At 64.2% G+C, this 57,671-nt stretch carries 49 protein-coding genes and 1 tRNA gene (1 of these 50 only partly in view); 26 read left to right on the forward strand and 24 right to left on the reverse strand.

Translation table 11 applies throughout. The features are described 5' to 3' along the window. On the forward strand, positions 1-407 hold the 3' portion of the coding sequence (locus PTE30175_RS05345) for a peroxiredoxin (protein ID WP_150696008.1). The gene continues 247 nt to the left of window position 1, outside the view; only the last 407 of its 654 coding nucleotides appear in the window; its start codon lies beyond the left edge, outside the window; it ends in the stop codon at positions 405-407. Positions 408-442: 35 nt separating this feature from the next. Continuing rightward, the gene (locus PTE30175_RS05350) at positions 443-1,513 is read left to right on the forward strand and encodes an MBL fold metallo-hydrolase (protein ID WP_150696082.1); all 1,071 of its coding nucleotides are present in this window, start codon (positions 443-445) and stop codon (positions 1,511-1,513) included. A 93-nt stretch (positions 1,514-1,606) separates the two neighbouring features. Here the strand turns inward: PTE30175_RS05350 and PTE30175_RS05355 are convergent, their stop codons facing one another. From PTE30175_RS05355 to PTE30175_RS05385, 7 genes are all read right to left on the reverse strand, one after another. Beyond that, complete coding sequence (locus tag PTE30175_RS05355) at positions 1,607-3,118, reverse strand: efflux transporter outer membrane subunit (protein ID WP_150696009.1); 1,512 nt, start codon at positions 3,116-3,118, stop codon at positions 1,607-1,609. A gap of 50 nt (positions 3,119-3,168) precedes the next feature. Further along, positions 3,169-5,130, reverse strand: coding sequence for a glycosyltransferase family 2 protein (locus PTE30175_RS05360; protein ID WP_150696010.1), 1,962 nt, complete (start codon positions 5,128-5,130; stop codon positions 3,169-3,171). Between the two features lie 3 nt (positions 5,131-5,133). Then, positions 5,134-6,372 carry a hypothetical protein gene (locus PTE30175_RS05365; RefSeq protein ID WP_150696011.1) on the reverse strand — a complete coding sequence of 413 codons (1,239 nt, stop codon included), beginning with the start codon at positions 6,370-6,372 and terminating at the stop codon, positions 5,134-5,136. 89 nt (positions 6,373-6,461) lie between these two features. Then, on the reverse strand, positions 6,462-7,847 hold the full coding sequence (locus PTE30175_RS05370; RefSeq protein WP_150696012.1) for an HlyD family secretion protein: 1,386 nt from the start codon (positions 7,845-7,847) through the stop codon (positions 6,462-6,464). A 633-nt stretch (positions 7,848-8,480) separates the two neighbouring features. Next, positions 8,481-9,131: a Dabb family protein gene (locus PTE30175_RS05375; RefSeq protein ID WP_150696013.1), complete on the reverse strand. Its 651-nt coding sequence runs from the start codon at positions 9,129-9,131 to the stop codon at positions 8,481-8,483. Then, positions 9,121-9,465 (reverse strand): hypothetical protein, encoded by a 345-nt coding sequence (locus PTE30175_RS05380; protein WP_150696014.1) that lies wholly within the window; start codon positions 9,463-9,465, stop codon positions 9,121-9,123. Before PTE30175_RS05380 ends, PTE30175_RS05375 begins: the two co-directional genes overlap by 11 nt. 177 nt (positions 9,466-9,642) lie before the next feature. Continuing rightward, positions 9,643-10,677, reverse strand: coding sequence for an AraC family transcriptional regulator (locus tag PTE30175_RS05385; protein WP_224788613.1), 1,035 nt, complete (start codon positions 10,675-10,677; stop codon positions 9,643-9,645). 229 nt (positions 10,678-10,906) lie between these two features. On the opposite strand from PTE30175_RS05385, the gene PTE30175_RS05390 reads away from it, so the two are divergent. The 7 genes from PTE30175_RS05390 to PTE30175_RS05420 all read left to right on the forward strand — a co-directional run bounded on the left by PTE30175_RS05390 (position 10,907) and on the right by PTE30175_RS05420 (position 18,090). After that, on the forward strand, positions 10,907-11,890 hold the full coding sequence (locus PTE30175_RS05390) for an NADP-dependent oxidoreductase (protein WP_150696084.1): 984 nt from the start codon (positions 10,907-10,909) through the stop codon (positions 11,888-11,890). A 213-nt stretch (positions 11,891-12,103) separates the two neighbouring features. Continuing rightward, a complete protein-coding gene (locus PTE30175_RS05395) occupies positions 12,104-13,093 on the forward strand; it encodes a BMP family protein (RefSeq protein ID WP_191628840.1) in 990 nt (329 codons plus the stop codon). A 4-nt stretch (positions 13,094-13,097) separates the two neighbouring features. Continuing rightward, the gene (locus PTE30175_RS05400) at positions 13,098-14,690 is read left to right on the forward strand and encodes an ABC transporter ATP-binding protein (protein WP_150696015.1); all 1,593 of its coding nucleotides are present in this window, start codon (positions 13,098-13,100) and stop codon (positions 14,688-14,690) included. Then, positions 14,683-15,807, forward strand: a complete 1,125-nt coding sequence (locus PTE30175_RS05405) for an ABC transporter permease (RefSeq protein WP_150696016.1) — start codon at positions 14,683-14,685, stop codon at positions 15,805-15,807. The genes PTE30175_RS05400 and PTE30175_RS05405 overlap by 8 nt, the downstream gene beginning before the upstream one ends. Beyond that, on the forward strand, positions 15,800-16,723 hold the full coding sequence (locus tag PTE30175_RS05410) for an ABC transporter permease (protein WP_150696017.1): 924 nt from the start codon (positions 15,800-15,802) through the stop codon (positions 16,721-16,723). Before PTE30175_RS05405 ends, PTE30175_RS05410 begins: the two co-directional genes overlap by 8 nt. Positions 16,724-16,803: 80 nt before the next feature. Next, the gene (locus tag PTE30175_RS05415; protein ID WP_150696018.1) at positions 16,804-17,628 is read left to right on the forward strand and encodes a cysteine hydrolase family protein; all 825 of its coding nucleotides are present in this window, start codon (positions 16,804-16,806) and stop codon (positions 17,626-17,628) included. A 33-nt stretch (positions 17,629-17,661) separates the two neighbouring features. Beyond that, positions 17,662-18,090 carry a CBS domain-containing protein gene (locus PTE30175_RS05420; RefSeq protein WP_150696019.1) on the forward strand — a complete coding sequence of 143 codons (429 nt, stop codon included), beginning with the start codon at positions 17,662-17,664 and terminating at the stop codon, positions 18,088-18,090. A 39-nt stretch (positions 18,091-18,129) separates the two neighbouring features. On the opposite strand, the gene PTE30175_RS05425 is transcribed toward PTE30175_RS05420, so the two are convergent. Beyond that, positions 18,130-19,038 carry a LysR family transcriptional regulator gene (locus tag PTE30175_RS05425; protein WP_150696020.1) on the reverse strand — a complete coding sequence of 303 codons (909 nt, stop codon included), beginning with the start codon at positions 19,036-19,038 and terminating at the stop codon, positions 18,130-18,132. Next, positions 19,035-19,265 (reverse strand): hypothetical protein, encoded by a 231-nt coding sequence (locus tag PTE30175_RS05430; RefSeq protein ID WP_150696021.1) that lies wholly within the window; start codon positions 19,263-19,265, stop codon positions 19,035-19,037. The genes PTE30175_RS05425 and PTE30175_RS05430 overlap by 4 nt, the downstream gene beginning before the upstream one ends. Positions 19,266-19,405: 140 nt before the next feature. Between PTE30175_RS05430 and PTE30175_RS05435 the strand changes: the two genes are divergently transcribed. The 7 genes from PTE30175_RS05435 (at position 19,406) to PTE30175_RS05465 (ending at position 28,208) form a co-directional block, all read left to right on the forward strand. Continuing rightward, the gene (locus PTE30175_RS05435; RefSeq protein ID WP_150696022.1) at positions 19,406-20,230 is read left to right on the forward strand and encodes an outer envelope protein; all 825 of its coding nucleotides are present in this window, start codon (positions 19,406-19,408) and stop codon (positions 20,228-20,230) included. Between the two features lie 75 nt (positions 20,231-20,305). After that, positions 20,306-21,892: an acyl-CoA synthetase FdrA gene (gene fdrA / locus PTE30175_RS05440; RefSeq protein WP_150696023.1), complete on the forward strand. Its 1,587-nt coding sequence runs from the start codon at positions 20,306-20,308 to the stop codon at positions 21,890-21,892. A gap of 1 nt (position 21,893) precedes the next feature. Further along, on the forward strand, positions 21,894-23,372 hold the full coding sequence (locus PTE30175_RS05445; protein ID WP_150696024.1) for a YlbE family protein: 1,479 nt from the start codon (positions 21,894-21,896) through the stop codon (positions 23,370-23,372). A gap of 16 nt (positions 23,373-23,388) precedes the next feature. Beyond that, positions 23,389-24,333, forward strand: coding sequence for a carbamate kinase (arcC, locus tag PTE30175_RS05450; RefSeq protein WP_224788614.1), 945 nt, complete (start codon positions 23,389-23,391; stop codon positions 24,331-24,333). Positions 24,334-24,347: 14 nt separating this feature from the next. Next, positions 24,348-25,235 carry an oxamate carbamoyltransferase subunit AllH family protein gene (locus PTE30175_RS05455; RefSeq protein WP_150696025.1) on the forward strand — a complete coding sequence of 296 codons (888 nt, stop codon included), beginning with the start codon at positions 24,348-24,350 and terminating at the stop codon, positions 25,233-25,235. A 93-nt stretch (positions 25,236-25,328) separates the two neighbouring features. Then, positions 25,329-26,768 carry a YlbE family protein gene (locus PTE30175_RS05460; RefSeq protein ID WP_150696026.1) on the forward strand — a complete coding sequence of 480 codons (1,440 nt, stop codon included), beginning with the start codon at positions 25,329-25,331 and terminating at the stop codon, positions 26,766-26,768. 186 nt (positions 26,769-26,954) lie between these two features. After that, positions 26,955-28,208: an NYN domain-containing protein gene (locus PTE30175_RS05465; protein ID WP_150696027.1), complete on the forward strand. Its 1,254-nt coding sequence runs from the start codon at positions 26,955-26,957 to the stop codon at positions 28,206-28,208. Between the two features lie 43 nt (positions 28,209-28,251). Here the strand turns inward: PTE30175_RS05465 and PTE30175_RS05470 are convergent, their stop codons facing one another. The 5 genes from PTE30175_RS05470 to PTE30175_RS05490 form a co-directional block, all read right to left on the reverse strand. Next, positions 28,252-28,659, reverse strand: coding sequence for a hypothetical protein (locus PTE30175_RS05470; RefSeq protein ID WP_150696028.1), 408 nt, complete (start codon positions 28,657-28,659; stop codon positions 28,252-28,254). Continuing rightward, positions 28,656-29,027: a hypothetical protein gene (locus PTE30175_RS05475; protein ID WP_150696029.1), complete on the reverse strand. Its 372-nt coding sequence runs from the start codon at positions 29,025-29,027 to the stop codon at positions 28,656-28,658. Before PTE30175_RS05475 ends, PTE30175_RS05470 begins: the two co-directional genes overlap by 4 nt. A 9-nt stretch (positions 29,028-29,036) precedes the next feature. Then, positions 29,037-29,459 (reverse strand): hypothetical protein, encoded by a 423-nt coding sequence (locus tag PTE30175_RS05480; RefSeq protein ID WP_150696030.1) that lies wholly within the window; start codon positions 29,457-29,459, stop codon positions 29,037-29,039. Positions 29,460-29,511: 52 nt separating this feature from the next. Continuing rightward, entirely contained in the window at positions 29,512-30,237 is a 726-nt protein-coding gene (locus PTE30175_RS05485; RefSeq protein ID WP_150696031.1) for a hypothetical protein, read from the reverse strand. Positions 30,238-30,373: 136 nt separating this feature from the next. After that, complete coding sequence (locus PTE30175_RS05490; protein WP_150696032.1) at positions 30,374-30,991, reverse strand: DJ-1/PfpI family protein; 618 nt, start codon at positions 30,989-30,991, stop codon at positions 30,374-30,376. Positions 30,992-31,083: 92 nt separating this feature from the next. Between PTE30175_RS05490 and PTE30175_RS05495 the strand changes: the two genes are divergently transcribed. Further along, complete coding sequence (locus tag PTE30175_RS05495; RefSeq protein WP_150696033.1) at positions 31,084-32,418, forward strand: aminotransferase-like domain-containing protein; 1,335 nt, start codon at positions 31,084-31,086, stop codon at positions 32,416-32,418. Between the two features lie 5 nt (positions 32,419-32,423). Here PTE30175_RS05495 and PTE30175_RS05500 read toward each other — a convergent pair whose 3' ends face one another. Continuing rightward, positions 32,424-38,300: an NHL domain-containing protein gene (locus PTE30175_RS05500; protein WP_150696034.1), complete on the reverse strand. Its 5,877-nt coding sequence runs from the start codon at positions 38,298-38,300 to the stop codon at positions 32,424-32,426. Further along, the gene (locus tag PTE30175_RS05505; RefSeq protein WP_150696035.1) at positions 38,297-38,752 is read right to left on the reverse strand and encodes a hypothetical protein; all 456 of its coding nucleotides are present in this window, start codon (positions 38,750-38,752) and stop codon (positions 38,297-38,299) included. Before PTE30175_RS05505 ends, PTE30175_RS05500 begins: the two co-directional genes overlap by 4 nt. A gap of 553 nt (positions 38,753-39,305) precedes the next feature. On the opposite strand from PTE30175_RS05505, the gene PTE30175_RS05510 reads away from it, so the two are divergent. Then, positions 39,306-39,620: a DUF3303 domain-containing protein gene (locus PTE30175_RS05510; protein WP_150696036.1), complete on the forward strand. Its 315-nt coding sequence runs from the start codon at positions 39,306-39,308 to the stop codon at positions 39,618-39,620. Between the two features lie 84 nt (positions 39,621-39,704). On the opposite strand, the gene PTE30175_RS05515 is transcribed toward PTE30175_RS05510, so the two are convergent. From PTE30175_RS05515 to PTE30175_RS05535, 5 genes are read right to left on the reverse strand one after another with little or no spacing between them, the layout of a single operon-like run. Then, on the reverse strand, positions 39,705-41,189 hold the full coding sequence (locus PTE30175_RS05515; RefSeq protein WP_150696037.1) for an efflux transporter outer membrane subunit: 1,485 nt from the start codon (positions 41,187-41,189) through the stop codon (positions 39,705-39,707). Next, positions 41,186-42,133 (reverse strand): efflux RND transporter periplasmic adaptor subunit, encoded by a 948-nt coding sequence (locus PTE30175_RS05520; protein ID WP_150696038.1) that lies wholly within the window; start codon positions 42,131-42,133, stop codon positions 41,186-41,188. The genes PTE30175_RS05515 and PTE30175_RS05520 overlap by 4 nt, the downstream gene beginning before the upstream one ends. A gap of 5 nt (positions 42,134-42,138) precedes the next feature. Then, complete coding sequence (locus PTE30175_RS05525; protein ID WP_150696039.1) at positions 42,139-42,339, reverse strand: DUF1656 domain-containing protein; 201 nt, start codon at positions 42,337-42,339, stop codon at positions 42,139-42,141. Beyond that, positions 42,336-44,345, reverse strand: coding sequence for an FUSC family protein (locus PTE30175_RS05530; protein ID WP_150696040.1), 2,010 nt, complete (start codon positions 44,343-44,345; stop codon positions 42,336-42,338). The genes PTE30175_RS05525 and PTE30175_RS05530 overlap by 4 nt, the downstream gene beginning before the upstream one ends. A 32-nt stretch (positions 44,346-44,377) precedes the next feature. Then, positions 44,378-44,857, reverse strand: coding sequence for a MarR family winged helix-turn-helix transcriptional regulator (locus PTE30175_RS05535; protein ID WP_150696041.1), 480 nt, complete (start codon positions 44,855-44,857; stop codon positions 44,378-44,380). A gap of 382 nt (positions 44,858-45,239) precedes the next feature. Here PTE30175_RS05535 and nirB point away from each other — a divergent pair, with 382 nt between their 5' ends. The 6 genes from nirB (at position 45,240) to PTE30175_RS05565 (ending at position 53,572) form a co-directional block, all read left to right on the forward strand. Continuing rightward, entirely contained in the window at positions 45,240-47,672 is a 2,433-nt protein-coding gene (nirB, locus tag PTE30175_RS05540; RefSeq protein WP_150696042.1) for a nitrite reductase large subunit NirB, read from the forward strand. Between the two features lie 10 nt (positions 47,673-47,682). After that, positions 47,683-48,018, forward strand: coding sequence for a nitrite reductase small subunit NirD (gene nirD / locus PTE30175_RS05545; protein ID WP_150696043.1), 336 nt, complete (start codon positions 47,683-47,685; stop codon positions 48,016-48,018). A 41-nt stretch (positions 48,019-48,059) separates the two neighbouring features. Beyond that, positions 48,060-50,780 carry a nitrate reductase gene (locus PTE30175_RS05550; protein WP_150696044.1) on the forward strand — a complete coding sequence of 907 codons (2,721 nt, stop codon included), beginning with the start codon at positions 48,060-48,062 and terminating at the stop codon, positions 50,778-50,780. Positions 50,781-50,824: 44 nt separating this feature from the next. Beyond that, complete coding sequence (gene cobA / locus PTE30175_RS05555; protein WP_150696045.1) at positions 50,825-51,616, forward strand: uroporphyrinogen-III C-methyltransferase; 792 nt, start codon at positions 50,825-50,827, stop codon at positions 51,614-51,616. A 187-nt stretch (positions 51,617-51,803) separates the two neighbouring features. After that, positions 51,804-52,379, forward strand: coding sequence for an ANTAR domain-containing response regulator (locus tag PTE30175_RS05560; protein WP_150696046.1), 576 nt, complete (start codon positions 51,804-51,806; stop codon positions 52,377-52,379). A gap of 35 nt (positions 52,380-52,414) precedes the next feature. Then, positions 52,415-53,572 (forward strand): CmpA/NrtA family ABC transporter substrate-binding protein, encoded by a 1,158-nt coding sequence (locus PTE30175_RS05565; protein WP_150696087.1) that lies wholly within the window; start codon positions 52,415-52,417, stop codon positions 53,570-53,572. Positions 53,573-53,622: 50 nt separating this feature from the next. Here the strand turns inward: PTE30175_RS05565 and PTE30175_RS05570 are convergent. Continuing rightward, positions 53,623-53,699: transfer RNA gene (locus tag PTE30175_RS05570), tRNA-Met, on the reverse strand. Positions 53,700-53,926: 227 nt separating this feature from the next. Here PTE30175_RS05570 and PTE30175_RS05575 point away from each other — a divergent pair. After that, entirely contained in the window at positions 53,927-54,673 is a 747-nt protein-coding gene (locus tag PTE30175_RS05575) for a class I SAM-dependent methyltransferase (protein WP_150696047.1), read from the forward strand. A gap of 29 nt (positions 54,674-54,702) precedes the next feature. On the opposite strand, the gene PTE30175_RS05580 is transcribed toward PTE30175_RS05575, so the two are convergent. Continuing rightward, a complete protein-coding gene (locus PTE30175_RS05580; protein WP_150696048.1) occupies positions 54,703-55,431 on the reverse strand; it encodes a transporter in 729 nt (242 codons plus the stop codon). A gap of 531 nt (positions 55,432-55,962) precedes the next feature. On the opposite strand from PTE30175_RS05580, the gene PTE30175_RS05585 reads away from it, so the two are divergent. Then, positions 55,963-56,421 (forward strand): metal-dependent hydrolase, encoded by a 459-nt coding sequence (locus tag PTE30175_RS05585; RefSeq protein ID WP_150696049.1) that lies wholly within the window; start codon positions 55,963-55,965, stop codon positions 56,419-56,421. A 34-nt stretch (positions 56,422-56,455) separates the two neighbouring features. On the opposite strand, the gene PTE30175_RS05590 is transcribed toward PTE30175_RS05585, so the two are convergent. Continuing rightward, on the reverse strand, positions 56,456-57,466 hold the full coding sequence (locus tag PTE30175_RS05590) for a serine/threonine protein kinase (protein ID WP_150696050.1): 1,011 nt from the start codon (positions 57,464-57,466) through the stop codon (positions 56,456-56,458). Positions 57,467-57,671: the final 205 nt, after the last annotated feature.

Here is a 57,671-nt window from a genome sequence, read left to right on the forward strand (position 1 = left end):
ATATTGAAGAAACGCAGGGAAAGGCCGTCAACTACCCGCTGATTGGCGATGACGACCTGAAGGTCGCGAAGCTTTATGACATGATCCACCCGAACGCAAGCGGCGGGCCGCGCACTGCAGTGGACAACGCGACGGTGCGCTCGGTATTCCTTGTCGGGCCCGACAAGAAGGTCAAGGCGATGCTCGTGTATCCGATGAGCGCGGGCCGCAATTTCGACGAGGTGCTGCGCCTGCTCGATGCGCTGCAACTGAACGCGAAACACACGGTGGCTACGCCGGTGAACTGGAAGCCCGGCGAAGATGTCATCATTCCGACATCGGTTTCTGACGATGCCGCGAAAGAGAAATATCCGCAAGGGTTCAAGACGTTGAAGCCGTACCTGCGGTACGTGCAACAGCCAAAGTAACGCAGCCCGCAGATGCGCGACGGAGCACGCGTGTGTTGATCTTCCGGCAATTATTCGACCAGCAGTCGTCCACCTACACGTATCTTCTCGCCGATAGTGCAACGGGGGATGCGGTGCTGGTCGATCCGGTTTTCGAACAGGTGCGCCGGGATATGGCACTGATCGAAGAACTTCGATTGCGCTTGCTATATACCATCGATACCCACGTCCACGCCGATCACGTGACCGGCGCGTGGCTGCTCAAGCGGCGCATGGGCAGCCAGATCGCGATATCGGCGGCAAGCGGTGCGCAAGGCGCGGACCGCTACCTGCAGCACGGCGACCGGTGTGTGTTTGGCTCGCGGCATCTTGAGGTTCGTGCGACACCGGGTCATACGAATGGGTGTATCACCCTCGTGCTCGACGATGAGCGCATGGCGTTGACCGGTGATTGCCTGTTGATCCGTGGTACGGGCAGGACGGACTTCCAGCGGGGCGACGCGCACGCCATGTTCCAGGCGATTCACCTCCAGATTTTCACGCTGCCCGAAACGTGCCTGCTTTACCCGGCGCACGATTATCGTGGCCTGACCGTCACGAGTGTGGGCGAGGAGCGGCGTTTCAACCCGCGCCTCGGCGGTCAACTCAGCGAGGGCGATTTCACCGGATACATGACGAACCTGCGCTTGCCGCATCCGCGGCAGATTGACGTGGCGGTGCCGGCGAACCTGAAATGCGGCGCCGCCACAGAAGATCCCGCGCAGCTTGCCGATCCCGGCTGGGCGCCCCTGACGTATACGTTCGCGGGCATCTGGGAAATCCATCCGCAGTGGCTCGAGGAAAATTACCATTCGGTGCAGATCGTCGACGTGCGTGAGCCCGACGAATTCGAGGGGCCGTTGGGACGCATCCCCGAAGCCAGGCTGATCTCCCTGGGCGACCTGGCTGGCCGCGTTTCCGAGCTCGCGCAAGATCGCCCCATCGTGACAGTCTGCCGGGCCGGCGGACGTTCAGCCCAAGCCACGGTCATTTTGCGGCAGGCAGGCTTTGAGGCTGTCGCCAACCTCGCCGGTGGCATGCTCCGATGGCGTGCGGAAGGCCGTGTCGTGGAAAACGGTAGCTCCTAGTCCTCGGCTTGCCTTGATCGAGTGCGCGGCACAACCGCTATTCCTTCGTTGTGCCGCGCTTTCTTTTGGCGTAGGCCGCTACGCTCACGCGCATCACTTGCGCGCAATCGGCGGCGTTTGTCCCTGCGGTCCCTGCTGTCCTTGCGGCGCCTGCGTCGTCTTCGTCCACCCGCCGCCTAGCGCCTTGTACAGCGAGACCTGGTTCGTCTCTCTGGCCAGCCGCAGGGTGACGAGCGCCTGCTGCGCAGTGAACAGCGACCGCTGCGCATCCTGCTCGGCGAAGTAGTCGTCGATCCCTGCGCGAAAGCGCATCTGCGACAGGTGGTAGGTTTCCTGCGTGTGCTCGACCAGCTTTTCCTGCGCCTTGACCTGCCGGTCGAGCGTGCCGCGCGAGGCCAGTCCGTCCGCCACCTCGCGGAACGCGGTCTGGATCGTCTTTTCATAGTTGGCGATATTGATGTCCTTGCGCACGTTCGCCAGATCGAGATTGGCCCGGTTGCTGCCCGCGTTGAAGATCGGCAGCGAGATTTGCGGCGAAAATAGCCACGCGGCCGTGCCGGCGCTGAACAATCCCGCCAGCGTCGCGCTGGCCAGTCCGAGTTGCCCGGTGAGGCTGATGGTCGGGAAAAATGCCGCCCGCGCAGCCCCGATGTTCGCGTTGGCCGCCTTGAGCTGATGCTCGGCCGCGATGATGTCCGGGCGATGCAACAGCAAGTCCGACGGCAAGCCGCCGGGCAAATCCGCCAGCATGCGCTGGCCGTCCGGCGCATTGGCCGCAATGGCCGAGGGCGGCACCGGCCCGCCGATCAGCAGCGCCAGCGCATTCTCGTCCTTCGCCACCTGCCGCGTATATTGCTCGACGGCCACTTGCGCAGTATCCACCTGCGTACTGGCGCGATTCAGGTCGAGCTGCGCGAGCGCCCCGGCGCGCATGCTGCGCTGGACCACCTCGACGCTCTGTTGCTGCCCGTTCAGCGTGTCCTGCGACAACTTCAGCAGCGCCTGGTCCGCCTGAAATGTCAGGTACGCATTGGCCACCTCGGCGACCAGGCTGATCTGCGCGCTGCGGTGTGCCTCCTCCGTCGCCAGATACTGCTCCAGCGCGTCGTGCTTGAGGCTGCGCACGCGGCCGAAGAAGTCGAGCTCGAACGCATTGAAGCCGATACCGGCGTCGAACTGGCTGACGACGGACGCCTGGCCGGGCAGCCGCACGTCGGACGGCAGATGCTGAGTTGTCTCGCCGGCTGTCGCATTGATCGCCGGGAACTGGGCCGCGCGCCGGATACGATAGGCGGCGCGAGCCGCATCGATTGACAGCGCCGTCATGCGCAAGTCGCGGTTGTTGGCCAGCGCCAGTTCGATCAACTGCTTGAGCCGGGCGTCGACGAAGAAATCCTGCCAGCCGATATCGGCTGCCGACTGACCTGGCGCACCGCTGACGTTGGCGCCATTGCCCTTGCCGTTCGCGCCCGCTGGCGTCGTCTGGTAGGCCGGGCCGGTCGGAAATGCCGGTGGCACGGGCGCGGCGGGCCGCTGATAGGCCGGCTCGAGTGAACAGGCGGCCAGCAGGCCGGCGAGGAGAAGCGGAAGACGGGTACGATCCATGGCAAAGTCCGTGGCAGTCATTGAGCAAGTTGGGCGGGGCGCCGGACGCGTTACCCGGAGAAAGCCCGCGTGAGCAGGCGCGACAGGGCCATGCGCGGGCGGGCCCGGCTTGCGACGTTGGCCGGCGGCGCGCAGAACAGCGCGCGGATGATCCGATGGCGCATGGCCATGTCGAGCTGCAATTCAAGGCCGATCAACTCGCCGTCACGGCGCGCGATGCGGCATGGCATCCAGCCGAGCGAGGCAATCCATACCTCGCCGTCATGGTGTGCGTCGACGACGTGCGCATGCCGGCTGAGTACGGCGACGCCGTTGCAGGAAAGATCGTGTGTCATGCCGCCGACCTCGCGCCCGCCGATGCGCACCTTCGCTTCCTCGCGAAACGGGAAGCGCTCTTCCCGGCGCGGGCGGGGCAGTTCCACGCAGATCAGCAGCGACGCCAGATACAGCACCAGCGAGAGCGCGGTCCACACGGTATTGAAGGCCAGTCCCGGCGCCGACATGTCGCTGGCGAACGTCCGTATCAGCCCGAGGGCGGACAGCACGATCAGGCTCATGTAGAACATTGCGAGCTTGCCGTGCACGACGAGCCTGGAGCGGTCGAGCCCCTTGTTGGTGACCTTGAACGGCCGGCCGAACGGTTTGAAGATCGCGCTGACAAGCGTCGCGGACACCGTCAGCGCCGAGGCAATCTGCGTCACCTCGGAGAACACCGGCATGACACGCGCGCCAGTCACCCAGATGCTGTAGCCCCAGAACGCGACCAGCGCCGGCAACCCGTACGCGACGAAATGCAGCGGCTCGCTGTAGAGCGTCGGGATATCGAAATACCAGTACAGCAGCGGCGCGACCAGAAGCATCACCGTGAACGGCCGGCTGAGCCAAAGCAGCAGGCCGTGGATGTAATGCAGCCTTTGGGTGAAGGAGTAGCCGCGCCCGCGCAATGGACCGTCGGCCGTCAAAGCCACCTGGATCGTGCCAAGGCCCCAGCGGCTGCGCTGGCTGATGAACTCCGGCAAGCCCTCGGCGGACAGGCCCACGCTCAGGCGTTCGTTGAGCCAGCGCGTGATGTAGCCGCGCGGCATCAGGCGGTAGCTCAGGTGAATATCTTCGGTGACCGTGCCGGTCGGGAAGCCGCCGATCTCATTGACGGCGTCGCGCCGCACCACGAACGACGTGCCGATGCAGAACGCCGTGCCCCAGGCGTCCTTGGCCGGCTGCACCACATCGAAGAACGCGCGCTGGTCGTCGACCCAGCACTCGGTCGAGCGCAGGTTGTACTGAATCGGGTCGGCATTGTAGTAGAACTGCGGGGTCTGCACGACGCCGACTTTCGGATCGTCGAAGAACCCCATGATGCGCATCAGAATATTGCGCCGCGGTGCGAAGTCGGCATCGAGGACCATGATGAACGGGGCGTTGCTCAGGCGCGCCGTATGCTGCAGACCGTTGTTGAGGTTGCCCGCCTTGGCGTGCGTGTTGTTTTCCCGGGTCACGTAGCCGGCGCCGACCTGCTCGCAAAATTCCTTGAGCCAGACACGGCGGGTGTCGTCGAGGACCCAGACGTGGAAGTTCGGATAGTCGATGGCCAGTGCCGAGACGATCGTCTTTTCGAGAATGTCGAGGCCTTCGTTATAGGTCGCAATGAAGATGTCGACGGCCGGCAAGTCGTCGCGGCGCCGCAGCCTGGCTTCGGCGCGGTCGGCCGTCGCCGTGTAGTCGGTCGAGCGCGTCAGCACGACGATCGACAGCAGCGTGTACGTGATCGCCACGGTCTCGAAGGCGAAGAAGACATAGGCCCAGAGGCTCGCGGCGCCGAACTCGAATGCCGGCAGCGTCCAGTTGACACGCCAGCCGAGGTAGATCACCAGGATCGCCGCGGTGACGCCGCCAAACAGCATGCGGTCGAGCGCGCGCTTCCGGTCACCGAGCATGCCGAGCAACAGGACGATGGACAAGGTGGCGAGATTGATCGCAATGAGCGTCTGGTCATCGAAATACAGTGTGTACATGGGTCATTCCCTCGATGGCGCGGCCTCGCGAGGCGCCGCTGTGCGGTTGGGCTGAAACGGATTCCAGTTGGCCGCGGCGAGCACTGCCCAGGCCGTCGCACCGAGGTGCGGCAAGTGGAAGTAGAAGAAGTCGGGTGTCTTTGACTTCGGGCCGATGGAAAGCCCGGTGCGGATGCGCGGCTCCGGCGTTGCGTACAGCAGCCCCGACGGCGCCCGTTGGCTTTGCAGCAGTGGCCATAGCGGGTTCGCGTCGTCGGCATGGCCGGTCGCCTGCAACACGAAGGCCGCCTGCGCGGTGCCCTCGGTCCACACGCCGTCGGGATTCGCATTGAAGCCGTAACCGCCGCCCGTGCGGTGCCGCGTGTTCGCCCAGTCGATCGCCGCGCGCCATTGCTGCGGTGGATGGTCCACGGCAATGAGCGGCCATAGCACGGCATCGATGGCCGACGGCCCGCTGTTCGGCGTGTGTCCGTCTTCGCCGGTGCCGATGATGAAACGGCCTTCGCCCGGCTGCCACATGGCCGTCACGAATGTCCGCGCGCGCGCCGCGGGCTCGCGCCAGCGGGCGTCGCCGGTTGCCCGCGCGAGCCATTGAAACGCGGCATAGGTGTCGACGTTGTGCTCGGTCGACTTCCATGTCTGGCGAATCGGATTGGGCTCCTCACCGAAGAAGCCGCCGATGTATCCCGCCGGCGGCGTGGCATCGTAGACGTTGCCCGCCACCCAGCCCATCGCCTTGGCGGCGGTGTCCAGATAGCGGCGCTCGCCCGTGGCGTCGTAGACCGTCAACAGCATGAGTGCGGCCCACGCGACGTTGCCGGTCGCGGTGCCGGTCTGGTATTCGTCCTCGAACCAGCGTTGGCTCGGCGCGTCCCACCAACCCGGCAACGCAAGCGGGCCGGGGCCCACGACGCCGCCGCGATAAGCGTTGCGCAGGCGGCCGTCATGATAGTGCCGATCGCGGTCAACCGCGGCGACGGCGGCATCAGCAATGCGGCGCGCGTCATCCACGCGATGGCAGGCGACCAGCGCAATGCCGGCGAGCGCGTTGTCATAGAGGAACGCCGCGTTGCGCAATGCCGGCGGCAACTCGCCCTGAGACGACGCATAGCTTGTCAGCCACAGCGGTCCCTTGCCGGGGACGGCGGCGACCTGTCCCGCGAGCGCAGCACAGCCGCCGTTCAGGACATCCTGCTGTTGGGGCGACGTCGCGGCGCCCACGGCACTGCTCACGCAAACCATGAGGCAGGCGAATGTCCGGCGGGCGAGCCTGCGGCAGGTGCCGGACGCCGGGGCGCGGCGCAACGCGTCATCGCGAGGTCGGCAAAGCATCACAACACCGTGCGCAGTCGGTTCCACCACGGCTTGTCGATCGTGACCGTGGGCAGACGGTTCCACCAGGTCTTGTCGATCGAGATCTTGGCCCAGTGTCCCATCGCGCAGCTGCTCTGCGGCGCCGTATTCGCGCGGCTGGCGGCGTTCGGCACATCGACGAGCGGCTTGTCGAGGCGCGCAATCAGGTAGATCTCATTTTTTTCGATTGGCGGGAACGGCACGAGATAGCGGGCCTGGTCGCCGTCAGTCGCGCGCGGCAGGACTTCGGCGACCGACGCGCCGAGCGTCTGGCTCACGCCATCGACCTGCACCTTGAGCTTCGATCCGGGCAGCAGGACATCGCTGAGACTGCGCGGGAACACCGCGACGACGTCGGCCTTGGCGCAGTCGGTGGCGCGTATCAGCGTCGAACCGGCGGTCACGCGAGTGCCGGGCGGTGCAACGACATCCTGCACGGTACCGGGGCCATACGCCTTGATCTCGAGATTCGACATGCGGTCCATGCGCGATTGTTCGTTCGCGAGCATGTCGTCGATCTCCTTGCCGGACGACGCCAACTGTTCCATCTGGGACCGCAATTGCGTGATGTCACTGGCGATATCGTCGCGCCGCTGTGACATCGAGGCGACGGAGGTGTCGCCGCTCGACGTGAACACCTTGCGTTGCGAGGCCCGGCTTTCACTCATCGCGCTCTCGAGCTCCGCACTGGCGGCTTCCTTCGCATTACGCAGCATCGACAGTTGATAGCGGGACGCGTTGGTAAAGGCCTCACTCACGGCCCCCGCCCACTGCAGCGCCTGATTACGGTTGACGAGATCTTCCTGCTGCTCGACTTGTGTCTTGGCCGTGGCCACGCGCGCCTGCAGGGCGCGAACGTTGTCGGCGTGAGAGCGTTGCGCGGCGGCCTGGTATTCGGTTAGTTGCTTGCCGGTCATCGCCAGCCGGGCCTGGTCGCCGTCGATCTGCGACTTGACCAGATCGTAGCGTTGCTGGTTCTCGATCTTCTTGCTGGTCAACTCGGAGAGCACCGACCTGTCGATGTTCGGGTTCTGCACCTGCATCAGCGAATCGCCGGCCTTGAACGGTGCGCCGACCTGCACGTGTTGCGTGGTGACGATGCCGTCGACCGGCGTGGTGACGAGGCTCACCGGACCATCGACAACGGCGCGCTCGGATGAATGGGTGAACACGGGCGGCAGCAGCATCGTGAGCAACACCCACGCGATGAGCAATGCGATACCGTAGCCGGCAAGCCGGGGCATCGTTTGCCAGCGCCAGAAGCGGGGGCCTTCGCGCGCCGGCGGAGGCCGTGACGGCAAAGCGTCCTTCGGTGTCGGTAAGCCCGTGGGTTCGAGCTTGCGTAGTTCCCTGGTGTCGTTCATATGCCCCTCATTTCAATCCAATCCATACCGTTATCGCCCTGCGATCAACAAAACGGCATCCTGCGTGACCGGATGTTGACTGCGCGTAACAGAGCGCCTTCGACGAAGGCTTGTTGGAGAGATGCGGAAATCGCAAGAGGCGACTCGCGCATCTGCTGCACGAACGGCAAGTGCCGGCGAGGCCTTGCCAATGGACATGACCGACGAAAGTCGTCGATGCATCATGGGTGGTCGAAAGACCGTAGATGGATGCCAACCGTCGCTTCGCGTCCAGCGAACTTCACAGCTAGCGATTCAAGACTAACGAAGATGACCAGGACGGTCTGTAAGAAGATGTAAATGTGATATGTAGTGCTAAATATTGTTTTGAAATAACGTGAGGCTATTTGTATTTTTAAGTGATTTCGCCCCCGCAATGCAGGGTCCATGCATCGTCATGGTGCGCTCGCCCGGGTTTCGGGGGCGTTTCACACGATGTTCATGGATCGATTTCGGAGACCGATTGACGTGACCTATTGCCGGATCACGGTTCATCGGTACAAACCCGTGATATCAACGGCCACGTCCTTACGATTCGTTACAAAGCGTTGCGTGAGAAACAATACGGTGTGCAATGCGCCGGACAGGCGGACGTTACGACGATGTATCCGACGCCGTGGCGCGCTGGGTCAGGATGCTCGATGCCATGGGGCAAAAGGCGTGGGAAATCGCTGACACCGTCCACTCGGAAAACTCGGGGTCGAACCATCGGTCCACGCGGCCCCAATGGAAGGGGTGTGTCAGATACTCGCCGTGCAGATCGCCGATGGCGGCGAACTCCTGCTGCCACACGTGGGTCCACGCGCTTGGCGACGTGACGCGGCTCAGTTGCCAGTTGCGAATGGTCGGCATGTACGCGGGCATTCGCAGCAGATCGCGCTCCAGCGATTCGACATGTTCGCTGCCCGCTTCAGGCCTGACACGAAACAGCAAAGTGCGCCAGACGCCGTTTTGCAAGCCGGCGGCCCGCTCGCCACCGCCGATCGGACGGTAGGCGAGATGATCCGTGCGCGACACGCCCGGCAACTGCGACAGCCAGGCGGAAACTTCCGCCGCGTCTTGCGAATCCGCCGCGAAATGCAGATCGACGGTGCAGTCGCCCGCACCCCAGCACCCTTCCATGTTTCGTCCAAAGGCGACCCGGCGCAAGCCGGGCAGCGACTGCGCGCGGGCGGACAGCTCGCGCTCGAGCGTGGTTGTGCAGGCGCCATCTTCGAGAAAGAGCTGGGCGGTTTCAAGTCGCATCGGAACACTCCATCGGCACGGGCAGGGGTTGATCGGCATCGGTCAGGACATGGCGGCAGCGGCGGTGACAAAGGCCGTCCACAGCGGACCAGAACGCGATCACTTCCGGTCCGGCGGCGCCACGCATGCCGTAGTAGGCCATGACGCCGGGCAATTGCCACAACAGCCACAGCGTGTTGGGCGCATCCGGGACGCCCACGGGGGGCGATACCCAGCGATTGAGCAAGGTAAGACCCCGCGCGGCGCTGGTGCCGAGATAGTGCTCCTGCAAAAGCGAGAGCACGGCGGAAATGTGCTTTGCGTCAACGACGATTTCGTCGAGCACGTGAATCATCTGCGGCCTCCTGTGCGCATGCCGGCGAGCGTAAGTGACGTCCATTATGGGGGGGCACATCAGCGCGGGCCGTTACCGCGGCGGTCAGTCAACGCTACGCCGGCGATCAAAACAGGAATTGCGCGAACGGCGCATGGAAAGGGACGTTGACCCGGGAGGCCCGGGGCATTCCGTGAGCTACTGCCCGCGGCGAAAGCGACTGGGCGCTTGGCCTGTCCAGCGCACGAATGCGCGGCGGAACGACGCTTCGTCGCTGAAGCCGAGATGACCGGCAATGCGGCCCATCGACCAGCGGGTGGCGAGCAGGCAGCGTTCGGCGAAGGCGCGCAGACATTGCTCGCGCAACACGTGATATCCGGTGCCCTGAGCGGTCAGGCGACGCCGTAACGTCGGCTCGCTCATGCCCAGCGACATGGCGATCTCGCTCAGGGTGGGCAGCGGAAATTCGCGGGCCAGCGCGGCCTCGAGGAAGCCCTGGACCTGCTGGGAAGTCGTCAGGGCTTGCGGCACGGTGCCCGTCAACCGAAACGGCACGTCCGAAAGGAACGGGGGAAGCTCCGCCGGCTGGCGCACGATGGGCCGGCTCAGCAATGCCGCGTCGAAAGTAAAGCCGTAGGTCGGCTCGCCGACAATGACGGGCGCACCAAACAGGCCGAGGAATGGCGAGGCGTCCTCGCGTACAGGATGCGCGAGAAAGACGCGCTCAGGGGCCAGCGGCTGGCCGATCAGCCAACTGAAAAGCTGGAGATAGAACAGCAGGCCTGTGAGGTCGACCAGGCATGCTGCGGAACTGTGCCGTTGACGCAACGAATCCATCCGGAAGGTTGCGGCAGGCGCGTCTGAGGCCAGATGCAAAGCGCCGGCCCTCGGGTAAAGCATGGCACAGAAGTCGATTGCGCAGCGGATGGCTTCCTCGAGCGTACGACAGCTGAGCAGGCAGCGGCACATGAGATCGACTTCCGTCTTGCGCATGGGGGGATGGCCGTCTCGCTGCGCGACCTGTGCCTCCAGCTGTTCGATCGCCGATCGGTACATCGAGGCGAATTGATCTGCGGAGGGCGGCACTGCGGCATCGGGCGAAATGGGCGCAATGGGCGCAATGGGCGGCGCCATCGCGGGGTTCGTGCTGCCATGGCGGCTCAATTCGTCGAGCAAGCGGGCGCCCAAGCCTTGAGGTACACGTACGGTCTGCCGTTTGCGCGAGGTTGCCACTCAAGACTCCTTTTGAGCGAGGTCGTAACGGTTGATGATCGGCGCGGTAAGCGTTGCCCGAATGCGGCCGCCGGATAATGCATTGGGGCGATGATATTCCCAGGGCACCGGCGTGTCACGAGTGCATCGGCAAATGAGCGCTGTCGCGGTACGTAGGCATCGGAAGCGGTCCGCCATCTCGCGCCTGATCATTCACGGAGACAAAATGCAACTTGAAGCAAATGCCACCATGCGCGCGGTCGTGATGGATCGCGTTGGCGGACCGGAGGTCATGAAGCTGGCCAGCGTTCTCAGACCGGCGCCCGGTCCCGGCGAGGTACTGATCAAGGTCGCGTATGCGGGTGTGAATCCGGCCGACTGGAAGTGCCGGGAGGGCTATCTGAAGTCATTCATGGACTATTCGTTTCCGTTCGTTATCGGCTTTGACCTCGCCGGTGTCGTGGTCGATGCCGGCGCGGACGTGGCCGGCTTCGAGACGGGGATGCGGGTTTTCGCACAGAGCGACGTGGGGGCCGGCAAGTGGGGTGCGTATGCGGAGTACGCCGTGGTTTCCGAGGCGTCCGTGGTCCGCATGCCCGAGAATCTCGGTTTTGCACAGGCCGCCGCCGTGCCGACGCCTGCGTTGGCCGCGTGGACCGGCTTGTTCGACGAGGGCGAACTCCAGCCGGGCCAGCGTGTGCTGATCCACGGCGGGGCAGGTGCGGTCGGGGCATTCGCAATCCAGTTTGCCCGGCATGCCGGCGCCGAGGTCGCAGTCACTTGCGGCGACTACAACTTCGACTACGTCACCACCCTTGGCGCGCAGCACACCATCGACTACCGAACGCAGGACATCAAGACGGCCGTTCAAGCGTGGTCGCCGTCGGGGGTTGACCTGATTCTGGATACGATCGGTTGCGCGACGCTGCCTGCCGGGCTGGACATGCTGCGTCCGGGCGGTACGCTGGTCAGCATTCTGACGCTGATGCAAGACGACGCAGGTCCGGATCACGCGGAAGCGGTGCGGCGCGGTTTGCGGACCCGGGTAGCGTTCAGCAAGATGCCCAGCGGGAGGTTGCTGGGTCAGATCGCAGACCTGCTCGCGCGCGGCCAGGTGCGTGTCCCGCGCATTGCATCAATGCCGATGGAAAGCGTGGCGCAGGCGCATCGCATGGTGCAGGACGGCACGCATCGCGCGAAGCTCGTCTTGCAGGTCGCAAACGACATGACCTGAGCGGGACCCCGGTCGCCCTGGCCCGGCACGCCTTACCGGCGCTCGGGCCATTTTTTTGTCATTCATCCCATGAATTCGGAGCATATCGGACACCGTCTATACAAATGCGAGGGGCGTTCCTACTATCGATGCACCACCTGAACACAAGACAACAAAACGTCCGGTGGAAGACGCATGCAATGAACGCATTCACCTCTGGAGGAGACGGTGACCATGATGCTCAATCGCAGGGTTTTTCTTCGCAATGTCGCGTTGTCCGCAGGCGCGGCTTCGCTTTCCGCCACGATCGGCTCGCGGGCCCTGGCTGCCGGGCCGATTCGCGTAGGTGTGCTGATTCCCGGCTCTCGCGCGGATCACGGTTGGATGGAGTCGGCGTACGCAGGGATTGTCGCCGCCCAAACGCGGTATGGCGACCGCATCAAGATTACGTCGATCGAGAACGTCAAGTTCGGCGACATGGAGCAAGTCCTCGTGACGCTCGCCGCCAAGAACGATCTCGTCATCGGCGCGGCCGGCCAGACGCAGGCGTCCGTACTCAAGGTCGCCAAACGCTTTCCGAAGGTCAAGTTCACCATCGTCGGTCCGACCGGCCTGCCGACCGATAACGTCGCGCAATACGACGTGCTGCAAGCCCAGATCGGCTTTGTCGCGGGCGCCGTCGCGGCGATGCTCTCGAAGCGCGGTGCGGTCAGCTATGTCGGCGGTCTCGAAATTCCGGCCATCGTCAATACGGGCAAGGAATTCGGTAACGGGGCGCGTTATGTGCGGCCTGACATCAAATACATCGAAACCTACACCGGCGATTTCGACGATGTCGCCAAAGCCAAGGAAGCCACGCTCGCTGCGATCGCCCAGGGCGCGGACATGCATTACAACATTCTCAATCTCGGTGTGCGAGGCATGGAACAGGCCGCGCGCGATAAAGGCACGCGTCTGATCGGCAGCTACAGCAACTATTGCGGTGATCACAACGCCCTCTACGCCGCCTATACGATCAGCGGCATCGGCTTCATGGTCGAGTATGCGATCGACCAGATGATGGCCGGCACGTGGAAGCCCGAGGCCAAGGTGTTCGGCCTGGCCATGGGGCCCCGCTCGGCTGGCATCGAAGTCTGCAGCGGCGCGACCCCCGAGTTGCTGACCAAGGTCCAGGAGATCCAGAACAACTTGTTGGCCGGCAAGATCAAAGTGCTTGTCGGGTGAGATCATGAATCTCCTCGAACTGGCGGGCGTGACGAAGCGCTTCGGCGCATTCGTCGCCCTTGACGAAGTCGACTGGCATGTCGCGGCAGGCGAGGTGCATTGCCTGCTCGGCGAGAACGGCGCCGGCAAGTCGACGCTTTGCAATCTCGTGTTCGGCGTCTATCAGCCCGACGCCGGCGCGATGCGGTTCGATGGCGCGCCGCACGCGCCGGCCGGGCCGATTGACGCGCTCGCGCGCGGCATCGCCATGGTCCATCAGCATTTCAGTCTGGTCGGAAACATGACGGTCGCCGAGAATCTCGTGCTCGGCCGCGCGCGTGCCGTGCTGCGTTACGACGACGTGCTGGAAAAGATGGCCCGGCTGGCCGACGAATACGACCTGGCGATCGATCCGCATCGTGTCATCAGCGAGTTGTCGGTCGGCGAACGCCAACGCGTCGAGATCATCAAGTGCCTGTTGACCGATCCGCGCCTGCTTGTGCTCGACGAGCCGACGGCGGTGCTGCCGCCGGGCGAGGTCGATGCCCTGCTGACGGTCTGCCGCAAGGTTGCAGCCAGCGGGCGCGCGGTGATCCTCGTCACACACAAGCTGGCCGAGATCGCGAAGGTGGCCGACCGTACCACCGTGCTGCGGCGCGGCCGTATCGTGGAATCCGTGCCGATGGCCGGCGCCGATATGCAAATGCTCGTGCGCTCGATGGTCGGCAGGGATGTCAGCACGGCCGACTCGGTGCTGGCCGCCACGCTCGGCATCGCCAGTCAGGCCGCTGCGACGGTTACGGCAGACATGGCAGACACGACAGCGACAGAAGGGCAGGCGTGCAAGGCCGCTGCGATGGAGGATGCCGTCGAGGCGCTCACGCTCGATGCGCTGACGTTCCGCGACGCCGACGGGGTGTTGCGACTGGACGACGTCACGCTTGCCGTCAGACGCGGCGAGATCGTTGGCGTGGCGGGCGTTGAAGGGAATGGGCAGACCGAACTCGGCGCGATCCTGGCCGGTCTCGCAACGCCCACGCAGGGCCAGATCTGCATCGGCGGGCGCGATGTCACGGGCGCGCGGCCCGGCGACATCACGGCCGCCGGGGCCGGTATCGTGCCCGAAGACCGGCACGCCGTCGCTTGCATCGGCGAGTTGAGCATTTCCGAGAATCTGTTCCTTGGCGCAACCCACCGCTATTCGCGCTGGGGCCTGCTCGACCGCGCCCGCATGGCGCGCGACGCGCGGGCGCTGATGCAGGCGTTCGACGTCCGTGCGGACAGCCCCGACGTACCGATGGGGCGGTTGTCGGGGGGCAATCAGCAGAAGGCGGTGCTGGCACGCGAACTCACGCGTGAGCCGCTGACGTTCCTGCTCGCCGCCCAGCCGACGCGCGGCCTGGACGTAGGCGCCGTCGAGGCAGTATTTCGTCGCATCTGCTCGGCACGCGATGCGGGCCTTGGCGTGCTGCTGATTTCCAGTGATTTGAACGAGCTGATTGCCGTGTCGGACCGCGTGGTGGTGCTATATCGCGGGCGCGTGGTGGGCGAGATGCCCGCGACGCCGGGCAATCGGGAGACGATTGGCGCAATGATGTCGGGGCATGGCCATGGTTGACGATTCGACTGTTCACACTCAATCCGCCGAACGTCCAGCGGAAAAACTCCGGCGGGCGGCGGCGCAGGCGTTGCCGTTGCCGGTCCTGATCCCGATCGTGGCGACCGTCGCGGCGCTCGCCATCGGCGTCGGCCTGATTGCCCTGACGGGGAATTCCGTCGTCGAGGCGATCACCGCGTTTTGGGACGGCATGACAGGCAGCGCGTTCGACGTGGGCTCGTCGCTCAATCGCTCGATGAGTCTGCTGCTGGTCGGCCTCGGCTTCATCTTCGCCAACCGCGCCAATCTGACCAACGTCGGCGGCGAAGGGCAGATCGCGATCGGCGGCATGATGGCGACCGCGATGGCGCTTCACGGCGGCGCGGCGGCGCTGCCGTTCGGGCTGGCCTTCGTCGTGCCGCTGCTGGCGGGCACGCTGGGCGGCGCGGTCTGGGGCGGTGCGGCCGGCGTGCTCAAATCGAAGCGCGGCGTCAACGAGGTGATCAGCACCTTGCTGCTGACATTCATTGCGTTGCCGCTCGTTTACTGGTCGGTCGAGTCGTTCCATCTGCTGCGCAAGCCATTGACGCCGACGTCGGCGTTGCCGGAATCGCCCGAGATTCCTGATCTGACAAAGCTGCCGATGCTGCTGCCGTCGGATCCGACCTCGCCGCTGCATGTCGGTCTGCTGATCGCGCTTGTCGCCGTGATCGTCGTCGGTGTGGTGCTTGCCAAAAGCCCGCTCGGTCTCAAATTGCGCGCCGTCGGCTTGAATCGGCTGGCAGCACGCCGTGCGGGTATCCGGGCCGACCGCCTCGTTGTGACAGCAATGGCGGTGTCGGGCGGCTTTGGCGGTTTGGCGGGCGCGATCATGATTCAGGGGCAGCAGTTCTATCTGACGAGCGACTTTTCCTCGGGCTACGGCTTCGACGGCCTGGTCGTCGGCTTGCTGGCGCGCGGCTCGGCCGCTGGCGTGGTGCTCGGCGCGCTGCTGTTCGGCTTCCTGCGCTCCGGCAGCATCGCGATGGAGATCACCGCGCATGTGCCGTCCGCCGTCGTGCTGATCTGCCAGGGGTTGATCGTCATCGCGGTGGCCGGCTCCTCCCTTCTTGTCGACAAGCGAGTCAATCATGGTTGAAGCGCAACTGGCCGTATTCGTCGCCTCGGGCATTCGCCTGGCGATGCCGATCATCCTGGCCGGCACCGGCGAACTCGTCAGTCAGCGCGCGGGCGTGCTGAACCTGAGCCTCGACGGCATGATGCTGGTCGCGGCGTTCGCTGCCGCCTGGGGCGCCTGGGTGACCGGTTCGCCCGTCCTGGGCGTCGTGGCGGGCGTTGTCGCAAGCCTGCTGGTGGCCTGGGTGCAGGCATTCCTCAGCGTGACCTTGCGCGCCAATCAACTGGTCGTGGGCATCGGCTTCAACATCCTGGCGCTTGGCGCAACGACGTTCCTGTATCGGGAAATCTTCGGTCCGCTCTCGCGGCAACCGATTCCTGGCTTCGAGAAGTGGCATATCCCGGGCCTCGAATCCTTGCCGATCATCGGTCCAGGGGTGTTCCAGCAAACCGGACTTGTCTACCTCGGCCTGTTCCTGGTGCTCGTGACGTGGGCGTTGCTGAAAGGCACCTCGCTCGGTTTGTCGATCCGTGCCGTGGGCGAAGACCCGCGCGCAGCGGACAAGGCCGGCATCCACGTCAAGCGCGTGCGATACCTCGGCGTGTTGTTTGCCGGTGCGATGGCGGGGCTCGGCGGCGCGTTCATGTCGGTGGCAGACAGCAACACCTTTACCGAAGGGATGACACGCGGCGCCGGCTACCTGGCCATCACGGCGGTCATCTTCGGCGGCTGGACGCCGGGACGCACGCTCGCGGCGTGCCTGCTGTTCGGGTTCGCGACGGCGCTGCAGTTCCTGGTGCCGGCGCTGGGTCTCGACGTGCCCGTCGCGTGGCTGCTGATGTTGCCGTATGTGCTGGCGCTCTGCGCGATCGCCGGCTTTGTCGGCAAGCAACGGCAACCGTCCGCCTTGACGCTGCCGTTCGTGCGTGGCCGTTAGCAGCACTCGGCCGCCCTCAGCCGCCGTTCGGCGATGCCCATGGCCATGGCGTCACACATTCCCTTTGTGAAGGAGCTGAAATGACCACACTACGCAACGTATCCGGGGCCGGTGCGCCCATCCAGGAAGGCGATGCACGCCGGCGGCTCGGTTCGGCGCCGAACCATCAATGGGCGGTTAGCCGCGACCACGTCGACATGGCCGTGCCCGCGCCGGCGCCCGTGCCGATGCCTCTCGAAGCGACGCCGCAACGGTTGACGATCGACCTGCGCCGCACCGCGATCGTCGTCATCGACATGCAGAATGATTTCTGCGCGCCGGGTGGCTGGGTCGACCATCTCGGCGTCGATTACTCGCCCGACCGCCGGCCGATCAAACCATTACAACGACTCCTGCCGGCGTTGCGCGAGGCCGGCGTGCCGGTCGTATGGGTCAATTGGGGCAATCGTCCCGATCTGTTGAACATGCCGCCGAATCAATTGCATCTGTACAAACCCTCCGGCGATGGGGTGGGACTGGGCGACCCGTTGCCGGGACACGGCGCACGCGTACTGGAAAAGGACAGTTGGGCTGCGGCGGTCGTCGACGAACTGGCCCCTGCGCCGACCGACGTACGCGTCGACAAGTACCGCATCAGCGGCTTCTGGGATACGCCGCTCGACGGCATCCTGCGCAATCTCGGCGTAAACACGCTGCTGTTCGCCGGCGTGAATACGGACCAGTGCGTCGCCTGCACACTGCAGGACGCCAATTTCCTCGGCTATGGCTGTGTGCTTGTCGAAGACTGTTGTGCGACGACGTCACCGGCATTCTGCACGGAAAGCACCTTGTTCAACGTCAGGAAGTGCTACGGCTTTGTGACCGGCTCGCACGACGTGCTGGCGGGCCTGGCGAACCGTGCATGACGTGAGCGCGCAGCGTATTTCCGGGAGGCGGCCATGAAGACGGTACAGCAGGTATTGGACAAGAAGGGCCGAAGCTTGTGCTCGATCGGGCCGAACGCCCGCGTGCTCGATGCACTTCGGGCCATGTCGCTGCATGCGGTCGGCGCGATGGTGGTGGTCGACGGCGGCAGGCTTGTCGGCATTTTGTCGGAACGCGATTTCGCCCGCCAGGTAGCACGGTCGGGGCATTGCGCCACCCACATCGCCGTGCGCGAGATCATGACACGCAGGGTCACGACGATTGCCGTGCATGAGACTGTCGAGGCGTGCATGAGTTTGATGGTGAATGGCAATTTTCGCCATCTGCCGGTGCTCGAGCGCGGCGAGCTGGTCGGCATGCTTTCGATCGGCGATCTCGTGCGCGAGATCATCGCCGATCAGGCAGCGACCATCCGGCACCTTGAAACCTACATCCAGGGGTGACGCAGTGCGAAGCGCGCATGGTTCGCGTCCGCGCTGCCGCTATTCCCGAAAGAGCTCGACCATCAATTCCCGAAGCCACTTGTTCGCGGCGTCGTGATGATAACGCTCGTGCCAGTGCTGGCGAATCTCGAGGTCCGGGAATTGGACCGGCGGCTCGAGGATCTGAAGGTTCGGCGACATCTCGGGGGTTGTCGCGAGGCGCGACGGTATCGTGGCAATGGCGTCGGTTTGCGTCACGATGGTCGGCAACACCATGAAATGCGGCACCGTCAGCACGACTTTGCGATGCGGCTGCTGCGAACAGCGAATCTGTTCAAGCGCGACATCGTGTCCGGTCCCGGTCGATCCGACCACGACGTGCGGACTCTCCACGTATTGCGTGTGGCTCAGCTTTCCATCAATGGTGGGATGGCCGCGGCGTGCGATGCAGACGAACTGGTCGCGATAGAGCCGCTGCTGGAAAAAGCCGGCCTTCAGTTGGGGAAAAATGCCGATCGCCAGATCGACCTCGCCAGCAGCCATGGCCTCCTGGGCGCCTTTTTCGGGAATCGGGCACACCTTGATGGTGATGTTGGGCGCGATCCGGTTCAGGTGATGCAGAACCCTGGGCATGCAGACGATCTCGCCGATCTCGGTCATATAGAGCGTAAATACCTTTCGCGGCGACGCGGCCGGGTCAAATTTCGTGCCGATTCGCAACGCGCCGGAAATCAGGTCGCAGGCGCGTGAAATCGGTTCGGACAACTGTTCCGCGTAGGGGGTCGGCTGCATGCCGCGCGTCGTGCGCACGAACAACGGGTCGTTGAAGATCTTGCGCAGACGGGAGAGCGCGTTGCTCATCGCCGGTTGAGACAGGCCGATGGCGTTCGCCGCGAGCGTTACGTTGCGCTCCTTGGCGATGGCGTCGAAAGCCACCAACAGATTCATGTCGATTGAGGCAAGGTTCATCGCTCGGTGTCCGGACCGTAAGGCATTGTGCCGCCAAGGCTCGGCGGCAGGATGGAAACTTCGAGAAAAACGGGATCGTGCATACCTTTGCCGAAATACGGAAATTCTGAAATCGAGACTTTCCCGTAGCCCGTTGCCGGGGATCCGCTGCTTTCCGACCGATCGCGATGCGTAAAAACGGCTCGGCGAGCGGCATTTTTCACATTCACCGCTTGAATGTCGGGCATACCGAATTCTGCGTAGACAGATAATGGTCGGTCCCCTAAATTTCCCTTCAGGAGGCAGGCCAATTCAGTTTAAAGCAGGCGAATATAAAAACAGGGAGACAGGGAAAGTGAAAAAGCATTTAAAGCCACGGCGAGCGCATTTGGCAGCCGGTTTTGCGGTAGCGGCGATGTTGGCGCCATTCTCGGCGCAGGCGGCGGATTGGACGGATGCATTCGTCGGAATGCGATATGGCACGACGTTTCGCGAGCCGTCAATTCCAGACAATATCGCCAAAACAATTCTGCAATTCCAATATGTAAGCGGATACAAATACGGCACGAATTTCTTTAACACCGACGTGCTGCTGTCCAACCGCAAAGACCCGGCTGCCGGAGGCGGCGGCGGCGCAACCGATATCTACGTCGTCTACCGCCACGTACTCAGCATGAGTGCCGTGACCGGATTGCCGCTGGCGATCGGCCCCGTGCGCGACTTCGGCCTGACCGCCGGCATCGACCTGCAAAGCAAGAACGACGCGTTCGGTTCCGGTTCGCGCTCGTCGCTGCCGCGCAAGTTCGTGGCCGGCCCGACGGTCAAGTTCGATGTGCCGGGCTATCTCGACTTCTCCGTGCTGTTCCGCACCGAGAACAATAACAACAGCATCGTCGGCAAGAACGTGACGTTTCAGAACAGCTATGGGCTGGAACTGCTGTGGGGCATTCCGTTCCACCTTGGGGTACCGGCCAAGTTCAAGGGGTTTGCCGACCTGATCGGTCCGAAGGGCAAGGACGGGTTCGGCGTGCAGACAAAACAGGAGTTCATGCTCGAGACCGCATTGATGTTCGATGTCGGCAGCCTGTACGGCAAGAAGGACTCGCTGTATGTGGGGGTCGGCTACCAGTACTGGCACAACAAGTTCGGCGTGCCGCCCGGCGTAGGCACCAAGGCGTCGGTCGTGCAGCTCAATCTCGAATACCACCTGTGAGGCCGAGGGGCCGGCGCCGGCGCGCTGCGCGGTGCAACCGGGCACGCAACGTGCCGCTTTGAAGGAGAGGAATTCATGCCGATTCAATCGCAGGTCAAGAAGAACCTTTACAAGGACTCGGTCGCGCTCATGCTGATCTGTCAGCAAGTGATCGCGCGCACCGGCGTCAAGCGCACCACGCTGCTGATGGGCACGCGCGGCAACAAGGACATCCTGGCGCAAGCGAATCTGCTTCAGGCCGAGGTCGAGGCGGCGCTGCCGAGCGACATCATGATCATCGTCGAGGATGACGCCCAGGACGTCATCGAGGCCGCATTGCGCGAGGTCGACGTGTTGATCGAGGGCGAGGATGTGCCCAAGGGCAGCCAGGCGGAAGCCGTTCGTCCGCCGCGTTCGCTTGCCATGGGGGTGTCCCGCGGCGACGCGGTCAACATCGCGCAGATTTCGGTGCCGGGCGCCTACGCCGGCGCCGAGGCGATCAAGGCGCTGCGGCTGGGTTTGTCCGTATTCCTGTTTTCCGACAATGTACCCATCGAGCAGGAGCGCGCCATCAAGCAACTGGCGGCAAAGAAAGGACTGCTGGTGATGGGGCCCGACTGCGGAACCGCCATTCTGAACGGCGTGCCGCTCGGTTTCGCCAACGTTGTGCGGCGCGGCCGGATCGGCATCGTGGCAGCGTCAGGCACAGGGCTGCAGGAAGTGGCGACCCAGATCCATCGTCTCGGCGAAGGCATTTCGCACGCGATCGGCACCGGCGGACGCGATGTCTACGAGGAGATTGGCGCAAGCACCATGCGGCAGGGGCTCGACCTCCTGGCCAAGGACGCTGCGACCGATGTCATCGTGATCGTCTCGAAGCCGCCTGCGCAGCGTGTTACGGAGCGGATCATGGCACTGGCGTCGGACATCCGCAAGCCGGTGGTCGTGCTGTTCCTCGGGAGTGATGCGGGAGGCCATGCGGCGAATGGCGGCGTATATCCGGTCGGCACCCTCGAAGCGGCTGCCGGCGTCGCCGTGGCGCTGGCGCGCGGCATGTCGGGCGCCGACGTCGCGGCCGGGATATCGGTCGAGACGGCGCCGCCGGCCGTCGATACCGCCAAGTTCGGGGCGACGCAGCGTTACTTGCGTGCACTGTACTCGGGCGGCACGTTCTGCGCCGAGACGCAGGTGATCTGGCGCGAAGCCGGCATTCGGACGTTCTCGAATACTGCGCTCGACGAGGACAACGCACTGGCCGATCCCCTGCAGAGCCGGGAGCACTCGGCGATCGACCTCGGTGACGACGTCTTCACGGTGGGCCGGCCCCATCCGATGATCGATAGCACATTGCGCGTCGAGCGACTGCTGCAGGAAGCGCGGGATCCGTCGGTCGCCGTCGTGGTGCTCGACGTCGTACTTGGCTATGGCAGTCATGAAGATCCGGCCGGCGCGTTGGCGCCGGCGATCGTCGAGGCGCGCCGTCTGGCCCGTCAGGAAGGCCGTGAGCTGGCGATTGTCAGCTTCGTCTGCGGCACCGAAGACGACCCGCAGCGTTTGTCCGTGCAACGCGCCAAGTTGCAGGACGCCGGCGCCATGCTCGTGACCGGCTCCACGGCCGCGGCACGCCTCGCGGCGGCGATCGCCATCCGTCTCGACAGCGCGCGGCAAACCCGGGGGAACTGACATGAGCAAGCACCTGCTTGACAAGCCGCTGTCGGTACTGAGCCTCGGGGTTGCGACGCTGGACGCAGGCGCCAGCGCCGGCGGTGCGACGCTCGCACACCTCGATTGGCAACCCGCCGGCGACGGCGATCCGGAACTCAGTTGGCAATTGGCGAGCCTGATCGGCGATCCCGATGACCCCGATTGCGCCGGTTCGCGCGTGGATCGCGCCAATGCGGAAGCGGTCAGCCGAGTGATTGCCGCCGAGCCCGTCTGGGTCGACGTCGCGTTACACGCCAGCGAAGTCTGGCCTGACATGGGGCGCACGTTATTGCACGCAGGCCCGCCGATCGCGTGGCGTGATATGTGCGGTCCGATGCGCGGCGCGGTGGTCGGCGCGGCGCTTTACGAGGGCTGGGCCGACACGCCTGACGAGGCCGAGCGCCTGGCCGACAGCGGCGCGATCCGCTTCGCGCCCTGCCACGAATGGGGCGCCGTGGGGCCGATGGCAGGGATCATATCGCCGTCGATGCCGCTGTTCGTGGTCGAGAATCGTGCTGCCGGGAATCGCGCCTACGCGCCGATGATGGAGTCAGGCGGTGCCAAGACATTGCGCTTCGGCGCCTACGCGCCGGAAGTCCTGGCGGGGTTGCGGTGGCTGGAAACGGTCATGGCGCCGACGCTCAAGGCGGTTGTCACGGCGTCGCCGGACGGTTGGCCGCTCAAGCCGGTGATGGCGCAGGCGCTGCATATGGGCGACGACGTTCACAACCGCAACACCGCTGCAAGTCTGGCGCTGCTGCGCTGGGTCGCCCAGGGACTGGTCAATACGGATATTGCGCGCAGCGAGGCGGTCGCGGCGTTGCGGGTCATGCGCGCCGACGACATGTTCTTCCTGAGCCTGTCCATGGCGGCGTGCAAGGCCACGATGGACGCAGCCCACGGCGTGCCGCACAGCAGCCTGGTGACCGCGATGGCGCGCAACGGCGTCAACGTCGGCGTGCGGGTGAGCGGGCTGGGCGAGCAATGGTTCACCGGGCCGGCCGACATCCCTGTGGGTCTTTATCTGCCGGGCTTCTCCGAGGCGGATGCGAATCCCGACATCGGCGACAGCGCCATCACCGAAACCGCCGGACTTGGCGCGTTTGCCATGGCTGCCGCGCCAGCGATGGTGCAGTTCGTTGGCGGCACGCCGCAAGACGCGCTGCGCTATTCGCGCGATATGGCGACGATCTCGGTGGCGCGCAACCCCGGCTTTACGCTGCCCGCGCTCGACTTCATCGGCGCCCCTGTCGGCATCGATGTACGGCGTGTGCTCGACGACGGGATGCGTCCCGTCATCAACACGGCGACGGCACACAAGCAGCCCGGCATGGGCATCATCGGGGCAGGCATCGTGCAGGCGCCGCTGCGTTGCTTTACGACGGCAGTGGCCGCGCTGGCCGAACAATGCGCGCAGAACGATCGAAATGAATCTGCCGGCTCTGCCGGGCGGCGATGAGGAGTGCATGATGACCATGGATCAACAACGCGTTCTGGTGGCGTTCGGCGGAAACGCCTGCTATCCGCCCAACATCAAGGGCACGGCCGAAGAGCAGTTCTCGCTGATCGCCCAGGCCTGCGAGCATCTGGTGCGTATCCTGCAGGGTGGCTACCGGCTCGTGCTCACGCATGGCAACGGCCCCGTCGTCGGCAACATCCTGTTTCGGATGGCGCGCACGGCGCAGGAACTGGAGCCGATGCCGATGGACGTCTGCGTCGCGCATTCGCAAGGGGGCATGGGCTACATGCTCCAGCAATCGCTGCTCAATGCGATGCGTTCGGCGGGCATGACGGACAGCGTGACATCGATCGTCACACAGGTTGAGGTGGACGCCGGCGACCCGGCGTTCGCGAATCCGACCAAACCCGTCGGCAAGTTCTTCAGTGCCGCCGAGGCCGACAAGCTCAGTCAAGGTACGGGGTGGCAGTTCGTCGAGGATTCGGGCCGCGGCTACCGCCGTGTCGTTGCATCGCCCGCGCCGCGGAGAATTCTCGATGTGCCGGCGATCGAGGCGCTATTGGCCGCCGGAGTGATTCCCATCGCCGGCGGTGGGGGCGGGATCCCTGTCGTACGCGATGGCGCGGGTGACCTGCACGGCGTGGCTGCCGTGATCGACAAGGATTTCACCAGCGCGATGCTGGCCGCCGAGCTCGGCGCCGGCACGCTGGTGATGTTGACCGGCGTGGAGCGGGTTGCACTCGATTTCGGCAAGCCGACACAGCGCTTTCTCGACCAGATCGATGCCGCCGAAGCGCGACGCCATATGCGCGACGGACAGTTCCCACCCGGCAGCATGGGGCCGAAAATCGCGGCGGCGCTGCAATACCTCGAGGCAGGCGGCAAGACCGCCGTCATCACGTCGCTCGACCGTGCCTTCGACGCACTGCGCGGTGAGGCGGGCACACGCATTGTCGCGTAGGACGGGGGCAGCGCGTGAACCCTTCCATCCAGGCTATCGGCGCACGGGCCTACCGGGCCTTGGTGCGCAGCGATGGTGTTGCGTTACCGTTGCCGGCGTTTCCGCGCGCGAGCTATCTCGACGCGGACGGCGAGTTGATCTGGATCGGCGTGGGCGTCACGGTGACGCACCCGCGTGCCGTGATGCTCGATCGGCCCTGGTGTGCCGATGCCGGACCGCAGCGCTTCGAATTGCGCGACACCCGGCCATGCCGTCCGAGTGTCCCGGCTTGGCCGCGCGAGTATGCGGCGCGCGTGGCTGCGGCCGATACCGTTTATCTCGACACGCGGTTTGCCGAGGTGTGCCGGATGATGATCGACGACGTCCTGGGGGGCGCAGAACCGCAGGGCCTCGGCGCGGCGTTGGCGGGAGAGGCGCTGGCGTTTCCGCTCGACCTTGGCGTCCGGCATTTCGAACGGCTTGCCCTCGCGTATCGCGCCAATGATCCGGAGGGCGTTGGTGAGGCGGCGCTGCCGTTGCTCGGCTTTGGTCCTGGCCTCACACCGTCGGGTGACGATTTCGTCGGCGCATCGCTATTCGGCCGGCGCTTGCGCGACCCGGCCCGGTTCGTGGCGCCTGCGGGCCCCTGGTTGGCGACTGTGGAGGGCTTGATCGCAGCGGCGCGCGACGCGGGTCACGAAATCAGCGCGGCGCTGTTTGCCGATCTTGCGCGCGGCGAGAGTTTTGCGTCGCTGCATCGGCTCGGCCTGTGCATTGCGGCGTGCCTTGACGAATCGGCGGGCTCACGTGCCGACGTTGCCACCGCTGCGCGCGAGCTGGTGTCGATCGGCCGCTCGTCGGGTTGGGACATGCTGGCCGGCTTCATCACCGGACTGACGGGGCAGTCGTTCTGCCTGAAATAGGCGCGCAACGCTGCCAACGCGCCGAGGTAGCGCTCGAATCGAGGCGCCAAGACGCGCATTGACGACATTCAATCCATTCAATGGAGAAACACAATGGCAAATTCGCTGCTCAATGACAAAATTTCGGTGGTGAACGTCGGTGTGGAGGGCTTTTTGCACAGCGTCACCGATCATGGCGGCGCGGCGTTGCATCTCGACTGGCGCCCGGCCGGTGACGGTGACCCCGCATTGAGTTGGGCGGTCGCCGGCATCGCCGCCGATGCCGATGACGCCGATGCACCGGGCGCGCGTGTCGACGCCGCCAATGCGCGCGCCGCGCAACAAATGATTCTCGCGCAGCCGATGCTCGTCGATATCGCGTTGCATGCGCGCGACGTCTGGCCGGAAATGGGCAGGACATTGCTTCATGCGGGCGCACCCGTCGCTTGGGAGCGCATGTGCGGGCCGATGCAAGGTGCGATGATCGGCGCGCTGCTTTACGAAGGCTGGGCGAAGTCCGCCGACACGGCGCGCGCGATGCTCGCCAGCGGAGAGATTGCCTTCGCGTCCTGCCACGATTGGCAGGCCGTCGGGCCGATGAGCGGCATCATTTCGCCGTCGATGCCGCTGTTCGTGGTGCGTAACGCAACCGACGGCAACGTCGCCTACACGAACATGAGCGAAGGCATCGGCCGGGTGTTGCGATTCGGCGCGAATAGCGAGGAGGTGCTCGACCGTCTGCGCTGGATCGAGCGTGTGCTTGCGCCGGGGCTCAAGGTCGCCGTGAACGCCATCGACGGCGGCATCGAGCTCAAGCCGATTCAGTCGCAAGCGTTGTTGATGGGAGATGAGGTGCATAGCCGAAACAGCGCAGCGACGTTGCTGTTCTTCGCGGCGATCGCCGTGCCGCTCATCGAGAGCGATTTCGACCGCGCGGGGGTGAGGGAAATCCTGAACTTCGTCGGCAACACTTCCCAGTTTTTCCTGAACTTGTCGATGGCTTCCTGCAAGGCGACGATGGATGCGGCGCACGGCATCGAAGGCAGCAGCATCGTGACGGCAATGGCGCGCAACGGCGTGACGACGGCGATCCGGGTGAGCGGCCTTGGCGCGCGCTGGTTCGAGGCGCCGTCGGACAAGCCGGTTGGGCTGTATTTTCCGGGCTTTTCGGGTGACGACGCGAACTCCGACCTGGGCGACAGCGCGATTACCGAGACGACGGGCTTTGGCGGCTTTTCGCTCGCCGCATCGCCGGCCCTTGTGCAGCTTGTCGGCGGCACGGTGACGGAGGCGGTGTCGTACTCGCAGGAGATGTACGACATCACGCACACGCGCAATCCGGCGATGTCGCTGCCATTGCTCGATTTCCTTGGCGCGCCGACGGGCATCGACATTCGGCGCGTGGTGGAGACGGGCATCCGGCCCGTGATTACGACCGGCATCGCGCACCGCGAGGCTGGCGTGGGCCAGATCGGCGCCGGTATTGTGCGTGCGCCGATGGGCTGTTTCTCGGCAGCGGCGATGGCGTTGGCGCAGTCGTACGGCGTGGCGTGAAGCGGGATGCGTCGGGCGGCGCGAGACGTTCCATGTTCCGCGCTGCGCGCTTGCTGATGCGACCGAACCGCGACATCGTCCATCGCGTCCATTGCCAAGCACACGTCAGGCCTGCCTCCACAACCGGTTATCATGTGCGCACATCGGAATCCACCGCGCCGTTGCGCCACATTGGCTGGAGAACTCATGGCCTCAATTCACGAAAGCGCCAGCATGGCGCTGTTTTGCGACTTTGAAAACGTCGCGCTCGGCGTTCGCGATGCGAAGTTCGAGAAGTTCGACATCAAGCCGGTTCTCGAACGGCTACTGCTCAAGGGAAGCATTGTCGTCAAGAAGGCCTATTGCGACTGGGACCGTTACAAAGGGTTCAAGGCGACCATGCACGAAGCCAGTTTCGAGCTGATCGAGATCCCGCACGTGCGCCAGTCGGGTAAGAATTCGGCGGATATCCGGTTGGTCGTCGACGCGCTCGATCTTTGTTACACGAAGTCGCACGTCGATACGTTCGTCATCATCAGTGGGGACTCGGATTTTTCTCCCCTGGTTTCGAAGTTGCGCGAAAACGCGAAGAAGGTTATCGGCGTCGGCGTGAAGAATTCGACTTCCGATCTTCTGGTCGCCAACTGCGACGAATTCATCTTCTACGACGACCTCGTACGCGAACAGCAACGTGCAATCGCCAAGCGCGAGCAAGGTAAGGCAAGCGGGACGGCCAAGCGTGCGAGTGACGAAGACAGGCAACCGAAACAGGAACTGGAAACGCGCAAGGCGGAAGCCATTGCGCTTACCGTGGAAACCTTCGAGGCGCTCGCCTCCGAGCGCGGCGAGAGCGGAAAGATCTGGGCGTCGGTGTTGAAAAGCGCGATCAAGCGCCGCAAGCCCGACTTCAGCGAGTCTTACTACGGCTTTCGCGCCTTCGGCAACCTGCTTGATGAGGCGCAATCGCGTGGTCTGCTGGAAGTGGGGCGCGACGATAAATCCGGCGCGTTTGTCTATCGGCCCCATCAGGGCGCAGCAGCGGACCTCGTCAAGCAGCGCGAATCACCTGCAGTTGTGAAAGACGCCGGACCCGCAGCCCAATCCGCCGGCGATAGCGGCCGCCGCAAGAGCCGAAGCGCCCGGAAGCAGGTTTCCCAGCAGGCGCCGATGACCGCAGACGCCACGTTGGAAGCACCGGCGGCGGTCGTCGAGCCGAGGTTGCCCGAGCCCGGCACGCCGAGCGAAACAGAGGCGGAGAGGGCGCCGGCGCCCCGCCGCAGACGCAAAACCGCCGCAAAGAATATGGACGCGGTCGTCGAGCAGACGAGCCGCAAGGAGATTTCCGAAGCAGAGCCATCAGCGGACCCGGCGACCGACATCAAGCCCGCAAAGGCGCCGCGCAAATCCCCCTCGCGGACCGGTCGTTCGCGCAAGGCAGTGGCTGAGGGGGGCGGACGATAACGCGCTCCAGCATCAGCACTTTCCGGCCCTCATACCGGCAGGCCTACCGCCCATTTGTCGCCGCGCTGCGTCTGATCGTTTCCGGCGACAGGCTGGAAAACCAGATATAGCCGTCGTAGCGGCCATCCTTGATGAAAACGAACATGAAAAGCCGCCTGTCGTCTTCCTGACCGCCCTCCTCGTAGTAGTACTGCCACGCCGTGCGCGGGCTTTCGCCAAGCGGCAGCATTTCGCGGCCTTTGCCGAACGGTGGCCCCAGTACGCGCTCGACGTCCGTGGCCGTCGACTGCCCGATAACCAGCTTGTTTTCAAGAGCAGCAGGGTCCACTGGCGCTCCGGCAATCACTTTTACCGCGGCACATCCGCCGAGCCAAAATACACACGCGCCGACGATGCACGTCGCCATCTGGAAGAGCGCAATTCGCATGCGGAGGATTGAGCGGAATTTCATTTCACTGGCTCCATCGAACCTTGCTTCGTGATTGCCTCCTCGCTTGCGAACCACATGTACCCGTCATAGCGATTATCGAGGAAGAACACGAGCAGTATTTTCAGATCGACGGCCTTGCCATCGCTTTGTACGTATTCGTAGAACCATACATCTCGCGGCGCCAGGCTCGCTCTCACGCGCGCTGCCCCCTTGCCGCGCGGCTCTCCCAGCGTTTGCAATACGTCCGCCGGGCCGGCGACTCCCGGGGTAAGTGTTGACAGGCGTTCAACGCGCGGTGGCGTACCATATTGCATCGTGATACAGCCGGCCAATACCAGCAACAAGCAAGCCGCTATGCACACGCGACGAAAGCTGACGTGAGGCCGCATGACGTTTCTCTAGTGCACCCAGGCGTTAGCGTCGCCAGCGTTCGACGACCAAAGCATGCCGTCGTAGCGATCGTCTTGAAAGAACACCAGCAGGATTTGCTGGCGCATTGCCAGGTAGAGGCCTGTCGTTGCTCCGGGCACAAGGCTGGCGGCATTTTTTCGCTGCGAGGCAATGTCGATGACTTCAATGTCTTCGTAGTACCAGATCCGTCGTGGCTTGCCGATCTGCCCAAGTAAAAACTCACCGCGGCCATTGGGCTCTCCCAAAAACCGCTTTACGTCTTCCCGGGTCGAGACACCGCGCTCGAGACTGGCTTCGAGTCGCTGCATGTCATGAAACGCGCCGCTCGTGACCAACTTGGGTGTGGAACAACCGCTGAGCGCCAGCATGCCGGCAAGCATCAGCCATGCCTTGGAAGTGACGAGATTCATGGATGCATCTCCCGTGTTACGTGCTTCCTCTGACTTCGCCAAGCTGGCATGACTAGGGTTGGGTGACCTTTGCCAGCGCCTGTGCCACGGCCGTCCCAAGTTGCCTGCAGGCATCGATTTGAGCCATGGATGGTTTGCCCACTGGCAGGTAGAGATAGATGCCGAACGATGAGTTATCTTTGGCCGCGGCCGTCACCTCGCTGTCGGTGACTTGGCGCTTCAGATCGATGACATATGCGGTCAGCTTCGATGTGTTATCCCACACGGCTGTTCCCCAGAACCAGGCCCGGCCGCCGCCGTAGCCGCCTTGCAAGACAAACAGGTTCACGCTGCCTTCACGCTCACGATGCTCGGTTGTGCCGCCGGCCACAATGAGGTAGCCGAAGCCGGCCGCCGACAAACGCTCGCGGAATGCCGCGTCCTGCAAAAGGATTGTGAGTGATTCGAGGCTGCGTGGCGCCTCTTCGCTTGTCAGTGCCGGAAACGCGAGCCGATAAAAGTCATCTGGACGCGTAATGGCGACGTGTGGATACCGGGCTGCGACCGCGCGTTCAATGCAATCGGCGATGGCGCTTTCGGTCTGGCGTAGCGCTCGACGCGATGCCGCAAAGGCTACCCCGCCCTGGTCGACGTTCGTGCTGTCCACGCCACTTACGATAATCGCCACGCCCGAGGGCGGCGCTTGGGCGATGGCAAATGCCGTCCACGTGCCGCACGCCGTGACAAGCGCGCGCAGGACGACAATCCTCACGTCAAATGGCACAAGAAACTTGAACACGATTTCGGTTGTTAAATGGGCGTCCCTCTATCTCACTGGTACCTTCGTGAGCCGCCTGTTTCTTTTCGAATGCGTTGATTCAGTGTAGGCGATCAAGATGTCATTACATACCCTCGCTGACGTGCGGCGGGCAACCTCAAGCGGTCGCAGAGGCCTCGTGCAAGTACGGCGAAATATGTCCCATAGCGCGCGACACATAGTCCGCCTTCTCCCCCACCGGGGCGACATAGTGAAGCGCGCTCTGCGCTGCCTCGATGCCCTCCAGACGGGCAATCATCCAGGCCGCAAGATACTGCGACGCCAGGCACCCGCCCGCCGTGGCGACGTTACCCCTTGCGAAGAAGGGCTGGTTCAGCACATCGACGCCGGCTTCCTGGACCCAGGGCTTCGTCGTCAGGTCGGTACATGCCGGAACACCCTGCAGGAACCCGAGTTTGGCCAGCACGAGCGTGCCAGAGCATTGCGCACCCAACAATTGCCTCGACGGATCCAACTGCAACTTCGCCATCAACGCCTCGTCGGCGACGACCTCCCGCGTCTGCATGCCGCTGCCGACGATGACCGCATCGGCAGCGCTTGCCTCGCGAAGGGATACCTGAGATTCGAGCACTACCCCGTTCATTGACCGGACTCGTGCCGTCGGGCTGGCGATCGAAACGCGCCAGTCCGCTTTCTTGATGCGGTTGAGGATGCCGAACGCAATGAGCGAGTCGAGTTCGTTGAAGCCGTCGAAGGTCAGGATGGTGATGTGCATGATGTCGTCTTCCTATGCGCAGAGGATTGCGATGAGGCATCGTATGCCGGAGAATCAATACATTCAAATTATTGTCATGGATACATCTGCTCATGGCCCACGCCCGCTACAAGCTGCTGGTTGACGCACTTGCTGCTGATATTCGCTCAGGCCGCCTGCTGCCGGGGACCCGCTTGCCGACTCACCGCCAACTTGCGGCCAAGGAGGGGCTCGCTCTGGTCACCGCCACGCGTGTCTACGCCGAGCTCGAAGCGATGGGTTTGGTCAGCGGGGAGACCGGTCGCGGCACATTCGTTAGGGAAACGTCCCTGACTCCGGGTTTGGGCATCGACCAGCATGCGGCAGCGGCGGGCATGGTGGACCTCAACTTCAACTATCCTTCGCTGCCCGGTCAGGCAGAGTTATTGCGTGTCGCCTTGCGCCAACTCGCGTCCTCCGGTGACCTGGAGGCCCTGTTGCGCTACCAGCCCCACGGTGGGCGCCCGCATGAGCGGGCGGCGGTGGCACGCCACCTCGCATGCCGTGGGCTGGCGGTCGAAGGCGATCAGGTCATGATCGTGAATGGCGCGCAGCACGGGTTGGCGGTGACTGTCATGGCGCTGCTACGGCCCGGTGACGTGGTCGCGATCGACGCGCTGACCTATCCGGGGTTCAAGGTGCTGGCCGAAGCGAACCGCCTGGAACTGGCGCCGATATCCACGACGGATCAAGGCCTCGACCTGGACGCACTCGATAGGCTGTGCAGGAATCGGCAGGTGCGCGCTGTGTATACGATGCCGACGTTGCACAACCCCCTCGGATGGGTGATGAGCGCGCAACGGCGGCAACAGCTGGTATCGATTGCCCGTAGACACGGGCTACTCATCATCGAGGATGCGGCGTATGCATTCCTCGCACAGGACCCGCCCGCCCCATTGGCGGCCCTTGCGCCGGAGATAACCGTGTACGTCTCGGGGCTTTCCAAGAGCGTGGCCACGGGGCTTCGCGTCGGATTCGTTGCTGCACCTGCCAAGTGGGTGCCCGCGATCGAGCGAGCCATCAGGGCGACGACGTGGAACACGCCCGGCGTCATGACGGCGATTGCTTGCGGTTGGCTCGACGATGGCACCGTCGCCCGACTGGAGGCGGAGAAGCGGCAGGATGCGATGACCCGTCAATCGTTGGCGGGTGACGTGCTCGCCGGACTGCGATGCGTGCGGCATCCTGCGTCCTATTTCCTCTGGCTCCCTCTTGCAGAAGAGGTTCGAGCAGACCAGGTGGCGATGGCGCTCGAACGCGAACGTATCTCGGTGTCGACCGCTGAACCGTTCGCGACTTCAGCGCATGTGCCGCACGCGATTCGCCTGGCACTCGGATCAGCGGAGTTGAACGCGCTCAAGGAAGCGCTGGAAAAGGTCAAACGAGTGATCGGCACTTACTCGTATTGAAGCAATCAGTTGCCCGTCATCGCACGAGAACCCGTATAAGTTGGCGCGCCTATCCCGATGCCGGTTCCCGCGACAGTCAAGGTGTCGGTGAAGCTTGTGGTCCCGTTTGGCGTAAACGTTACGATAACGGTGCAGGAACTACCATTGTTCACATTTGCTCCAACCGCGCACGTACCGCCGGTCACCTTGAACTGCGTCCCGGTGGTTAAGGCTAGTGTGGTAATCACGAGCGGTGCGCTCCCCGAGTTAGTGAGCGAAAATGTCGCCGCGGTGGCCGTGCTGACCGTCCCGTAGTTGAATGTCTGGCTACCCAGGCTGATTCTTGGCGCGACCCCCGTGCCGCTCAAGCTCAGGTGCTTGGTCGACGCCCCTCCGGCGGCATCAGTAACCGCCAAGGTCGCCGTCTGGTTGCCCCGGGCGCTTGGCGTGAAAGTCACTCCGATATTGCAGCTTGCAGATGCAGCAAGCGTGGTGCTAGTACAGTCGTTTGTCGCAATCGCGTAGCTCGCCGCCGTCGTTCCACTTAGACCCACGGAACTGACGGTGATTGGCGCAATTCCAGTGTTCTGATACTTGAACGTTTGCACAGCGCTCGTGGTGCCAACCTGCTGGTTGCCGAACGTTGCGTTCCCGGTCAAACTGGCCGTCGGTGCAACGCCAACTCCGCTGAGGCTGGCCGCCACTTTGGCTGCCCCCCCAGTCGTATCTGTCACTGACAATTTCGCGGCAAGATTGCCGGCCGAATGCGGGGTGAACGTCACCCCGACGTCGCAGGCGGCCCCTACGGCAAGGGTCACACCAGTACACGCGTTGCTTGCGATCGCGTAGCTCGACGGCGCCGCGCCGCCCAATGCGACCGTAGACACGGTGATCGGCACGGGTCCCGTATTGCTGTAGACGAAGGACTGCACAGCGCTTGTGGTGCCAACCTGCTGATTGGCAAATGCATAAGTCGCCGGCGTAATGCTCGCCGACGGCGCAATCCCGATGCCTGACAGGGCCACTGTGCCGTTCGTTCCCACGGTGAGGGTGCCAGTGAGATTTCCAGTCGCCCTTGGCGCAAACGCCACGCTTACGGTGCAAGTACCGCCCGCCGCCAGTGTTGTGCCACAGGTCCTGGACGGATGCGTGAAATTCGCTGTCGTGGTGATGGTGCCAACTGACAGCGCGGCCGTACCAGCGTTGGTGAGCGTCACCGTCTGTGTAGCACTTGTGGTGCCAACCAGCTGGGAAGCGAATGTCAGCGTCGAAGGCGAAAGTCCGGTCGCAACGCTGATCGTGATCGTCTGCGTCGCTGGAGGGGCAGCACTGTAATTGGCATTGCCCGCCTGGTTGGCCGTCACCGCGCAAGGACCGGCCGCCAGCCCCGTCACCGTGGTTCCGCTAACGCTACAGGTGCTCGATGTCGTGCTGAAGCTCACCGGCAGACCTGAGGTCGCCGTGGCGCTTAGTGTCCCGGTACCGCCCACCACCACGCTCGGCGCCGCTCCGAAGCTGATCGTCTGACTGGCAAGCACGACTTGAACGACGAGCGGCGTCGATCCGCTCATCTCGAAATTCAGGTCACCGCTGTAGAGCGCCGAAATATTGTGAGAGCCGGCCGCGAGACCCGTCGTTGTGAACGAGGCACACGTCGTCTGAGCCAACGCGGGATTGCAGGGGCCAACCGCGGAGGTCGCAAGGGCTGTAGTGCCGTCGCTGAATTGCACGGATCCGCTCGGGGTACCGGTTCCGAAGTCCTTGATTTGAGCGAGCAGGGTGACCGACTGGCCAATCGTCGCCGGATTGGCTGACGACTGCACGGTCGTGGATGTCAGTGCGCTTGTGATCCGGCGGACGCGATTGTTCGATTGATCGGCGTCATAGACGTTGCCCGAGGGATCCACGGAAATCCCCCCTGGGCTATTCAGCTGGGCGGCGGTTGCGAGGCCCCCATCGCCGCTGAAGCCTGGCACTCCGCTGCCGGCGACCGTCGTGATCGTGCCGGCGATGTCGACTCGCCGGATACGCGCATTGCCTTTGTCGGATATGTAGACACTTCCGGCCGAGTCCACCACGACGCCATCGGGAGACAGCAGCTGCGCGGAGGTGGCGGGGCCACCGTCGCCGCCAAATGTAAGGGTGCCGTTGCCCGCTATTGTCGTGATGGTGCCCGACGTATCCACCTTGCGGACCCGCTGGTTATCCCGGTCGGCGACGTACACGTTGCCCGCTGCGTCGACCGCAACCCCGGTGGGATTGGTCAACTGCGCACTGCTGGCAGCCCCACCGTCACCACTGAACCCAACTGTGCCGTTGCCCGCTATCGTCGTGATGGTGCCCGACGTATCCACCTTGCGGATCCGCTGATTACCGAAAGCGGCGATGTAGACGTTGCCCGCGGCGTCGACCGCAACCCCAAAGGGAAAGGACAGCTCCGCACTGGTCGCAGCGCCACCGTCACCACTGAACGAAGGCGTGCCGTTGCCCGCTATCGTCGTGATGGTGCCCGACGTATCCACCTTGCGGATCCGAGAGTTACTGTTATCGGCGATGTAGACGTTGCCCGCGGCGTCGGCCGCAACCCCAGCGGGAGAGTCCAACTGCGCACTGGTCGCGGCCCCACCGTCACCACTGAACCCATACGTGCCGTTGCCGGCTATCGTCGTGATGGTGCCCGACGTATCCACTTTGCGAATCCGCTGGTTATTCTGGTCGGCGATGTAGACGTTGCCCGCTGCGTCGGCCGCAACGCCAGTGGGATAGGCCAACAGCGCACTGGTCGCGGCCCCACCGTCACCACTGAACCCATAGGTGCCATTGCCGGCCATCGTCGTGATGGTGCCCGACGTATCCACCCTGCGGATCCGAGAGTTATTGAAATCCGCGATGTAGACGTTGCCCCCGGCGTCGACCGCAACCCCAATAGGATAGGCCAACTGCGCACTGGTCGCGGCCGCGCCGTCACCACTGAAGCCAGGCGTGCCGTTGCCGGCCACGACGCTCAGCTTGCCGGCCGTGTCGATCCGATAAACCTGGGATGCGCCAGACACTGCAACGTATCGATTGCCCGCCCCGTCAACTGCGACACCATAGGGAGACGCCAGCCCCACCGCAGTGGCCAACTCTCCCGTCGCCGGCCCCCCGCCCGCATAGGTCGTGATCGTGCCGGTGCCGGCGATCTTACGGACGCGATTATTTGCAGTATCGGCGACGAAAACGTCGCCAGCCGCATCGGTCGCGATCGCGCTGGGATTGTTCAGCTGGGCAGAGGTCGCCGATCCGCCGTCGCCGCTGAAGCCGGCCACTCCGCTACCGGCGACCGTTGTGATCGCACCGGATGCGTCGACCCGCCGGACGCGTTCATTGCTCGTGTCCGCGATGTAGACATTCCCTGCCGAATCCGCGCCGATACCAGATGGATTCAGCAGTTGCGCGGCGGTGGCGGGGCCACCGTCGCCGCCAAATGTAAGGGTGCCGTTGCCGGCTATCGTCGTGATGGTGCCCGACGTACCCACCTTGCGGATCCGCAGGTTATCACGGTCGGCGATGCAGACGTTGCCCGCTGCGTCGACCGCAACCCCTTCGGGAGAGGCCAACTGCGCACTGGTCGCGGCCCCACCGTCACCACTGAACCCACGCGTGCCGTTGCCGGCCATCGTCGTGATGATGCCCGACGTATCGACCTTGCGAATCCGGAAGTCATCGGCGATGTACACATTGCCCGCTGCGTCGGCCGCAACCGCTTGGGGAGAGGCCAACTGCGCACTGGTCGCGGCCCCGCCGTCACCACTGGACCCATACGTGCCGTTGCCGGCCATCGTCGTTATGATGCCCGACGTATCCACCTTGCGAATCCGAGAGTTATCACGGTCGGCGATGTATACGTTGCCCGCTGCGTCGACCGCAACCCCTTGGGGGGCGGCCAACTGTGCACCGGTCGCAGCCCCACCGTCTCCACTGAACCCGGACGTGCCGGTGCCGGCTATCGTCGTGATGGTGCCCGACGTATCGACCTTGCGGATCCGCAGGTTACCCACGTCGGCGATGTAGACGTTGCCCGCTGCGTCGACCGCAACACCAGTGGGAACGACCAACTGCGCACTGGTCGCGGCCCCACCGTCGCCACTGAAGCCAGACGCGCCGTTGCCCGCGATCGTCGTGATGGTGCCGGACGTATCCACCTTGCGGATCCGCAGGTTACCCACGTCGGCGATGTAGACGTGGCCCGCGGCGTCGACCGCAACACCAGTGGGATCGAACAATTGCGCACTGGTCGCGGCCCCACCGTCACCACTGAACCCAGGCGTGCCGTTGCCGGCCACGACACTCAGCTTGCCGGCAGTGTCGATCCGATAAACCTGGGATGCACCAGTCACTGCAACGTATCGATTGCCCGCCCCGTCAACTGCGACACCAGAGGGATACGCCAGCCCCGCCGCGGTCGCCAACTCTCCCATCCCCGGCCCCCCGCCTGCAAAGGTGGTGATCGTGCCGGAGCTGGCGATCTTACGGATGCGATTATTTGCAGTATCGGCGACGAAAACGTCGCCAGCCGCATTGGCCGCGATCGCGCTGGGATTGTTCAGCTGGGCCGAGGCCGCTGATCCGCCGTCGCCGCTGAAGCCGGCCACTCCGGTGCCGGCGGCGGTCGTGATCGAGCCGGATGCGTCGACCCGCCGGACTCGTTCATTGCCAGTGTCCGCGATGTAGACATTCCCCGCCGAATCCTCACCAATACCGGATGGATTCAGCAGTTGCGCGGAGGTGGCGGGGCCACCGTCGCCGCCAAATGTGGGGGTGCCGTTGCCCGCCATCGTCGTGATGGTGCCCGACGTATCCACCTTGCGGATCCGCTGGTTACTCTGGTCGGCGATGTAGACATTGCCCGCTGCGTCGACCGCAACCCCAATGGGAGAGAACAACTGCGCACTGGTCGCAGCGCCACCGTCACCACTGAAGCCATACGTGCCGTTGCCGGCCATCGTCGTGATGGTGCCCGACGTATCCACCTTGCGGATCCGCTGGTTATCGAGATCGGCGATGTATACGTTGCCGGCGGCGTCGACCCCAACCGCAAAGGGATCGGCCAACTGCGCACTGGTCGCAGCGCCACCGTCACCACTGAACCCAAACGTGCCGTTACCCGCGATCGTCGTGATGGTGCCAGACGCATCCACCTTGCGGATCCGGCCGTTATCGCTATCGGCGATGTAGACGTTGCCCGCGGCGTCGACCGCAACCCCTTGGGGAAAAGCCAACTGCGCACTGGTCGCAGCGCCACCGTCACCACTGAACCCAAGCGTGCCGTTGCCCGCGATCGTCGTGATGGTACCCGACGTATCCACCTTGCGGATCCGAAAGTTACTCGTATCGCCGATATAAACGTTGCCCGCGGCGTCGACCGCAACCCCAAAGGGAAAGGCCAACTGCGCACTGGTCGCGGCCCCACCGTCACCACTGAATCCAGGGCCGTTGCCGGCCATCGTCGTGATGGTGCCCGACTTATCGACCTTGCGGATCCGATAGTTACCCTGGTCGGCGATGTAGACGTTGCCCGCGGCGTCGACCGCAACCCCGGTGGGATTGTTCAACTGCGCACCGGTCGCGGCCCCACCGTCACCACTGAAGCCAGGCGTGCCGTTGCCGGCCACGACGCTCAGCATGCCGGCAGTGTCGATCCGATAAACCTGGGATGCAGCAGCCACTGCAACGTATCGATTGCCCGCCCCGTCAATTGCGACACCAGATGGACTCGCCAGCCCCACCGCAGTGGCCACCTCTCCCGGCCCCGGCCCCCCGCCCGCATAGGTCGTGATCGTCCCCGCGGCCCCGGGGGTGGACAGCAGCACGCAGATCAGCGCGCCCGCGAAGAGGCGCGCAAACAAAAACATGCGTTTCATTGGGACACTCCGGCGGGGAGGCGCACGAGATTCAACACGATCTGCACTTGGACGTTCTTGCCGCTTGCATCGGTGTAGAGCAGGGTGGCGGTCGGCGGCAGGCCCAATTGCCACTGCGAATACTCGAGCAGTGTCATCGACACCGGCAGCTGGAAACTCGCCACGGAATTTGCCGGCGGCGTAATCGGGCTCATCCGCAGGGGAGGTTGGGAGCGCAGGTTGGGCAGCGTGACAGCTGCCGACGGATTCGTGATCTTCGCGCCGGTCTGGTCCTGGATCGTGACGTTCAGCGTTGCAGTCACGATCGCCACGCCCTTCTGCACGTTCGCCAGCCACGCCGTCCCCCGATACCGCGGAACCGTGGTTTGGGCGTGAAGATTCACCGATGCGCTCGCGAGCAGCGATGCGCCCAGTACAAGGCAGATTCGTCGGCGGGGGATGCTGAGGGGCATGGCTCTCTCCAGCGATGATGCCAGTGCGCCAACGAGCAAATCGTTGGCCAGAACTTTCTTCCGACGAACAAACCACCCGCGCGCAGCGCTCGTAAACGCGCTGCGCACACGGAGCGTTAACGGCCAAGCGTCACACTTGACCCGATGGGCCCCAAACCGGCTGCTATTCGATGCCCAGATGGTGGCAAACAAACGCTCAGCGCCCTGTAAGCATCGTGAAGTATTTCTATATCGGCAATGGGGATGACTCCGCTACGGACATAGGCATCGCCCCCTGAACAGCCCCAATGCGAGGCTGGCTCACGATTGCGAAGGCCCGCGGCAGCGATGCGGCCGACAAGACCCTAGTCGGCCACATGCTGCCGGTGATCAGCGCCTTTCGCTTGAATGCTGCCGGCGACCATCTATATTCAATCAATGCGTTGGCAAGCGCCTCGTCTCATGTTCCAGGGTGAAGCTGTGCAAAAGGCCGCGCAGGCTCGGTGATTTCGACGTTAGCCCGTTGAAACGACCGCCGTTTCGATAACAATCAAAGCAATAAAGGAGAATGCTGATGAAGTACATGATCAGCTGGTTCGAACGCCCGCAAGGATCGCCCGCCGAGTACGAGAATGCCCAGAAGCGGATACTTGAGGTATTCACTCAGTGGACCGCGCCTGCCAACCTGAAAATCGAGTTGTTCGTTGTGCGCGTGGGCGAGTGGGGTGGGCACATGTTGGTGGATTGTGACGATCCCTTGATCGTTCACAAGGCATGCTCGACCTTTCCTGCCTTTGAATTTCAGGCGCGCCCCGTGATTCCCGTCGAGGACGCCGTCCGCGTCGAACTGGAAGCCATTGCCTGGCGCGATGGACTCCCACGCAAGTGATATGTCTGAACAAGCCGTCCTCGATAGCCCCGCCCGCGCACATCGGCGGCGACGGCCGGTGAGGGACGTCGGGTCACGTCCCGGTCATTGCGTCGTGTGTTCGGCTTGCGCGGATTTTTGGGCAGGGGCGCCCTTTACGGCGCTGCTCTGCCAGCCGCCGCCAAGCGCCAGGAACAGATTGATCTGATCTTGCGCGATCTGCGATTCCGAGGCGGCGAGGGCCGCTTCGGCGTTGGCATGCACGCGGTCGGCATCGAGGCTCGACAGATACGGCGAGCGTCCGGCCTGGTACAGCTGACGATTCTGTCTGGCCACCACATTGGCTTTGTCGCGTGCGGCGCGCAGGGCGTCGTCGCGCTCGAGTTCGTGCGTATAGGCACTCAACGCCGTTTGCGTTTCCTGCAACGCTTTGAGGACCACGCCGTCGAAATTGGCGAGCGCGGCATCGGCGCCGGCTTCCATCCCCTTGATGTGTGAACGCACGCCATTGGTTGGCAGCGACCACGAGATTAGCGGACCGATGCTCCATTGCGCCGTGCGCGCTTGCCCCAAATGCTCGAGCATGCCGCTTGAACCGACCGACGCACCGATGCGGATCGACGGATACAGGTCTGCGGTGGCGACACCGATCTTGGCCGTGGCCGAAGCCAGTTCGCGCTCGGCCTGGCGCACATCCGGGCGGCGCCCCAGCAGCGCCGCGCCGTCACCGACCGGCAACGCTTGCGTGAGCACCGGAATCCTGCCGCACTGTGCTTCGGCAGGATCGAGTGCGGCGGGCGGTTTGCCAAGCATCACGGCCAGGCGATACCTTGCGCTTTCCTGCTGCGCGACAAAATGCGGCAGCGCGGCGCGCAATGTGTCGGCCTGCGCCTGGGCCCGCAGCAACTCGGTCGGCTGATCGCGGCCGGCATCCACGAGCTTGCGGGTGATCCCGACGCTGCGCTCCTGCAAGTCGAGCTGTTCCTTCGCGACGGCGTACTCGTGTGTCGCGGCGCACCCCTGCACGTAGGCGCGCACCGTTTCGGCGGCGACCGTGACGCGGGTCACGTCGACGGCAGCCTGGCTCGCCTCGGCGGCGGCCAGCGCCGCTTCATCGGCGCGCGCGAGCTTGCCGAAGAAATCGATCTGATAGGACATCGACAGGCCGACGTCGCCCAGCGTGATCACCGGCAGCTTTTCTTCCTGCAGGAAGCTTTCGCCGGACAACTGCGCGCGTTGCACGGTCGCCGAGACGCCGCCCTGGGGAAGGCGCTCCGATTCGACTTCGTGATACATCGCCACGGAACGTTTGACGTTCGCGACGGCCACGCGCACGCTCGTATTGGCTGCGAGGGCCTCCTTCACCAGTCGATCGAGCTTCGGATCGTCATACAGTCGCCACCAGTCGTCGGGGACCGGGGCGATCGACACCGCCTTGTGGCCGGTGCCGAGCAGCGGACCGTTCGCGGCGGGCGAACGCATCGCGGAATTCTCCGGCAGATGATAATCGGGGCCGACGGTCGTGCATCCGGCGAGTGCGGCCACGATTGCCGCCGCGCAGGCCGCCATCGAGACTGACCGCTTGTTCATGATTTCGCTCCTTGCGGCGCGGCAGCGGCAGCCACGCCGCCGGGCGAACCGTTGGGCGTATTTGCTGTCTTTGCGCCGCGCGGTTCGATCACGGTGACTGTCGCCGTGCGTCCGGCCACGAGCCGGACATCGGCGGGCGCGTCGTCGAGCGCCACGCGCACCGGAATGCGCTGCGCCAGGCGAACCCAGTTGAAGGTCGGATTCACATTCGGCAGCAGATTCGCGCCGTTGCTGCGGTCGCGGTCTTCGATGCCGGCGGCGATGCTCTGCACATGACCGTGCAGCACCTTCGATTCGCCCATGACGCGAATCTCGACCGGATTGCCGATCTGGATGCCGTTCATCTTGGTTTCCTCGAAATAGCCTTCGACGTGAAACGACTTCGCGTCGACCATCGAAAGCACGGGGCGGCCCGTCGTCACATAATCGCCCAGACGCGGCAGCCGGTCGTTCAGGTAACCGTCCGATGGCGATACGACGCGGGTGCGTTCGAGATTCAGTTTCGCGAGCCGCACGGCCGCGTCGGCTTGCGCCACGGCGGCGGTACCTTGCTCGACCTTGGCCTGGCCAGCCTCGACCACTTCCTTGGCGACGACTTCCGTCAGCGTTGCATTGCGGGCGCTCTCGCGGCGCGATTGAGCAAGCGTGGCGCGTAGCGCGGCGGCGTTGGCCTCGGCTTGCTGCAACGCGAGCTCGTAGCGGTCGCGATCGATGACGAACAGGACATCGCCACGATGGACCAACTGGTTATCCTTGACGAGGACTTCGGTAATGAGACCGGAGACGTCAGGTGCGATTTGCACGACGTCGGCACGGATGTGACCGTCGCGCGTCCACGGCGCGACCGTGTAGTACGCCCAGAGATGCTGCAGGACGACGAGGGCCACCGCGGCGGCGACAAGGGTGAGGGCGACGGGGCCCAGCGAACGAAGTTTCAGTTTCATGATTATCAGGCGCGCGCGAGGGCGACGACGCCCCAGAGCACGATCACGTAGACGGCAAGATTGAACAGCGAACGGTGCCAGACGCACTTGTAGAACCCGATGCGGGCGAGCACGAAGCGCACGGCGCCGGTCAGCACGAAGGCGGCGACCATCAGCACCAGCAACGTCGGCACGAATACGCCGTAGATATCGATTTCTCCGCTCATTTGGCTTTCTCGATTCCGTATTGGGGGAACAGGGCGACGTGGATGTCCATCAGCGATGCCCGTGCACTGCGCGAGGACGGATCGGTGCGGGCGATCAGCGCGCGCAGGGCGGCAAGCAATCTGTCATGCATGGCTGGCGCGGGCTTGTCGGCCTGGCGCGCGAGGCGCTGGCGATAAAACTGCGCGACGTCGCGCAACACATCCTCGACGGCGCGCTGCTGGTCGTGCGGCAAGCTCGGCAACTCGCGCTGCAACGCCAGCGCGCACAGTTCGACGCGGACTTCGGTAAAGCCGTCCGTCGACGATTCGTCTTCGCTCGCGGCGAGCCGCGGCACGAGTTGACCGAGGCGGTCGAGCAGGCGTGAGCGCAACGGTCCGTGCTCGGCGGGCGCGCGCCCGACCGCGTTCTTCGCGATGTCGCGCCAGCTCGAGTGAATCAGCCGGCGCATGGCCACGCGTGCACCGAACGGGCGCGTTTGCAGTGTCCAGATCAGTGCGAACAGAATGCCGGCCACACCCGCCAGGTTGCTGTTGAAGAACGCAGGGAAGTCTGCGCTGAATGCGCCCTGAATCCCGACGAAACTGGCGGTGTTGACCGCCACCGGCATGGCAATCAAAGCGAAACGCGGCTGGGCCAACACGATGCCGAGCAACAGGTACGGCACTGCGAACAAGGCAACAAGCAGACCGAAGTCGTGCGCGTTCGTGAGGATGAAGAACAGATAAACGGCAGCAAACACCACACACGCCAGCGTCGTCCAGAAGAACGAACGGATCTGCGGGGCGGGTTCGTCGAGCGCGGCAAAGAAACAACACGCGACTGCGCCGAGGGCGACAGCGCTGGCACCGTCGTTCCAGCCCGACCAGATCCAGATCATGCCCATGCAGAAGGTGGCCAGCGCGGCGGAGACCGTCGAGAAAATCAGCAGGCCGTGGTCGTAGTGCCGCTCCCCGCCGACTTCCCAGTTGCGGAACGACGGTTGCCATCCGGGCGCAGCTTCCTTCTCTCCGATGCGGCGCTGCAATTGCGCGCAGTCCTGCCAGAGTTCGACGAGCGAGCGCAGACGGTCTTCGGTCGCGCTCACGAGCGCGGCGTACCAGTCCGAGCCCTCACCCGGCACGATCGGCGGCCGAGCAATCTGGGCGATCTGCGCAGGCGCCGGCGCGGGTGCGCCCTTGCGAATCCACGCGGCGACATCCGCCATTTTTCCGGCGAGCGGGGCGGGAACCCCGTCGGGGTGCCTGCGCAGCGTATCGACGAGCGAGGCGACCGTTGACAGCGCGGGCAGCAGCATCGTCATGCGACCGCGAAGTTCTTGCGCGTCGTGCACGCGGGCTGCGCTTTCCGTATCGTACGAAAGCTGGCTGATCAACTGATCGAGCGCGAGGATGTCGGCGGCGAGCCGGTGACGGCTGTGATGGCGCGAGGCTTTCCCCTCGGGATCGGCGGACAGCATGTCGGTGGTCCATTGGGCGGCATCGGCCAGCCAGCGCACGGACTTGTCGTGCAGAACGCCGGCCACGCTCGATGGCCAGAATACCGAGCCGACCACGCTCGCGCACACGATGCCGAGAATGATTTCTTCAGCGCGCGAGACCGCGAGGTCGAAAATGCCCTCCGGCGCGCCGACGGACGGCAGCGCAATCAGCGGCAGGGTGTACGCCGCGAGCATGAAGACATAGCTGCGCGGCGTGCGATGCAGGAGCGCAATATAGAGGAACGTGCCGGTCCACAGCGCGACCACGGCCATCAGCAACTCGGGAGCGTGCACCAACGCGGGCACGAAGACGATGGCGGCGCCGGCGCCGAGCAGCGTGCCGAGCACGCGATACAGCGCCTTGGAGCGTGTGGCGCCCGTGAGCGGATGCGACACGATATAGACGGACGCCATGGCCCAGTACGGTCGTTGCAGGCCCAGCGCGAGTGCGATGTACAGCGCGAGCATCGAAGCAACGAATGCCTTGATGGAGAAAATCCAGTCTCGTCGGGTGGGCCAGGTCAACACGGTGTTACGTCCGGTGATGCGTCGGGGTATGCCTACGCAGGGTGCTTTTGCGGGGGAATGCGCAGTGCATCGGCATCGGGCCCGGCAGCGGCGGAAATAGCGTCGAAAACGCGCATGACCGCCTCGAAATCCTGAACGCTGATGCCTTCGAACACCTTGGCACGCAACTGGCTCAGTTCCGCTTCGAGTTTCTCGGCAAGCGCGTTGCCGGCCTCCGTCAACCGCAGCGAATTTGCGCGGCGGTCGCTCGCGTCGACTTCGCGGCGCACAAGGCCCGCGGCGCTCAACTGATCGAGCAGCCGCACGAGCGAGGCGCCTTCCAGGCCGACGTACTCCGCGAGCGTGATCTGACGCACGCCTTCCCCCAGCCGCCGGATAAATAAGAGCGGGCCGGCACTGGCAGCGGAGATGCCGTATTCGGTCACCGCCGCCTGGGAAATCTGGCGCCACTGCTTGCCGGCCAACAACAGGTGGCTGGTAAACATAAAGCGCAGCGAGTCAATGGAGGTCATGGAATAGATTATATGTTAACTAATAATTAGCATGCTATCTAATTTTTGCCATGGATTATTGCGCCAATGGGTGTGCGCTCGTTTGCGGTGAGCGTCTCGCGCAAGCCGTACGTCGTGCGCCATTTTGGTGCGTGTGGTGTGCAGGATCGCACTGCTGCGGTGCAGCAACCGAAGCCCGAAAATTCACCGGGCGTGTCCTCGAAAGTCCCGCCCATCAAACGATTTCGAGAAACTTCATGTGGCTGGCACGTTCCTTGCGGGAGGACAGTGCCCCCGGCAATGGCGTCGGCGGCGAGAATTACCCAGGACAACGGCGTCCCCTCGTGCAACTGCCAAGGCAGACCACACGGGCGGGCGCCTTTTTTATCTCAGGAAACGGATCATGCAAAAACCTCGTCTCGTCGTCATCGGCAACGGCATGGCCGGCATCCGCACGCTGGAGGAGCTGCTCGCCATCGCTCCGGACCAGTACGACATCACCGTGTTCGGCTCGGAGCCGCATCCGAATTACAACCGGATCCTGCTCTCGCCGGTGTTGGCCGGTGAACAGAACTTCGCCGATATCGTGCTCAACCCGCTGGCGTGGTACGAGGACAACGGGATCGAATTGCATCTGGGCAAGACCGTCACGCGCATTGATCGCAAGCGCCGCGTCGTGTGCACCGAGGACGGCATCGAAGCCCCGTACGACCGGTTGCTGATCGCCACGGGCTCCTCGCCGTTCATCCTGCCGGTGCCGGGCAAGGATTTGGCCGGCGTCATTACGTATCGCGACATTCGCGATACCGAGCTGATGATCGACGCGGCCAAGGTCAAGCGCCACGCGGTCGTGATCGGCGGCGGGCTGCTCGGCCTTGAAGCAGCCAACGGCCTGAAACTTCGCGGCATGGAAGTGACCGTGGTGCATCTGGCTGACACATTGCTCGAGCGCCAGCTCGACGCCACTGCAGGCAAGCTGTTGCAAAAATCGCTCGAGGCGCGCGGCCTGCAATTCCTGCTGAGCAAATCGACGTCCGAGATCCTCGGCAATGACGCGGGCGAAGTGCGCGCGGTCAAGTTTGCCGACGGTGAAGAAATCCCTGCCGATCTCGTCGTCATGGCGGCGGGCATTCGGCCCAACACCTCACTCGCGGAGTCTGCGGGCCTGCACTGTTCGCGCGGCATCGTCGTCTCCGATACGCTGCAAACGTTTGATCCGCGAATCTACGCCGTGGGCGAGTGCGTGAGCCATCGCGGCGTCGCCTATGGCCTCGTCGCGCCGCTGTTCGAGCAAGCGAAGGTCTGCGCGAACCATCTTGCACTGATGGGGATCGGCAGCTATCGCGGCTCGGTCCTGTCGACGAAACTCAAGGTGACCGGCATCGATCTGTTCTCCGCCGGCGATTTCCTGGGCGGCGAAGGCACCGAGGAGATCGTGCTGTCGGATCCGTGCGGCGGGGTGTACAAGAAGCTCGTCATCAAGGACGACCGGCTCGTCGGGGCATGCCTGTACGGCGATACGGCCGACGGCGCCTGGTATTTCAAGCTCTTGCGCGAAGGCCGCGCACTGGGCGAGCTGCGCGAGCGCATCATGTTCGGCGAGTCGAGCGTGGGCGACTCCGGCACCTCCGGGCAGAGCCACGCGGTGGCGATGGCCGACACCGACGAGGTCTGCGGCTGCAACGGCGTATGCAAGGGCACCATCGTCAAGGCCATTACGGAGAAGGGCCTCTTCACGCTTGACGAAGTGAAGAAGCACACCAAGGCCGCCAGCTCGTGCGGCTCGTGTGCGGGACTGTGCGAGCAGATCCTGATGAGCACGGTCGGCTCGACCTACGATGCCACGCCGAAAAAGAAGGCCGTGTGCCACTGCACCGAGCTGAGTCACGAAGATGTGCGCCGCGCCGTGCGCGAGCATCACCTGACGTCGCACCGCGAGCTCTACGACTTCCTGGAATGGCGTACCCCGAACGGGTGCGCCACGTGCCGCCCGGCGGTGAACTACTACATGCTCTCGACGTGGCCGCGCGAAGCGGTGGACGATCCGCAAAGCCGGTTCGTCAACGAACGCGTGCACGCGAACATCCAGAAAGACAACACGTTCTCGGTCGTGCCGCAGATGAAGGGCGGCGTGACGAACCCGAGCGAGCTGCGCCGCATTGCGGACGTCGCGGACAAGTATCACATCCCGATGGTCAAGGTCACCGGCGGGCAACGGATCGACTTGCTCGGTGTGAAGAAGGAGGACCTCGTCAACGTATGGAAGGATCTCGGCATGCCCTCGGGGCACGCGTACGGGAAGTCCATACGCACGGTGAAGACCTGCGTGGGCAGTGAGTTCTGCCGATTCGGCACGCAGAACAGCACGCAGATGGGCATCGACCTGGAAACGATGCTTGGCTACATGTGGTCGCCGCACAAGGTCAAGCTGGCCGTGTCGGGCTGTCCGCGCAATTGCGCGGAAGCCGGCATCAAGGACGTCGGCGTGATCGCCGTCGATTCGGGCTGGGAACTATATGTCGGCGGCAACGGTGGCATCAAGACGGAAGTCGCGCAGTTTCTCGTCAAGGTCAAGACGGCCGAGGAAGTGAAGGAATACACCGGCGCGTTCCTGCAACTCTATCGCGAGGAAGCGTACTACCTCGATCGCACGGTGCATTACATCGAACGCGTGGGGCTCGATTACGTGAAGCGCAAGGTCGTCGAGGACGCGGCCAACCGTCGCGCCTTGTTCGAGCGCCTGCTGTTCTCGCTCGACGGTCTGACCGACCCGTGGCAAGCCCGCATCGAAGGCAAGCAGTCGCAAGAATACATCCCGCTCACTGTCGAGGCCTGAGGAGGCTGTCATGGAATTGCTCGTCAACCCCACCTGGACACATGTATGCGAGATCTCCGCGATCCCGAAATTGGGCAGCCGTGTGCTCTCGCGCACGACCGGCAACGTCGCTATTTTCCGCACCGAGTCGGACAAGGTGTTCGCCTTGCTCGATCACTGCCCGCACAAGGGCGGCGCGTTGTCGCAGGGCATCGTGCACGGCGAAACCGTGACGTGCCCGCTGCACGCCTGGAACATTGCCCTGGCATCGGGCGAAGCGTGCGCACCCGATGTCGGCTGCGCTCGCCGCTTCCCGGTGCGTGTCGAGAACGGCGCAGTGTTCGTCGCCTTGGGCGAAGACGCTTGAGCTTCGGCCGCTGACCACTGACCACGAAGAGGGCGCCCCCCATGACCACCGTCACGCGTTCCACATGCTGTTATTGCGGCGTCGGCTGCGGCATGCTGATCGAGAGCGAGGATGGCCGCATCACGGGCGTAAAGGGTGACCCCGATCATCCCGCGAACTACGGGCGGCTCTGCAGCAAGGGCATGACGCTGCCGTTGACCGCACAATCGACGGTCAACCGTGCGCTCGTGCCCGAAATGCGCGCCACGCGCGATGCAGCCCGCGAAGCGGTGGGCTGGGATCTTGCGCTCGATACGGTGGCGGCGCGTTTCGCCGGAATCATCGAGCGTCATGGCCCCGATGCGGTGGCGTTCTATGTGTCCGGACAGTTGCTGACGGAAGACTATTACGTCTTCAACAAGCTCGCAAAGGGCCTGGTGCGAACGAACAACATCGACACCAACTCGCGCCTGTGCATGTCGAGCGCGGTGAGCGGCTACAAGATGGCGTTCGGCGCCGACGGCCCGCCGACCTGTTACGACGACCTCGAAGCCGCGCGCACGGTGCTCTTCGCCGGCAGCAACATGGCGTATGCGCATCCGGTGCTGTTTCGCCGGCTCGAAGAGGCCAAGACACGCGATCCGTCCATCAAATGGATCGTGGTCGATCCGCGCCGCACCGACACGGCGGCGATGGCCGATCTGCATCTGGCGATCGAGCCGGGTACCGACGTGGCGTTGTTCCACGGCATGCTGCATCACTTGATCTGGGACGGGCGCGTCGACCGCGCCTTCATCGACGCGCACACCGAAGGCTTCGATGCACTCAAGGCCATCGTACGCGACTATCCGCCGCGCTTTGCCGCCGAGCTGTGCGGCATCGAGGAACGCGATCTGCTGCAGGCCGCCGAATGGTTCGGCGCGAGCGAGGCGGCGCTGTCGCTGTATTGCATGGGGCTGAACCAATCGAGCCATGGCACGGACAAAAACCTCGCGCTGATTGCGCTGCATCTGGCGACGCGTCAGATCGGCCGCCCGGGCGCGGGGCCGTTTTCGCTCACCGGTCAACCGAACGCGATGGGCGGGCGCGAAGTGGGTGGACTGGCGACGATGCTCGCCGCGCACCGCGACATCGGCAATCCCGATCATCGCGCCGAAGTCGAGGCGCTGTGGGGCGTGCGCGGCCTGTCGGCGCGCCCGGGCCTGCCGGCCGTCGATATGTTCGACGCCGTGCGCGACGGCCGCATCAAGGCGATCTGGATCGCCTGCACGAATCCGGCGCATTCGATGCCCGACAACACCCGCGTGCGCGAGGCGCTGGCAAATGCAGAATTCGTGGTCGTGCAGGAAGCGTTCCTCAATACCGATACCGTACCGTATGCCGACGTCGTGCTGCCCGCGAGCAGTTGGGGTGAGAAGGCGGGCACCGTCACCAACTCGGAACGCCGCATCTCGCGCGTGCGCGCCGCGATTCCGGCACCCGGGCAGGCCAGGCCCGACTGGTGGATCGTGACGGAAGTCGCGAAGCGCCTGGCCGCGCATATGGGCGCCTCCGTGGAGCGCTTTGCATTCGCATCGCCCGAGGCCGTATTCGACGAACATCGCGCTTTGACTGTTGGCCGTGATCTCGACATCGGCGGTCTGAGCTACGCCAAGCTTGAAGCGCAAGGGCCCCAGCAATGGCCATACACTGCCGATGCGGCGTCGGGGCAGGCACGGCGCTACGCCGACGGCGTTTTCGCCACGGCGAATGGCCGCGCCCGTTTTCATCCGGTGACCTATCAGCCGGTCGCGGAGAAGGCCGATCCGCGCTTTCCGTTCCATTTGCTGACGGGCCGTTTGCGCGATCAATGGCATGGCATGACCCGCACGGGGCGCGTGGGTCGCCTGTTCGAGCACGCCCCGGAGCCGATGCTCACGATGCGCCGCGAAGATGCGGTGCGGCGTGGCTTCCGGGAGGGCGATCTCGTCAACGTGGCGAGCCGCCGCGGCGAGCTTGTGTTGGCGCTGCAACTGAGCGACGAGGTCGCGTCGGGCACGGTTTTCGCGCCGATGCATTGGAGCGGCCAGTTCATGAACCGGGGCGGCATCAATGAAACGACCCTCGCCGCCGTCGATCCGCATTCGGCGCAGCCTGAGCTGAAACATGCGGCCGTGCGCATCGGTCCGGCCCGCCTGCCGTGGCGATTGATGGCCGCGAAGCGCGGCGATCCGCTGGCGATGCAGGCGGCAGTGCAGCCGCTGCTGGCGGAGCGCCGCTATGCGGCGGTGCGTATCGAGGGGGATGACCTGCTTGTCATTCGCGCCGCCGATACGAATGCGCCGGCGCAATGGGTGGAACGCCTGCACGATGCGCTCGGATTGCCGCGTAACGAAGCGTTGTTGCAATATCGCGACGCGCAACGCAGCCTCGACAAGCGCGTGGCGTGGCGCGACACGTATGTCGACGGCTTCCTGACCGCACATGCCATCGAAGGGGACGCTGCGGGCAACGCGGGCGGCGACATTCTGATGGAACGCCTGCGCGCGAATGCGCCATGGCAGGGGCCGCGTCATGCGGTATTCATCGGCAGCGCCGCTGCGGCGCCGCGGGATCGCACGGTATGCCAATGCAAAGGCGTGAGCGCCTCGCAGATCACAACTGCGGTTGCGGCAGGCGCCGATATCGACGCCCTGAAGGCGAAGCTGGGTTGTGGCACGGTCTGCGGGTCGTGCGGACCGGAACTGCGCCGGATGTGCGGAGCTACGCCGGCCGTTGCGGCGGCGCGGCTTGAAACGGTATGACGCATCCATCCCGATCAACGAAGCCGGCTCACGGAGAAACAATCATGAACCCAGGCAAAGTCACGCTGCTCAGCGCCGGCCCAGGCGATCTCGACTTGCTGACGCTACGCGCGGCCAAGGCGCTCGCATCGGCGGACGTCGTGCTGCTCGACGACCTCGTCAATCCGGAAATCGTCACGCTCGCCCCCGGGGCGCGCGTGGTACGTGTCGGCAAACGCGGCGGTTGCCGGTCGACGCCGCAGGCGTTCATCGAACGGCTGCTGTGCCGCTACGCCTTGCGCGGACTCAACGTGGTGCGCGTCAAGGGCGGCGATGCGCTGCTGTTCGGCCGTGCCGGTGAGGAGCTGACGGCGTTGCGGCGTGCCGGCGTGGCGGTCGAGATCATCAACGGCATTTCCTCGGGCTTTGCGGCCGCCGCCGGGCTCGGCATTTCGCTGACGCACCGCGCACATTGCCCGGGGGTGACGTTCATCACCGCGCATCGCCAGGATGGCGGTGAGCCCGATTGGGCTGCGTTGGCTGCCACGGGCACGACATTGGCCGTCTACATGGGCATGCATCGTATCGACGGCTTGTGCGCGTCGCTGCTGGCGCACCTGCGTGCCGATACGCCGGCGGCGGTGGTGCAATGGGCGGGCAGCCCGAACGAGCGGCGCTTGCTGACGCGCCTCGATCGCCTGGCGGCAGACGCTGAGGCCGCCGGCATGGCCAGCCCGTCTGTGATCCTGATCGGCGGCGCAATCGGCGAAGCCGACGCGTCGGTGGCGACGGTAGTCCCGGCTTTCCTCCCGGACGATGCCGAAGCCGGCCCTCGGACGCTTTCGCAGGCGGCATGATCGTGGTTCTTGCGCGGCATGAGCGCTGTCCGAAAGCGCGGCAATGTGTGGGGGCAACGCTCGACGACCGGCACGCCGTGCGTATACTGCAATGTAAGGGTTGAACGTCGCGCGGGAAGTGTCTCGCGCCGTTGCCCGCGGTCCTAACCCTGTTGGATAAAAAGAATATTTGAACGTGCCGAACCCCATGCTTCGCGTCTTGCTCGTCACCGATACCGAAAAGCCGATCGGCGATCTTCGCCAGGCGTTGGCGCGCCTTGGCTGCGAGATGCTGGCCGAAGTGGCAACGCCCCAGGCGTTGCCGCAGGTGGTGGAAAGCCAGCGGCCCGACGTGGTGATCATCGACACGGAATCGCCTTCGCGCGACACGCTGGAGCAACTGGCCGTGATGAATGAAGCGGCGCCGCGTCCGGTCCTCGTGTTCAGCCCCAATGGCGACCAGGCGCTGATTCGTCAGGCGGTCGATGCCGGCGTGTCGGCGTATTCGGTTGAAGGTTTGGCGGCGGAACGCCTGGCGCCGATTCTTGAAGTGGCGCTGGCGCGTTTCGCGCATGAGGAAAAACTGCGGCAGCGATTGGCAAAGGCGGAGAGCGAGCTGGCCGACCGCAAGCTGATCGATCGTGCAAAGCGGCTGCTGATGGAGCGGCGCAAGATGTCCGAGCAGGAAGCCTATGCCGCGCTGCGCAAACGTGCGATGGATCAGGGCGTCAAGCTTGCCGAGATTGCGCGCCAGCTTGTGTCGATGGCCGAACTCTTAGGATAGTGACTGTGCTCATGACGTCAGAATTCCATTTCCCGATGACGGCTGTCTCGCCACGGACACCACGGTTCGGTCCCCCGGAGAAGGCCCACTTGCGGCTCGGGTTCGTGGCGCTGAGCGATGCGGCGCCGCTTGCGGTGGCCAAGCGGCTTGAGCTGGGGCACGAGCATGGACTGACGTTCGAGTTGTGCCGTCAATCGTCATGGGCGGAATTGCGTGACAAATTGCTCACGGGCGAACTGGACGCGGCGCACGCCCTGTACGGCCTGGCATACGGCGTACAACTCGGCATCGGCGGCCTGCAAGAGGACATGGCCGTGTTGATGGTGTTGAACCGGAACGGGCAGGGCATTTCGGTCTCGACGCGGTTGGCCGAGGCGCTTCGCGAGACCGGGAATCTGCGGGCCGCGTTGGCCACGCTCGGCCGCACGCCGGTGTTCGCGCAAACCTTTCCGACGGGCACGCACGCCATGTGGCTGAACTATTGGCTGGCGGCAAACGGTGTCGATCCGTTGCGCGACGTGCGCAGTGTGGTGATTCCGCCGCCGAACATGGTGGACGCCTTGCGTGCCGGCGAGCTTGATGGTTTTTGCGCCGGCGAGCCATGGCATGCGGTAGCACAGGCGCAACAGGCCGGGCGTACGGCGGTGGTGTCGAGCGACATCTGGCCGAACCATCCCGAGAAGGTCGTGGCATGCCGGCGAGCGTTCGTGACGAAATACCCGAATACGGCGCGTGCGCTGGTGCGCACCATGCTGGCGGCGTGCCGTTGGCTCGATAGCGCCGAGCACCGCAGCGACGTTGCGGAATGGCTGGCGGCGCCGGAGTTGCTGGGGGTCGCGCGCGATCTGATTGCGGCGCGTTTGCTCGGCGACTACGGACGGCTGCGTAGCACGCGGCCATTGCTGCCGGTGAGCTTTTACGATGGGGGCGCGGTCAATTACCCGCGCGCGTCGGACGGTCTCTGGTTCATCACGCAGTACCGGCGCTGGGGCATGCTGGGGCCGGGCACCGCTGGCAACGACGCGGCGATGGCGGCTGAAGTCAATCAGACGGTGTGCTACCGGGAGGCTGCCGGTGCCGACGGCGTGCCGATTCCAGACGAATACCGCACCGATGTCCTGTGCGACGGCCGGGCCTGGAACGGCCGCGATCCGCAGGGATATCTCGACGCCTTCTCGATTCGGGTGCCGTAAAAACAAAAACGCCGTCAGAACGAATTCATGACGGCGCTTCTGATGAAACCTGGTTGCGGGGACAGGATTTGAACCTGTGACCTTCGGGTTATGAGCCCGACGAGCTGCCAGACTGCTCCACCCCGCGTCTGAGAGGAACGAATTCTACGGGCAAACTTTCGCGCGGTCAAACCTTTACGGCGTTTTTTTGACAAATAGTTTTGCGACGCCGGGCAAGTCACTATTTTTAAAGGGTTTTGTGCGTGTGATGCGGAGTGTGCGCCGGGCGTGTGGCGGCACGTACCGCACGAAGAATTGTCAGTCGTACAATGGAAACCTCATGCGCGCCGCCCGGGCGCCTCCGTTACCATCGTCATGACCAAAGACTATTTCTCCGTCCAGTCGGCTGCGTATCGTGAAAGTCGCCCCACCTATCCCGATGCATTTTTCGCGTGGCTGGCGTCGATCGCGCCGGAACGTCATTTGGCATGGGACTGCGGTTGCGGATCGGGCCAGGCGACGGTCGGACTCGCGAATCATTTCGACCGGGTCATTGCCACCGATTTGAGCGCCAACCAGATTGCCCAGGCGCCGGGGGTGCCTAATGTCGAGTACCGCGTCGAGGCGGGGGAGGCGACCACACTGGCGGCGCAAAGCGTCGACCTCACGCTGGTGGCGCAGGCGCTGCATTGGTTCGATCTCGACGCGTTCTACCCGGAAGTCCACCGCGTGACACGCCCTGGCGGCGTGTTCGTTGCGATCTCGTACAACTTTCTCGAAATTAGCCCCGCCCTGGATGTCCTCGTGAATCGGCTGTATAGCGACGTTTTGGGTGCCTATTGGCCACCGGAGCGTCGCCACGTAGAGAACGGCTACCGTTCCCTGCCGTTTCCGTTCGTGCGTTTGCCTTCGTATGCCGGCATGCTCGCCGCCGATTGGGATCTGGCGCACCTGCTGCGCTATTTTGACAGCTGGTCCGCCACGGCGGCGTATCTGCGACAGACCGGCGTCGATCCGGTGGCCGCCATGCGCGATGAATTCGCCGCGGCCTGGGGCAATCCTTCGGCGGTTCGTCGCGTTGCCTGGCCGCTGACTGTACACGCCGGGACGGTCGGCGGCTAGGATTGCCCACGCTGCGGCCTCACGATTTCCTACCAGCGAATCGTTGCGCCGGCTTGTACGGAATGCTGGAGCGACTGCGGGTTGAGGCCGCGTTTGTAACCGATGTCGAGATCGAGATCCTTGTTGACACTGTAGATCGCGCCGACCAGCGCGTAGGCCGGTTTGGTGCTGCTGCTGCGGTCGGGATTCGTGGCGAGCCCGATATCGAAGGCCAGCCGCAGCGTTTCCGTCGCCTGGAACAGCACGGCAGTGGACGCCTGCCAAAGATTCACGCGGTTGTCGTCGCTGTTGTTGTTGCGCGTATAGCCCACATTGCCGAGCCACGTCCATGCGCCGATGTCGTATTGCATGAGCAGTGTGCCGCCATAGGTCGAGCGGCCATTGCCGAGCCCGCGATCCTTGCTGGCCAGTGGAAGGCTGACAAATGGCTTGAAGCCGAATCGCCAGCTATCGCTTTCATGGAATCGCCATTTCGCCTGGATCTGCGGATCGGAGAAGCCGCTGACCCATGACTCCCCGTCGTTACGGCTGCGTTGATAGGGCGTGGACAGGGCAATGTCGAGCGCAGGCGTCACGCCATAGGTCAGGACCGAACCCCACTCCTGTGTGCGGCTGGTGGGCTGGCTGGCCCATTCGCTACTGAATTCGTACTGCCAGTTGCCGGTGTCCTGGGTGCCGGTGTCGTCGGTGACGAGCGGGTTCATGGCGTGTGCGAACAGTGGCAAGCAGGCCGACGCGAAAATAAGGGACTTCTTCATCGAAAACTCCCGCCGGCATGACAAAAGTCCGGTTTGCCGGCGAACGAACGCATCGCTGATGCGATTCTGGTGCAGGATTTCCCCGAAGTGGGGGCGGGCGGAGCGGTTACGCCGTTGGGGCGGCCGACTCAGGCGAGGCGCAGAGGGCTCGCTAATGGACTCGGACAAGGACTGTCGCTGTCTGACATGATTTCTCCGTAGGCTGGGTGATCATGGCTCCCGTCGTCTCGACAATTGCGCGACGGCCGGGAACGGGCAGGCGGGGGGTGGGATGGTGCCGCACGTGCGCGGCATATCACGACTGGGCGGATGCTACGCGGCGGTGTGGGAGTCGTCAATCGGACAAACGGAAAATTGCGACTTTTCGGAAAATGCCGACTACGGCGTTGCAGCGGCGCGACGTATGCGAGGGAACCGTTTGTGGCAACGGCACGTCATAACGAGCACGGCGGTGCTAGACTTCCGCCCCTTTCATTCCCACTTTGTCGCGTACGGCGGAGACCGCTCGCCGCGCGAACCGCCCCTTCATTCATGCAAGCCAGAAGTCATCTCATCTTCGGCATCGGCGCTACGTGGCTGATGCATCGCACCGGCCTCGCCGCGAGTGTTCACGCGTGGCCGCTGACGCTGCTCGGCGCCTTGCTGCCCGATATCGATCATCCGAAGAGCATGCTTGGCCAGCGTGTACAGCCGCTGTCGCTGGCGATCGCCGGTGTCTTCGGGCACCGCGGCATGACGCATTCGCTGCTTCCGCTGGCGCTGTTCATTGTGGCGTGCGTGCACGGTTTCGGACACATGCCGGCGTGGGCGCTGGCTTTGGCGGCGGGATACGTTTCCCACCTCCTGGCCGATTGGCTGACCCCGTCGGGCGTGCCATTGTGCTGGCCGTTGCGCACACGCTTTCGCTCGCCGTTGTTCGTGACGACTGGCTCTGCCGCGGAGTGGGTGCTCGCGGCGGCGTTGGCCTTCGCCATGTGGCGATGGTGGTGAGACGCAGCGAAGGCAGGCCAAACCAGGCCAAACCTCAGCGCCAGACGAGGGGTGGTTCGTCCATGAGCGCGATTTGCTCGCGCATTTCCAGAATCCGGTCCTGCCAGTACCGCTGCGTATTGAACCAGGGAAAGGCAACGGGGAAGGCGGGGTCATCCCACCGGCGCGCGAGCCACCCGCTGTAGTGAATGAGACGGAGCGTGCGCAGCGCTTCGACGAGATGCAGTTCCCGCGGGTCGAAGTCGGCGAAGTCCTGATAGCCGTCGAGGACATCGCACAACTGCCCGGTCATCTCGGCGCGGCTGCCCGAGAGCAACATCCACAGGTCCTGCACCGCAGGGCCCATGCAGGTATCGTCGAAATCGACGAAATGCGGTCCGTCGTCCGTCCACAGCACATTGCCGCCGTGACAGTCGCCGTGCAGGCGGATCGTGGCGACGTCGCCGGCACGTTCGAATGCGCGTGCAACGCCGCCGAGCGCGAGATCGATCACGCTGCGCCAGGCGGGACGAAGATCGGCGGGGATGAAATCATGCGTCCACAGGTAGTCACTGGGCGCCACGCCATAGGTTTGGCGATCGAGCGTGATGCGCGACCGAAATGGTGCGCTGGCGCCTACCGCGTGAATTCGCCCGAGGAAGCGGCCCAGCCATGTCAGCGTCTCCGGGTCTTGCAACTCCGGCGCTCGCCCACCCCGGCGAGGGAACACGGCAAAGTGAAAGATGCCATGTTGATGCAGCGTCTTGCCGCCCATCACGCTTGGCGCAACGACCGGGATTTCCAGCTCGGCCAGCGATTGGGTAAAGGCGTGTTCTTCGAGGATGGCGTCCACGGACCAGCGGCCGGGGCGGTAGAACTTCACGACGACGGGGCCGCCGTCCTCCAGTCCCACCTGATATACCCGATTCTCGTAACTATTAAGCGCCAGCAACCGGCCATCGCTATAAACACCGAGTGACTCCACGGCGTCGAGCACGACTTCCGGCAATAGCGCGGTAAACGGATGGACGCCCGCAGGCAAGTCCGAATGCATATTGGGTTCCATGGCCGTATTGTGCCGCAACCGATGCCGCGGCGGCCCGCTGGCGTATGCATATATATGTATCCGTGGACGACTGGCGATAGCCGGATCCGGCGCACGCCCGGCAGGTGCGAACGCGCTTTCTCAAATTATTTTCACAAAGGGCTTGCGCACTTCGTTGGACTTCACTAATATCTCGTTTCTCGCAAACAACGCGACGCAGCGAAAG

Source organism: Pandoraea terrae (genome assembly GCF_902459695.1).
Taxonomy (GTDB): domain Bacteria; phylum Pseudomonadota; class Gammaproteobacteria; order Burkholderiales; family Burkholderiaceae; genus Pandoraea; species Pandoraea terrae.

Excerpts from the sequence above, each read along its gene's own strand:
- PTE30175_RS05430 (WP_150696021.1), bottom strand. The coding sequence starts at position 19,265 with ATGCCCGACATTCAAGCGGTGAATGTGAAAAATGCCGCTCGCCGAGCC.
- PTE30175_RS05500 (WP_150696034.1), bottom strand. The coding sequence starts at position 38,300 with ATGAAACGCATGTTTTTGTTTGCGCGCCTCTTCGCGGGCGCGCTGATC.
- cobA (WP_150696045.1), top strand. The coding sequence starts at position 50,825 with ATGAACCCAGGCAAAGTCACGCTGCTCAGCGCCGGCCCAGGCGATCTC.
- PTE30175_RS05475 (WP_150696029.1), bottom strand. The coding sequence starts at position 29,027 with ATGCGGCCTCACGTCAGCTTTCGTCGCGTGTGCATAGCGGCTTGCTTG.
- nirB (WP_150696042.1), top strand. The coding sequence starts at position 45,240 with ATGCAAAAACCTCGTCTCGTCGTCATCGGCAACGGCATGGCCGGCATC.
- PTE30175_RS05355 (WP_150696009.1), bottom strand. The coding sequence starts at position 3,118 with ATGGATCGTACCCGTCTTCCGCTTCTCCTCGCCGGCCTGCTGGCCGCC.
- PTE30175_RS05445 (WP_150696024.1), top strand. The coding sequence starts at position 21,894 with ATGAGCAAGCACCTGCTTGACAAGCCGCTGTCGGTACTGAGCCTCGGG.
- PTE30175_RS05505 (WP_150696035.1), bottom strand. The coding sequence starts at position 38,752 with ATGCCCCTCAGCATCCCCCGCCGACGAATCTGCCTTGTACTGGGCGCA.
- PTE30175_RS05415 (WP_150696018.1), top strand. The coding sequence starts at position 16,804 with ATGACCACACTACGCAACGTATCCGGGGCCGGTGCGCCCATCCAGGAA.
- PTE30175_RS05395 (WP_191628840.1), top strand. The coding sequence starts at position 12,104 with ATGATGCTCAATCGCAGGGTTTTTCTTCGCAATGTCGCGTTGTCCGCA.
- PTE30175_RS05420 (WP_150696019.1), top strand. The coding sequence starts at position 17,662 with ATGAAGACGGTACAGCAGGTATTGGACAAGAAGGGCCGAAGCTTGTGC.
- PTE30175_RS05390 (WP_150696084.1), top strand. The coding sequence starts at position 10,907 with ATGCGCGCGGTCGTGATGGATCGCGTTGGCGGACCGGAGGTCATGAAG.
- PTE30175_RS05425 (WP_150696020.1), bottom strand. The coding sequence starts at position 19,038 with ATGAACCTTGCCTCAATCGACATGAATCTGTTGGTGGCTTTCGACGCC.
- PTE30175_RS05565 (WP_150696087.1), top strand. The coding sequence starts at position 52,415 with ATGACGGCTGTCTCGCCACGGACACCACGGTTCGGTCCCCCGGAGAAG.
- PTE30175_RS05495 (WP_150696033.1), top strand. The coding sequence starts at position 31,084 with ATGGCCCACGCCCGCTACAAGCTGCTGGTTGACGCACTTGCTGCTGAT.
- PTE30175_RS05460 (WP_150696026.1), top strand. The coding sequence starts at position 25,329 with ATGGCAAATTCGCTGCTCAATGACAAAATTTCGGTGGTGAACGTCGGT.
- PTE30175_RS05360 (WP_150696010.1), bottom strand. The coding sequence starts at position 5,130 with ATGTACACACTGTATTTCGATGACCAGACGCTCATTGCGATCAATCTC.
- PTE30175_RS05470 (WP_150696028.1), bottom strand. The coding sequence starts at position 28,659 with ATGAAATTCCGCTCAATCCTCCGCATGCGAATTGCGCTCTTCCAGATG.
- PTE30175_RS05405 (WP_150696016.1), top strand. The coding sequence starts at position 14,683 with ATGGTTGACGATTCGACTGTTCACACTCAATCCGCCGAACGTCCAGCG.
- PTE30175_RS05370 (WP_150696012.1), bottom strand. The coding sequence starts at position 7,847 with ATGAACGACACCAGGGAACTACGCAAGCTCGAACCCACGGGCTTACCG.
- PTE30175_RS05550 (WP_150696044.1), top strand. The coding sequence starts at position 48,060 with ATGACCACCGTCACGCGTTCCACATGCTGTTATTGCGGCGTCGGCTGC.
- PTE30175_RS05575 (WP_150696047.1), top strand. The coding sequence starts at position 53,927 with ATGACCAAAGACTATTTCTCCGTCCAGTCGGCTGCGTATCGTGAAAGT.
- PTE30175_RS05585 (WP_150696049.1), top strand. The coding sequence starts at position 55,963 with ATGCAAGCCAGAAGTCATCTCATCTTCGGCATCGGCGCTACGTGGCTG.
- PTE30175_RS05365 (WP_150696011.1), bottom strand. The coding sequence starts at position 6,372 with ATGGTTTGCGTGAGCAGTGCCGTGGGCGCCGCGACGTCGCCCCAACAG.
- nirD (WP_150696043.1), top strand. The coding sequence starts at position 47,683 with ATGGAATTGCTCGTCAACCCCACCTGGACACATGTATGCGAGATCTCC.
- PTE30175_RS05520 (WP_150696038.1), bottom strand. The coding sequence starts at position 42,133 with ATGAAACTGAAACTTCGTTCGCTGGGCCCCGTCGCCCTCACCCTTGTC.
- PTE30175_RS05515 (WP_150696037.1), bottom strand. The coding sequence starts at position 41,189 with ATGAACAAGCGGTCAGTCTCGATGGCGGCCTGCGCGGCGGCAATCGTG.
- PTE30175_RS05465 (WP_150696027.1), top strand. The coding sequence starts at position 26,955 with ATGGCCTCAATTCACGAAAGCGCCAGCATGGCGCTGTTTTGCGACTTT.
- PTE30175_RS05410 (WP_150696017.1), top strand. The coding sequence starts at position 15,800 with ATGGTTGAAGCGCAACTGGCCGTATTCGTCGCCTCGGGCATTCGCCTG.
- PTE30175_RS05580 (WP_150696048.1), bottom strand. The coding sequence starts at position 55,431 with ATGAAGAAGTCCCTTATTTTCGCGTCGGCCTGCTTGCCACTGTTCGCA.
- PTE30175_RS05490 (WP_150696032.1), bottom strand. The coding sequence starts at position 30,991 with ATGCACATCACCATCCTGACCTTCGACGGCTTCAACGAACTCGACTCG.
- PTE30175_RS05560 (WP_150696046.1), top strand. The coding sequence starts at position 51,804 with ATGCTTCGCGTCTTGCTCGTCACCGATACCGAAAAGCCGATCGGCGAT.
- PTE30175_RS05400 (WP_150696015.1), top strand. The coding sequence starts at position 13,098 with ATGAATCTCCTCGAACTGGCGGGCGTGACGAAGCGCTTCGGCGCATTC.
- PTE30175_RS05525 (WP_150696039.1), bottom strand. The coding sequence starts at position 42,339 with ATGAGCGGAGAAATCGATATCTACGGCGTATTCGTGCCGACGTTGCTG.
- arcC (WP_224788614.1), top strand. The coding sequence starts at position 23,389 with ATGGATCAACAACGCGTTCTGGTGGCGTTCGGCGGAAACGCCTGCTAT.
- PTE30175_RS05480 (WP_150696030.1), bottom strand. The coding sequence starts at position 29,459 with ATGAATCTCGTCACTTCCAAGGCATGGCTGATGCTTGCCGGCATGCTG.
- fdrA (WP_150696023.1), top strand. The coding sequence starts at position 20,306 with ATGCCGATTCAATCGCAGGTCAAGAAGAACCTTTACAAGGACTCGGTC.
- PTE30175_RS05535 (WP_150696041.1), bottom strand. The coding sequence starts at position 44,857 with ATGACCTCCATTGACTCGCTGCGCTTTATGTTTACCAGCCACCTGTTG.
- PTE30175_RS05510 (WP_150696036.1), top strand. The coding sequence starts at position 39,306 with ATGAAGTACATGATCAGCTGGTTCGAACGCCCGCAAGGATCGCCCGCC.
- PTE30175_RS05380 (WP_150696014.1), bottom strand. The coding sequence starts at position 9,465 with ATGATTCACGTGCTCGACGAAATCGTCGTTGACGCAAAGCACATTTCC.
- PTE30175_RS05590 (WP_150696050.1), bottom strand. The coding sequence starts at position 57,466 with ATGGAACCCAATATGCATTCGGACTTGCCTGCGGGCGTCCATCCGTTT.
- PTE30175_RS05375 (WP_150696013.1), bottom strand. The coding sequence starts at position 9,131 with ATGCGACTTGAAACCGCCCAGCTCTTTCTCGAAGATGGCGCCTGCACA.